Raw genomic sequence first — 51,129 nt, 5'->3', positions numbered from 1 at the left:
CCTAAGTCATGTGTTAATTCAAACGTTTCCCGCCAGGATAGATCTTGTGGTAAAGCTTTTTCGTAAATTCCGAGTGCATTAGTTGTCATGATGCACATTCAACTCCTTTTTTAACTTGCTTAAATTAACCCCAAATTTTATTAATTTCATCCTTAAATTTTTTGGCTTGTTCATGTGGATCGGTAGCTTCTCTAATATCACGTCCAACAATAAATGTATAAACTGGTACTCCTGCAAATAGCTGCAGTACTTCTGGATGAACGCCACCAGTAACTGAAACTTTAAAGCCCAGCTTGATTAAATTTTTAACATTAGCAACATCTTTTTCAGACCACTTTTGGCCGGCAAACTTAGCATCACGACTTTGGTGGTAGACAACTTGATGAATGCCATGATCAAGCCATTCTTGCATTCTATTTTCGTCTTCCCAACCTTCATATAATTCCACTTGGACCTCAATTTCTTTTTGTGCATTGCTCATAGTTGGTACTGTTGCCGCATTAATGCACGTCATCCAATCTGCACCAGCTTGCTTGCATGACTGACCACACTTAGTCCCAGCGTCAGCACACTTAACATCAGCTAATACAATTTTTTCAGGAGTCATTGCTCGCAAAGCAGAAACTGCACTTAAACCATCGCGATAAATTAAAATTGTACCAGTTTCAACGACATCAATTTCATCTTTTACTTGGCGTAAAACATTAATTGCTTGAGCAGTATTATCACAATCTAAAGCCACTTGTAATTTTGGTAAATCCATAATTGTCTCCTAATTCTTCTTAAACTTAGTAGGAATAGCTGAAGCATTTATTTTTTCTTCAACCTCAGCGGCAGAAATAACATTCTTGATACCAATTACTTCACCACCACGTTTTTTTACTTCATCAAACATATTAATGAAGGGAACTGAAGTAAATACCACATCATAGTTGCGAGCAATTCCCTTAGCTTCAGAAACAGACGTATGATCAGCCTGTGTAATTTGATACCCCAACTTTTCCAATGTTTTCTTGACAGTTCTCATTAACATCAAACTAGTACCTGAACCGTTGGCACATGCCGTTAAAATTTTCATACTATACCTTTCTTTCTAATCTTTTTTATTTAAATTTTGCCATGCGGAATAATCCTCAGTAATTAAGAAGTACCCTTCTGGATCGGCCCGATATTGCAATTGCGGAATAGCCAACAACAACAAAATAATCACAACTACACCTATCAAACCTAGATATTTCATAATAACTGTAAAGAATGGCCAAACCGTTGCCCAATCAAACATTCCAAGATAACCACCATATTTGGCCATACCAATCCAAGTTGCTATCAGTGCCGACCCAGCCACTTGAATCAAACCAGAAATAAAGGGCATAATCATGGCACACTTATAGCCCCCTCGATTATTTGAATATAAGCCAATTACAGCGTTATCAAAGAATAAAGGAATAAATCCTGCAATAACTAAGGTTGGCGAGTGGAACAACAATAATAAAATAATCATAGTAAATTGACCTAAAGCACCGAACATAAAGCCAATTGTTTGCGCATTCTGTGAACCAAAGCCCAAGGTTGCAGCCACATCAATTCCTGGAACTGCACCTGGCAACCAACGATCAGAAATTCCTGTAAAGGATTCCGTTAATTCATTAACAAAAGTCCTAACTCCCAACTGTAAAATTGCTAAGTAAACAGAAAATTGCAGGGCGGTCTGTAAAGTATAAAAAAGAAAACTTTGCCCTTTTTGCATAAAATGCGCCTTAATTAGATAATCAGGTCCTAAAACAACTAAAATTGCACCAATGAAGATTAACATTAAGATTGAAGTGGAAACCATATTATCGTTAAAAATAGACATAAAGCTCGGCAATTTGATATCTTCTAAGCGCTTACTTTTATTTTTATTAGTTTTGATTGAGTGTTTTTCAATTATTTCTGAAATTTTTGCAAAGAAATAAATACCAAACATTTGCTGATGCGCAACAGCAAATCCAGCACCTTCAGTCAACTCTTGCGTAATGCCAACAGTCAAATTAGAACCAACGGCCCAATATAAACCTAAAATCAGACTCATAATAGCTAAAATAGATAATCGATTTAAACTTGGAAAACAAAATAGAATTAACCAAAAAGCAGTTGCTGCTTGCTGGACTTGGACATTACCCGTGGTAAAGACCGCCCGTAATTTTGTATATTTTGAAAATTTAACCAACAAAATATTAATTACATATGCAAATAATAGCAATAACATAGTATCAGCAAACGAGCGCCCAAAGCGTTGCATAATTCCTGCATTAACCGCATTTTGTCCAAAATATGGATCAATTATCATCGCATTTAAATGAAAGCGTGCCTTTAAGCCAACTAGAATTGGCCTAAAAGTATTAACTAGTCCACCTGAACCAGCTACCAAAATAAAGTAACCGACAGTTGCTTTCAAAAAGCCTGACAAAACGTCATACCATTTTTTATGTTCTAAAATATAACCAATTAGAACAATAAAACCTATCATAAAGGCTGGCTGATTTAAAATATTAGTAGCAAAATAGCTCCAAACAGCCAATAAAGCATTCAAAATATTCTGCATTTTTATTTGCTCTTTTCTTTACTTGAATCATGTTTTTGAATAACTTTGCGATAATCTGCTAAATTTTTTACCTGACACAAATCTTCAATCATTCCTTCTTCCATTAGCAGATTAGATAGATTAGCAATATTTTTCATATGTGTTGCATTATCTTTTGCTGCTAACATAAAAAATAATTGTGCATCTTTTTCAGGATAATTATGATCGAAGGAAATTTTTTCGGGGAATATTGTTAACCCAATTCCGGTTCCTAGAACATCCAAACTGTCTGCTTGTGAATGTGGCATAGCAACTCCAGGTACGATAACAATATATGGACCATATTGTTTGATATCAGCAATTACCTGGTCAATATATTTATCGGTTACCAGATTATTCTTTTTCATTATTTCCCCGGAAATTCGAATCGCTTCTTGCCAGTCTTTAGGATGCTGTGAACTAATATTGATTAGATTATTTTCTAAAAAATAAGGTAGCATTGATTTTCTACTACCATTAATACAATTATAATAATTCAGGGAATGGCAAGTCAGGGTCATTTTTGAATGCATCATGAAAGCCGCGATCATACATATATTCATATTTATCTTTATCTTGTGGGAAATTAAATTCACCGCCTACTTGCCAAATATAAGGTTTAAATCCGTATTGCAAACGATATCGCTTTCTCTCCCATAAAGCTAAAATATCTTTAGGATCACTATAAAAATTAGACCAAATATCATAGTGCATTGGAATAATAACTTGGGTATTCAACGCTTCAGCCATCCGTAAAACTTGTGAATCATCTAACTTATCTGTGATACCACGCGGATTTTCGCCATAAGCACATAAGGCAACATCAATTTTATTTTCATTACCATGTTTAACAAAAGTGTTAGAATAATGGGAGTCACCAGAATGGTATAAATTTCCACCTGATGTTTTAACTAAATAGTTAACCGCTACCTTATCCATTTCAATCGGCATTGTGCCCGCTAATTTTACATTAGGGTCATCCTCAGTAACTAATTCGGTACGATCAAAAGCTTCCAAAGCTTTTATTGTTGCTGCGCCAACTTTAACTTCATCTCCTGGCTTAACAACAGTAATTTTTTCTTTAGGAATACCCCAGTCAATCCATTCATCTGCTACCCCTTGTGGGCCGATAAATTTTGCATTGGGACAGTATTTATTAACACAAGCAGCAGTATAGATATCTAAATGATCATGGTGGGTATGTGTAACGCAAAGCGCATCTAAATCTTTAATTGCAAATGGGTCAATTACATAAGGTTTATTACGCATATTGGGTTGCATAGTCTCTGCACCAGTCATTCTCATCATTTGATGACCCTGACGCATTTTGCCATCACCATGTGTGTGTTTACCAGTACCATTCCACATGTCAATAGCAACATTGGTACCCTCATGTGTTTTTAGCCATGTTCCCATGCAGCCTAACCACCAAATTGCAAAAGATTTTTCTGGTACCTCTTTATTTGCAATTTGTTCGTTTAAGAAAGTTCCCCATTCAGGAAAATTATTTTCCGCAAATACAGCTGGTGTAACATCATTAATATTTTTAGGTTGAGCCATTTTGTTCCTCCTGTAAGACAATCTTGGTTTGTTTTCACGGTAAATTATATTGTTTATTGGTATCGCTTTCAATCGTATTTTATGATATTTATATTTTTTTATGATATTTTTTCAAATAAAAGTCGTTAATATTGATATTTTTTCATATTTTATGATAAAAATAGAGCGATAAAAAATTTATTGAGGAAATCTGCTAATGAAAAATTCATATCAAGAAATAAAAAATAGACGAAAACAAATTATTAATTTGCTCAATCATCAAAAGACGCTTTCTCTTAATGCACTTAGCGATAAATTAAATGTTTCAATAATGACCATGCGCAGAGATTGTAGTTATCTTGCTAATCAAGGTAAAGTTATACAAGACAAAGGACTGATAACTTTAGTTAAGCCAGAAGAAATACCATTAACAGATTCAGTCAGTTATATCAAACAATGCCTTGGCAAAGAAGCTGCAGCCCATATTGAAAAACATAGTTGGATTTTTATTAATTCAAGCACAACTGCCTTTGAAGCAATTCCTTATTTGCTTAAAAAAGATGTTAATATTTTGACTAACAACGGCTATGCCGGAAACTTAGATATTCGAAAAAGTAATAGTAAAATAATCTTAAGTGGTGGTAATATCAGCCGCAAACTGATTATGAGTGGTGAATGGGCCGTGGATGCCTTTTTGAAAATTTATGCGGATTGGGCAATAATTGGTTGTGCTGGAATAAGCTTAACTCGTGGTATTTCTACGCCATTTATGGAAGAAGCAAAGGTCAATAAAGCTATTATTAAGCAAGCTAAAAAGCTGATTGTTGTTGCAGATTATAGTAAATTTAATCAATTTTCTAATTTTACAATTGGACAGATATCAGATATTGATTTATTGATTACCGATACTTTTACACCTAAAAAAACAATAGAAAAATTTATTAAAGCGGGAGTGCAAGTAATTCAAGTTAAACTATAAAAAAACGAGCATAAAAAGTCTTACCTTTTTATGCTCGTTTTTCAATTTGATTATTAAATAGCTATTATTCACTTAAAAACGCTAATATTTCTTGAATAGCATCATTCTTTTGACTTGATGACATTTTATCATCTTTAATAATTTCAATTGCATGATGAACAACCGAAAGTAATTGCTGATCATTCTCATCATCGCTGGCTAAATAAGCAATTTTAAAATATGATTCTAAACTTTTAGTATTATTATCTCTTAAAGAACCTTCAATTAATTTTTTGAAGATAAGTTTCATATTGCGATTATTTTTTCGCTTTTCACGAACTTTTTCAAAATACGGTAAAAATAACGCAACACAAACTGCAGCAATTTCAGCAATTGCAGTAACCCACTCTGACAGTGGTCCAATTTCCATAATCTCACCTCTATATTTATTATACTAGGAATAATAAAGCTGGTAAATTTTTTATTTTAGGTATTAGCTAAAATTTAATTGCAGGACAAGAAGCTTTCGCCTCAGGCTAAGCAGAGTTCCATCAAAAAATAAATATTTATTGCATTAATACTGAAAATACGGCTAGTGATCTTTTTTTGAAAAAAGAACGCAAAAAATATAAGGTTGAAAGTATTCCGACATTAATAAAAATTAAAGATAAAAAATATTTTAAAGTGCTGAATCGTATGAAAGGGACTTTAAACTAATTTTTGACAAAGTATTATTAATGCATGTGCTTTTTTATGATTAGCTTGACCAAGAGCTATATTTATCTAAAATAATTTCAATTGATCTAATTGTGCAATTGGCTAGCCACGAAAAAAGGAAAGACTGAACTGACAGTCCTTCCTTTTGCTGTAGGGGGGAAAATTCATAAAGTGTTTTAACAAGCTTTTTTGTCTGGAAACGTACCACTTTGAAGTATAAACTATAATTTAGTAAATATATTATTTCTTTTTTATCATGAGGTATAAAAAATGAAAAAAAGTAAAAAATTAATAGTTAGTTTAGCAGCAGTTGCTTTGGCAACGGTGCCAGTAATTACCACTAATCTTAACCAAGCTCAGGCAGCACAAACCACTGACCAAACTCAAAATAAAATTGCAACAGACGGTACCTTAACATTAAACCACAATACCCGTATTTATAATCAAAGCGGGCAGAAATTATACTCTTACCAGGGGAGTAATGGCTTACTTAAAAAAGGGGCGACAGTTAAGTATGCCGCTCAGGTTAAAGCAATAACTAATCCGGATACTAAACGATACTCGTTCCATGATGATGAATGGAATTGGTTCTACTTGCCATATAAGATAGTCAAGGGACAAGAATATTACAGCATTGGTCATGGTGGTTATGTGAAAGCAATAAATGTTGAAAAAGTTGATAATGATTATTTATACACTAATGAAATAACTGTTAAATTATCTGAAAAGGTTCCTGTAATGCAAGTTATTAATGGAAAAGCTAAAATAACAGGAAGATTAATTAATGCGGGGCAAACTGTAACCTTAAATGGTAAAACTTCTAATTTTGAACTATTTGGAGTCCATGAGGATGGTGACGGTGATAGTGGGGATTACATGATTAAAAATACAAATAATCAATTTATTAGATTGGATAATGGAACATTAAGAAAAGAATTATTACCATATAGTAATTTTATGAATGTTGTATTAACAGATAACGCCTATCTTTATACTGAAAATGGAGAAAAATATATTCATCATAATTCAGCTAGTGAAATAATTATTAATAAAACTAACGTAGCTTCAAGCATTTCTCCACAACTAAAAAAAGGATCAATTGAAGAAGTGACCAAAGCTGTTTATCTCTGGGTAGCTGAGGATCAACAAGTAGAATTGTTTTACCAATTAAAAAATGATTTATTATATCCAGAAGATAAAGTTGCTATGTTCACTAAAGCAGAAAGTTCTAAATATATTTATGGTCCACAGATAAAACCAAGTAATTCAAAACAAGATGTAATTAAATAATATTTTATAGTAGAAAAGTTGGTAAATTTCCGTCCTTACAACGTCAATTTACCAACTTTTTTTGTCATATTTATTTCTAGTAAATATTTAGATGATATCAAGGGAAGCAGCAGAACGATTTATGTAATTCCATGGGGAGCGCAAGACAAGTCACAGTGGGACTGAATAGATTTTTCTAAGACTGGTAATAATTCTGCAGATGCAGAAGCATATATTGATATTTCAGGTTATTATACTAAATTTGAAGCTTAACTCAATTGATGTTTATAGATTTACTTCTTAATCCAATTTTGCTTTCTAAAAGAGTCATATAGTTTTTTTGACTATTATTTTTTCAAATTTTTCAAATTCAGGAATTTGATTCCCTCGATAACCTGACATGTTTAAAGCTTTTATAGCATTATCCATATTTTGTAAACCTTCTTCACTGTTACCAGACATATAAAGTATTGCTCCGTGATAAAGCTTTAATCGTATCATTTCAAATATAGAATCAGGTGAATCCAATAATGATTCAACTAGCGTAAAATATGTTGCTGCCATGTCTAACCTATCTCTTTTAATTAAAATTTCAATAGTATTTAACAAAGTTTCAGTCAATCCATTTTTATTCTCTGTAAGCGATAGGTACCTCATACCTTTTTGATATACGGACTTACTTAATAGTTCTATTATTTCCGTAGGTAAGAATGGAATAGCATTGGCATATAAAAGAAATTCATAATATGACCAATCCTCCACCCCAAATAAGTAATTTTTAATTGGTTCCCAATCACTAATATTAGGCTCTGTTTCATTTACTATAGTTGCATATAATCGACAAAGATAAATATTATGTTTATAACGTATATTTTTTTCTTTCTTGTATAATAATAATTCCGTTTCTTCCAAATTTTTTAGCATTACATTACTCTTAGCATCAACAGCGTCAGAAAGTCCTGATAAAAAAATATTTTGTGGGTGCTTTTCAAAATTATTTGCTTGGAGTAGAAATTCATCAATATCAACATTAATATAATCCAATATTTCTATTAGTTTTGAAAATGATATCTCACTTTCCCCACGTTCAAATTTCGATAAAAAAGCTGGTGTAACAGTATGACCAGCGGCTTGCTTTATAGTTACTCCCTTTGATTCTCGAATTTTTCTAAGTGATTCTCCAAATTTTTTCATTATTTCCCCTTAAAATTCATATATGACTTTTTGAGAGAAATTATATCACTTCTTGCTATGCTTGATGAAACCATTTAAGGAGTGATTCTATATGAAAAATATTAATTTAAGCAAACCCACAACAATCTTAGAACTATATCAACTTCTTCCAAATATTCCAAAAGAAGCTATTAAACAAACAAATTAAAAATTTTCAATCGTTGCCTGTTATTGCAACTGTCCCTAAACAAGAAATTCTTGGAATATTAGATAAAGACATAAATATACAAAAGCCTTTTCGTTGTTTGAAATATGTTTATGCTATCGACTGTAATTTAAAAGATATACAAACTTTATATAACCGCATAACAAGTTAGGAGATTAAACCATGAATGTCTTTTTAAAAAATAAATATTTTAGAACCTTTTCAATTGCTGAAATTCTTTCAGGAGCTGGAGACTCTTTATTCTATTTAGCATTGATAACCTACGCAAGTAAATTAAATAATTATTCATTAGCTTTATCATTAATTGCCATCTCAGAAGCACTACCCAAAGTTTTCAACTCTATTGCTGGGTATTACGCTGATAAAACCAAAAACAAATTTAAATATATTATTTTATTATCTTTATTTCGTTTTGTCTTATATTCTGTTATAGGTATATTATTCGCAAAGAATATTGCTAGTTGGAATTTAGTTATAATCGCAATTATAGTAAACCTAGTTTCTGATTCAATGGGTGCATATTCTAATGGATTACAAATGCCTCTTATTGTTAACTTAGTTAATAAAGACGAAATAGGAGAAGCAACTGGATTTAACGGTGGAATCTCTGAAATTATAACTATGCTGGCTCAATTTATGGGTGCTGGACTTTTATTAGTAATGTCATACTCTGGACTAGCTTGGATTAACGCTGTTACTTTTTTATTAGCTGGGATATTATTTTTAACAGTTAAAGTTCAATATACTGGAGCCAATAAGCAGTTACCAGAGCAAGAGATTAACGAGCAAGGCTTTTTTAAAACATTTGCTACTTCATTAAAGCAAATCAAAAAGTCTAAGGGGCTACTAACTATCACCATTATCCTTGCATTACTAAATGGTATTATTGGAACAGTAGAACCAATTCTTTCTATCGTAGTAGCTTCTGCCAGAAACTCCATGATAATATTATCTTATAGCTTTACAATTGCTTTAGTAGGAGCGGCGGAGTCATGTGGGATTATTTTAGGCAGTATTTTGGGACCACAAATATTCAAAAAAGTTTCTATTTTTAGAATCACATTATTATCAGCTATAACTAGCGTAGCTACTGTTATTGCTATTTTAACTAAAAATATATTTCTTTCTTTAATCGTTTTGCTTTTTTTAGGAATCTTTATTGGAACTATTTCTCCGAAAATGATGCAGTGGTTGGTATCTACTGTTGATCAAAATATTTTGGCATCGTCCATGGGAGCTCTGAATACTATCCTTATTATAAGTGCCCCGCTGATGACTTCCATTATTACTACAATCGCTTCTGCTAATATAAATTTAGCTTTATATACTCTATTAGGGGTTAGCTTGGTCATTTTAGGAATAGTAATAAAAGTAGTAGTAGCCAGGCCCAATGAAAAACCTTAAATATTTATCAAGTAACTGATATGGCTTTTTATGTTCTTTGTGTAAATCAGATTTGTCTTTCAGCTTTGGGTTCATTTTTAGTTCTCACTTTCTTAAAAAGTATAAAGCAATAACTAAGTTTAACGGCAGTTGCTTTGGCCACCGTGCCAGTAATTACCACTAGTCTTAACCAATCATGCAGCATAAACAACTGACCAAACGCAAAATAAAACTGCAACACGCGCATTTATAATCAAAGCAGGCAGAAATTGTACTCTTACCAGGGACGTAATGGCTTACTCAAAAAAGGTGACGGATACAATGGAGGCACTAATCTTTATCGAATAAAGGGGACTAATGATTTTATTAATAAATATAGTGTTAAAAAAATTAGACAGCCTTTACCTAGGTATACTAATTATACTCGGGTATTGTTTGTTAATGATGGGTATTTATATAACGCAAAGGGCGAAAAAGTAATAGAGAAAGATAATAGGCCAAGCTATAATAAAGGAGATGGTATTACAGTAACTTCTATGATTGATATTACTGATAAAACCACAGGTGAAACTGTACGATTCTATAGGCTGGCCGATCAATATTTAGATATTGATCAAAAGAGGAGTAATGAATGCTACATAAAAGTTTCTGATACAAAGATCATATGGGGCGGTAATAATTTAAAAGTAAATAACTAATTTAATCTAAGTTAAATAAAAAGCAGTTAAGAGTTATTCTTAACTGCTTTTTTTACTTGCTATTTTAATTACGATACCAGCAAATTTTTTGCCAATTATGATAATGCCTTTTCAAGTTCAAGTATCAACTTGTCCTTAATGCTTAAAGTAGTTTTTATTTTATTCACTAAATGTATAAACTAATTTTTATTGTATAATATTTGTATAGGTTAACTTTTTTATAAAAATAGTGTTTACTAACTGGCGGTATTCTAATGAATAATAATCATAAACTAACTTACATTGTGCTTGTATTAATCATATTACTAGGGGGTTATATCATATTACTAGGAAGTTATATCCCTTACCTTTTTTATTCAGGATCTTATATTCCTTATGAATTAGATTATCAAATTAATACAATGATTAAAAATCATGATACCAAACAAATGAGAGCAGTATCAAGTGATAAAAGAATCTATTCTTTTTTAGTTCACCTTAATAAGAGAGATTCTTGCAAAAACACTTCCGATTACCAAGGTGGAAGTAAAAATATTTATTGGTATGGTACAGAAATTAAAGGGAAAACAATCGGGGTTGATATGAGAAAAGAAAATAGCATCTATTGGAAAGTAGATAAACTTTATTTTACAAAAAAGTAAATCATGTAAACATATGCTAAATGCCAAAAACATAATTAAAACAATGCTTTTAGCTTATTTTATTTAGGATTGCTTTTAAATACTGCTTGGGTAAATACCGACAGTAGTAAAGAAATTTAGCTAAAATTCAGTAATATAGGTTAAGCAATTAACTAAAATTAGCAATAAAGACAATTTTAATATTATGTAAAGAGATTCGGAGTATACCCAATGAAAGATAAAAATAAATCTAAAAAAATTAAATACTTTATATTTATACATATTATTTGTACTATATTAATTGTTGCATTACTAAATAAATTTGATACTGAAATATTGATGTTAATTCATGGTATAAATATTTTTAGCAAGTTTTCAGATGATATAATAAAATTTGTATATCTTTTTGTAATTATTTTTATTTTTGAAATGGTTTATCAAAAGATTATTAAATATTTTTTTAGAGAATATAAATAAGTAACGTAAGTATCATTTTTAAAAAAATTTTGACCACCAAGATTTTTGGTGGTTTTTTCGTTTTTAAATTAAAAGTAACGAAAATTTTTTTAAGTTCATCAGCTACAATTGCTGTGCTTAATCCAATAGTTTTTAATCAAGTGTAATTCTTAGTCGAATAATTTCTTGATCTCTACTAAAGATCTACTCATGACATATTTATGCTATTTTTATGTTTTCTAACTTAATTCTGAGTAACGAACTAAATGGATATCTTTTTGGTATATTTGATTACGGACTTGTGCATCGCACAAAAAATCTACTTCTTGAGTACGTGGCAAGGTCAAACTAGATTGTTGCAGAATACTTTGATCCAAAAAGCCAGGATGACACACCATCATTGGCACATAATTCGGTGACGAATTGAAAGCAAATTTTACTGTGTTGTTAAATGTTTTATATGGATCATAGTTAGGTTTCATACTGTCCATATAGCTAATGATAGTTGTTTCTTTTTTAAATTTAACCGGATTCAAGTTTAAATCAAATGGTAATAACGGTAGATCATATTTATTGGCAACAATTTCTAATCCTTTTAGCAAATTTTCACTATATACTGCATGAGCTTCAAAGTAATCAGGTTTTTTGCCAACAATTTTTTTAAAAAATTTATATTGTGCTTCAATTTCAATAACGACTTCATCTAGGTTAACTAAATCATGATTGGATTGACGATATACTCTAGAAGGTTTAAAGTGTCCGTCCTCTGTTACAAGACTGGGAATCAATTTAGGATCAGTAAGTGGTCTACCTGCACAAATTACAGTATGCATCCCAATATCGAAATCAAAATTCTTTAATAAATCTAAACCATGTAGTGTGTCTTTCATATTAACCATTACACCTACATTATTAATTATGCCATTCTTAATACTTTCATAGATACCATAGTTAACGCCTTTAGAATAGCCAAGATCATCGGCTCTAATTATCAGATTATGCATCATTCTTTCTCCTTTTATTTTTTCTTTGGTTCAACACCAATAGCATAGGTTACAATTGCCGCAACTAACAATGCAATTACACCACTAATCACACCATTAATAAAATTAGTAGCAGAGCCACCAACATAACATGTTAGCGCCATAAAGTTAGCTACAGGAACAACTACATACCCTGACACGTGCATAATTGCTGCATAAATACCACCTGCAAAACCACCAATCATCATGCCAATAAACGGTCTGCGATATTTAATTCCTAAACCATATAACCCCGGCTCTGTAACTCCACCAATGATATTTGCAATAAAATAACTGAATGCCTGAGACTTTTCTTTCTTATCTTTTAAGCGTAAAGTAGCTCCTAAACTCATACCAGCAACTGCAAAACTTGCAGCAAGTGAACCTAAGATAATAAAGTTATCGTGTCCAGTTTGGGCAATAATTGTAATCATTGCACTGATCATTACTAAGTGCATCCCCGTCATTACTAATACTTCCCAAAACGCACCAATTAATCCAACCCCAATAATAGCAGCTAATCCACCAAGCTGACCAAATGAAATTATTCCTTTAGAAACATATTCACCTAAGAATCCACCTAAAGGTCCCAATATACATAAAGAAAGTGGCAACATAATCGCTATCGTCAAAGTAGGTGCAAAAATTGTCCGTAGAGAAGCAGTTATATGCCTATTAAAAAAGCGTTCAATATATGACATAATCCAAACTGATAGCAAAATTGGCACAACTGTACTACCATAATCAGTTAAATGCATAGGTAAGCCGTAAACAGTAAATGGTTTACCTGCAGCAACTATTTTTACCAATCCCGGATCAAGCATGATTGCACCTAGAAAAATTCCCAAAATTGGTGAAGTATTAAATTGCTTTGCCGCTGTATAACCAATAGCTACAGGAAAGAAATAAAAACCTGCGTCACCAACAAAAGTAAATAGTTGATACAAGTCGCTGTGCACCGAAATCACATTTAGCATTGTGGGGCCTAAGACAGCTACAAGCATTTTAAACATTGATGCTGCAATCAACATTGGAATTAGCGGCGTTAAACTACCTGAAATCTTATTTAGAACAGTATTACCAACAGATTTCATAGTCATCTTTTCATGCATTTTATTTGTTTGCTCAACGTTTTCGTTAATAGGTGCTGCTTCAGTCAAATTGCCAGTAGCTACAACTGCATCATAAACTTCATTAACTGTCTGACCTACAATAATCTGATACTGCCCACCTGAACGTGCTACACCAAGTACACCAACAATGTTTTTAATTTCAGTATCTTTGGGAATACTCATATCTTTTAGGTTAAAGCGTAATCTAGTCATACAATGAGTTACACTGACTACATTAGTTTTTCCTCCAACTTTTTGCACAATTTGTTGCGCCATATCTTGGTAATTTTTACTCATTTTTTTCTCCTTCATTCTGACTTGTCTGTGAAATCATTCTCTGAACATAAATCATTAAATAAAAGACCTCATCATCGGTACTAACTGTATTTAATTGCTTATCAATTTGATTAACAATATCTATCGTACATTGGCAAACTTTGGGATAATTTTGCTTAAAACTAGTTCTAATTAGTTTGCTTGATCCATCATTAATTTGTTCATTGCTTTCAAGCCGCTTCAAATAATATCTTAAATGTGTCACAAACCTGTTATAAATAAAGTCATTGCAATCAATTTTTAAATCAAATTGTTTTTCAACTTCTTTAATTGCTAATTCAGCAATGGAGTTGAAGCTTGATTCGCTTAACTGTAATGTAGTCACTACTTGTGAATTAATAAAGTGCATAGCAATTGCAATTTTTTCTTCTAGCGGTAACTGAATATCTAACTTGTTTTTGATTAACTTTAAAGCTAGTTCCCCTATTTGATATTCCTTAGGGTAAAATGAACGAATGTCGTAAGAAAAAGGGTAGTTAACTTTAATATTATTTTTTGAACGCTTAATAGCAAAATTGATATGATCAGCTAAACTAAAAAGAATATTTTGATTCAAATCATGTTTAAGTACAGCTTGAGCTTTTTGAATAATTTCCGCACTTACATCTAAAATATTTTCAGGAATTTCTTTCATCAACTTGAAATTGTATGTATCAATACGATAAAAAGTCATTCTTATTTTGCTCAGGTCGGTTAATTCATATGGAATTTTTGGAAAACCTATTCCTCTACCAAATGCTACCAATTCATCATGATTTTGATCTAAGCAAATTGCCACGTTATTATTAATTTTTTTAATAACTTGCATTAGCGTCCCCTAAATTACATAAATGTTATTGCCTAATTACTTCATCTTGTTCAGTTATTTGGTCACCAAATTCTTTAACAAAATCCCAATTTTGATGATTAGAATCTAGCTTAGTTAAAATAACCATCGTTGTTAAATCTGCTTTTTCTTTAGCTAAAATATCACGATCTAACCTAATAAGTGCTTGCCCCTGCTTAACTTTGTCACCTTGTCTAACCTTAGCCGTAAACCCTTGCCCTTTTAAATTGACCGTATCAATTCCAATATGAAGCAATATTTCATCACCATCAGCAGTAACTAATCCAACTGCATGCTTACTTTCAGGTAAGGAGACAACTTTTGCCTCTATCGGAGCATGAATAATTTCCTCATCTTTATTCAATTTAACTGCGAAACCATCACCCATTAGTTTTTGTGAAAAAACAGGATCAGGCACATCGCAAAGGTTGATTAAGGTCCCCGAAGCCGGTGCTGTTATTTTAAATTCTCGCTTTTTTTTCTTTAAAAATTTAAACAAAATTTTCCTCCAAAACAAAAAACTCTTTAAAACACTACTAATTAGGAAGCACACGAAGTACTTCATCTAATGGTAATGCCTCAAAGAGTAACAATCCATTTTTAATATTTTATATATATAATTATACCTAAAATATTATTTTATGCAAGCGCTATTATTAAAATAACCAATCTATATCAAAGATTATTTTCCAACTTCAGCTCTTGACTTATATACACCTTCAGCCGTATTAATTACCAATTCTTCTCCATCTTTAATAAAATCAGGAACTTGCACAACTAGACCAGTTTCCATAGTTGCTGGTTTACCTGTACCAGTGACTGTGGCACCCTTAATTCCAGGTTCTGTATGCACTACCTTCATTACTACTGTTGCTGGAAGTTCGACCCCTAGAAGGTTACTATCGTTAGCAAATTCAAGTTGCACTTGAATATTAGGAATTAAGTAAAGCTTGTCGTCACCCAATTTTTCACTAGTAACTTCATACTGTTCGTAAGTTTCTGAATCCATAAAGGTATAAGTATCCCCTTCATTATACAAAAACTGGGCATTTTTTTTAGTAATATCAATTAGTTCAACCTTTTCCGTTGGTCGCATTGTTTTATGAACTACTGCTCCACTTTCAATATTACGCAAATCCATTTGCATAACGGTATTTCCTTTACCTGGTTTGTGATGGTTAGCTTTTAAGACCCGTATCAACTTACCATCCTGATTAAAAACCATACCCTTTTTCAAATTAATTGCCTGTACCAATTTTTTACTCCTTAAATGCTTAATTAGAAATGACTAAAAATAACTAAGTCCCCGCTGGAGGCAATATAAGTTTTTTAATCAATCATAAATAAATCTTACTCATCTAATTAATTATAGCAAACTTGTCCTTCTCGCTACAAAAATAGTTAAATTATGGCAGACATTAACTACTTTACTTTTTACTATTTTTACTTCTTTAATATAATCAATTTTGCTTACTACCAATTTTTTGCTCAACAGCTTTTTGATAAATTGTTTTAACCGTCATTAAATCTTGCGCAGCTATTCCTACTGTTTCAAAGAAAATTACTTCTTGATCATTTTCACGTCCTACAAGTTCGCCACTAATTACACGACCGATTTCGCCAGTAAGCTTGGCTTGCGAAATTAACCCCTTATTTAAAGGAATAATCAAGTCACCAGATTCAGCTAAAACTGCCGCTTGCGAATCAAAATAAATTTTATCAGCCCTAGTTACTAACTCCGCTGGAGTTTCCTCCATCTGTGGCTGATAAGAACCTACACCGCAAATAGTTGCGCCTGCTTTAATATAGCTAGCATCATAAACCGGTGTAGTTGAAGGCGTCACTGAAATAATAACATCAGCATCTTTAATTGCAGTATTAGCTGATTCAACCGCCATAATTTTAGTCTGATATTTAGCAAATTTTTGCTGCATTTCTTGTGCAAATCTTGTTGCTCTTGCAAAATCTAAATCACTAACTTGAACTAATGCTGGCTTGCACATAAGCAACATTGCTTCTAACTGCGTAGTAGCTTGACCACCTGTCCCAATTAAGGCTCCCTTATGGCAATCTTTTTTAGCAAGGTATTTTAGAGCAACACCAGATGCAGCGCCCGTTCGTAATTGTGTCACATAATTACCATCCAAAATTGCATTAATTTCGCCAGTTTTAGTATCAATATTTAATACTTGGGCATTTATCGAGGGTCTACCCTTATTAATATTTTCGGGAAACATATTTAGAACTTTTACACAAGCAGCATTATATGCTTCACAAAAAGCTGGCATACATAAAAAACTATCTTTACCGTTACTTTTAACAATTTGGGTTCTTAGGGGAACATCAACCTTGCCTGCAGAAAAATATTCAAAGGCATCCTGTACTGCACTGATACAATCTTTTATTGAATAACACATTTCAATATCATTTTTTGTCAAAATTAACATTATATTCTCCTTGATAATTAAACTTCATAAGCTAGATTTGTTTAAGATAAATTTGATCAATAATATGACCAGCTGTTTTATGTAAAATCAAGCCTGCACGCTGTTTAGTCGGAGCTATATATTCGCGCAAATTAACCAAATTGACCATCTGCCATGTATCTTGTGCCAGTTGCAAAGCATCTTGCCGTGGACCATTGGCCATTTTGTAATAAAAATTATCTGGATTATTTTTATTAAGTTCTAACACCCGAATAAACCTCTGCATAAACCATTTTTCAATTAATTCTTCTTGTGCATCAACATAAATCGAAAAGTCGAAAAAATCACTAGTTACAATTTGACCATTAGTTGGTAATTGCAAAGTATTAATACCTTCAATAATCAGAATATTAGGTCGTTTTACATGACCATACTTACCTGGAACAATATCACTTAACTCTTGCGAATACAATGGGTAAGCTATTTCCTTTTTTCCACCTAATACATCTTGCAGAAAATCACTAAGTAGGTTCATATCATAGCTTTCGGGAAAACCCTTGCGTTCAAACAAATTACGTCTTTTTAATTCGCGATTAGAGTAAATAAAGCCATCTGTCGTCATTAAGTGCACCTTTAAACTAGGATACGTTCGGCTTAAGAGTATCTGTAAAAGGCGAGCTATAGTGGATTTACCAACCGCAACTGATCCAGAAATACCAATAATAAACGGTGCAGTATCCACCTTTTGCAATAAAAATTCACGTTGCTTTTGCTGTAAGGAACATTTTTCTTGATACATTAAATAAAGATATGAAACTAATGTACTATAAATTTCTTGAACATCAGTTAAATTGATAACGTCACCTAAGGATTTGATTTTTGTAAGTTCTTCCGGTGTGACTTGGACTTTGCTTTCAGGGGATAATGCCGCCCATTCGTCCCGCTTAAAACGTAAATAATTTTTCATTAATATGCTTCCCTAAATTTATTTTATTCTATTATAAAACAAAAACAGTACCCCATTCTAAAAGGCTAAAACATTAACTAAAACTGAATAGTCTTATAGAATAGTTTCTTTCCAAAATAAAAACTCGTATCGATATACGAGTTTTTATTTATAAATTGTAATACATCATAATATGTTTTACACCAGCTTCATCAAATACATCACCTTGTGCCTGATAGCCCAAAGAATCATAAAAAGGCTTAGCCTGCAGCTGGGCATGACAATATAATTGGCTTATCCCCTTTTGTCTTAAGTATTTATGTACTTGCGCCATCATTTCTGCACCAAGATGTTGCCCACGTAAATTACTATCAACAGCAACTCGACCTAGCATCCACTTATTATTTTCTACAAAAATACGACAAACCGCTAATGCCCTAGTTTGTTTTTGATTCAAAAGAAAAACATGAATTGCCTCTAGGTCCTGATCGTCAAGTTCGGAATCAATAATTTTTTGTTCACAAACAAATGTATCTGCGCGTAAGCGTTCAATACAAAACATTTCACGTCCAGACATATCAGCAATTTTTTTAAATGAAAAATCTTTCCTATCTATCATTTATGCTACCTACTTTTCAATATAAGTATGTTGATCAACATCGAGCAAGGGACTTTTTTCACCCGTATAAATAATATCAAGCTTATACATTGCCCGTGACGTTATTGTATAAACTAGTTGTGTTTCATCAAGCTTATGATAATTATCCTTTGAAGCATCCCACATAATTACGGCATCAAATTCTAAGCCTTTGGCCAGATAGGATGGAATGACTAACGTACCATCAACTAACCGCTGATTGGCTGTAGCAATCAAAACTGCTTTAGTTCCATTGGCTTTTAATTTTTGAGCAACAACTTGCGCACTAGCTAAATCTTTCGTAATAATTGCCGTAGTCAGTCTATCTATGTTATTTTGCTTAAGAATTTCGGTTAAGACATGGATAGCTTCACTATCTGACCTTTGCCACAGAGTAGGTTTTGGCCCTTGTCGATTAAACGATTCAATTTTCTCACCTTGACGCAAAACTTGCTTAGTAAAGTCCGTTAATTGTTTGGTTGATCGATATGACTTAGTCAACTGCACCACAGTGGTTTTTTTAGGATCAAATAAATTACTAATTTGTTTCAGCAAAGTGCTACTCTCATCTTTAGTAAAAATAGCCTGATTCAGATCACCCAACATGGTAAATTTGGCCCGTGGAAAGTTATATTTCAAATAACATAATTGGAAGGGAGTATAGTCTTGAATCTCATCAATAAAAGCATAGCGCATTTCATAGTCAACATGTCGTCCCGTTAACAAATCATATAAGTAAAGATATGCTGAAACATCATTCATATGGATATAATGCTTAGTAAAACTTTCTTTTACACTTAGAATATGCTTAGACCAATCGGCTAAACTAATTCCCCACTTGGATAAATCAGTCATTTTAGGGACCGCCCGTAAGAAATTGAGATATTGTAAACGCATGTTAATAAAATTATTGCGCTTAATCTGCTGAAACACCTTATTTAAGGACTTAATTACAATTTTTCGGCTTAAGAATTTTTCTTCTTTTTCTTCTGATTCAAATTCTTGATCTGGATGATCGTATAATTGCATTAATTGTTCACGACTTAAATTTTGAATTTCTTCTGCCACCCAATTTTTCTTAGCTTCAGTATTAATCTTTCGATTAAGAAGCTTAATTAATTCTTCACGTGTTGCGTCAATTCGATTACTTAAATTATAATTTTCGTTGAATGAATAATAAATTTCGCCGATTTTTTCTTTATCAAAAAAAGGACGCTTTTGATTACGAAAATAGATATTTTTAAAAACGACCCCATGTTGATTAAGATATTTAGCATAATGAGTCATCAGCTTAAAAAAGTGCGCCGAATCTTTCAAACGACTAATTGCCGAATCAGCAACCTGATCTTCAAACTGGTCAAATAAATTCTCTACCTCCATGCCTGGTAAGCGTCTAGCCACAAATTGCCAATAGGTCATTTGAACCATATTTTGTTCACCCATTTCGGGTAATACGTTTTTAATATAGTCATTGAACAACTGATTAGGGCTAAACATAATGACATCACTACTTTTCAAATTACCACGATAACGATATAGCAAATAGGCAATTCTTTGTAAAATAGCTGATGTTTTACCTGAACCAGCTGCTCCTTGAACAAAAAGTAAATCCGCGCTAGTATTTCTGATAATTTTGTTTTGTTCGCGCTGAATTGTTGTAACAATTGATTTCATTTGCGTACTAGATTTTTCCCCTAGTACCTCTAAAAGCATCTGATCACCAATTGATTCATCGGTATCAAACATGTTGATAATCTTACCGTCTTCAATCATAAACTGGCGTTTTTTACTCATTTCAACTGTAATTTCACCTTCAGGTGACATGTAAGAAACCTGCCCCAACTTACCATCATAATAAATTGAAGAAATTGGTGCACGCCAGTCATAAATCAAAAAATGGTTGTCCTTATCTGCAAATGAACTCAACCCAATATAAATAGTCTCTAATTGTTGGCCATTTTCTTTAAAATCTACGCGCGCAAAATAAGGTCGCTTCTCTAGCTTTTGCACAATTCCCAACTGTTTAGCCGCATGTTGCCAAGCGTTTTCACGTTCATCAAGCAATTGCTGCTGCTGATGAATAGACAAGGCTGTTTCCATTGACGTAGAATAACCATCATAATCTAATTTTACATCATCATAAAAGTGAGAATTAAGTTCCTTAGCTTCTCCCGCAGCAGATTTTATTGATGAAGACAATTCAGACTTTTTGGCTCTAATCATTTTTAAAATTTGTTTGAGATGATTTTGTTCAAACTCTTTATCATCCATCGCATTTGTCATAAGGTCACCTATTTTCTCAAAACTTGCATATTATTTTAACATGAAATCGGATTAATATATAATTCTTTAGTTTATTTGTAAAAAATATGAAAAATCATGAAAGTTAATCTAATTATGTTTATAATTTGATTAATAGCATTGGCATTTTTTATTTAAAGTAAATTGGAGTTGAGTAATATGAAAAGTTTTAACTATTTTCTAGTCAAATTAACTTGTGCGCTCATGACTGTGATAATTTTGAGCAATTTTATTTTTGATGAAAGTTTATCAATTATTAAATGCAATAGCCAGGTTGTTTATGCGCGAAAGTCAAAGCAGACTAGTAAAAATAGTAAAACTAAAGCCGTTACCGGCAATCACTGGCGTTGGCAAAAGCCTAGAGCCAAAGTTTACATCGATTTAAATGATAATCCAGACATGATTTCTGCCACTAATGATGCAATTAGTGCATGGAATAGAACTAGAGTCTTTACATTCAGTAAAACTAAAAATAAGAAAAAGGCCGACATTACAATTAGTCAGGTATATCATCCCTACACTAACTATGCCGGTTTTACCACCTTTCAATATTATCTTAAAACTGGCTTTCTATATGAAGCAGCTGTTAACTTAAATATCTATTATTTACAAAACTTTTCTAATTACTATTATAATTATGATCGGATTGTCAATACAGTTGAGCACGAATTAGGTCATGCAATTGGTCTTAAACATAACAATATAAAAAAATCAGTAATGTATCCTACCCAGTCACTTTATCCCATCGAGCCAATTGATATTGCCAATGCCAAAAAACTCTATCATAAATAATTAAAAGTGCAAGGAAAGAATCATGAAAAGAATCTACATTATACGCCACGGTCAAACTTATATAAATCGTTATAATAAAATGCAAGGATGGTGTGATACACCGCTAACCAAAACAGGTGTTGCCACAGCCGAACATGCAGGTGAAATACTTAAAAATATCCCCTTTGATATTGCCTTATCTAGTGATTTAAAACGAGCTAATGATACCTGCGATTTTATTATTAAGCACAACATTAATCACGACGAAATTCAACATCTAGCAACACCCTTATTTCGTGAACAATTTTATGGCTATTTCGAAGGCATGGATACAGATATGGCTTGGCAAATGATTGGTGGACCACATGGCTATCAGAACCATTATGACATTTTTAAAAACGAATCGATTGACACCATCAAGGATTGGATTAAAGAAGCTGATCCCTTTCACGAAGCAGAAAATGCTAAAGAATATTGGTCAAGACTTGATCAGGGCCTTAAACTAATCCATCAACTTGATGGTGCAGAAAATATTTTGCTGGTTACCCATGGTTTTACAATTCGCAGTATTGCCGCACGCTTTGGGGATTATGATATTAGTGTCGGACCACGCAACGCATCAATCACCATCATGCATATGACTGATTCAAGTCAAAAAGTTATTTCATATAATAAAATGAAAATCTAAAAAGCCAGGGACATAATTGCCCTGGTTTTTTAGATTATTTGGCTATTTGCAAAAATAACTAGCCGCCAAAGTAAACTTTTTGTACTTCAGGATTAGTAAGTAGTTCCTGCCCCGTTCCAGACAACTGAATCGTGCCCGTAGCCAAAACATACCCGCGATCAGCAATCGCTAAAGCTTGCTTAGCATTTTGCTCGATCAATAAAATTGTCGTTCCTTTTTCATTTAATTCCTTAATAATTGCAAAAATTTTTTGAATAAACAAAGGGGATAACCCCATTGAAGGTTCATCTAGTAAGAGTAGCTTAGGCTTAACCATTAACGCGCGCCCAATTGCTAACATCTGCTGCTCGCCACCAGATAATGTTGCTGCATCTTGATTACGTCTTTTTTTCAAAATAGGAAACTTTTCAAAAATTTCAGCATAACTATGTTCAATTTCGGTGCGATTTTTTTGTAAGAAAGCACCTAGCTGTAAATTTTCCATTACGGTCATGCCAGCAAAAATATGACGACCTTCCGCAACTTGTGAAATACCGGCTTGGACAATTTGGGGGGCTTTATTACGGTGAATTTCATTTCCTTGATAAATAATTTCCCCACTTTTGGGCTTTAACAAACCAGAAATAGTCTTAACTATTGTCGTTTTTCCTGCACCATTTGCCCCAATCAGGGTCACAATTTCACCTTGATTAATATTAAAGCTAACTCCTTTAACAGCTTGAATGACACCATAGTTTACAGATAAGTTTTGAACTTCTAACATTGCCATCTAATCAGCACCTTCTCCCAAATATGCCTTAATCACTTGAGGATTTGCTTTAATTTGCGCCGGCTCTCCAGATGCTAAAACTTTCCCTTGATCAAGCACATAAATTCTTTGCGCTAAATTCATTACCAATGACATATCATGTTCAATTAACAATACAGTAATTTTGAACTGCTCTTGGATATATTTAATCAAATCGGTTAAATCTGCTGTTTCTTCTGGATTCATTCCAGCTGCTGGCTCATCTAAAAAGAGAATTTGGGGATGTGTTGCTAGAGCGCGAACTATTTCTAGACGCCGTTGTATCCCATAAGGTAAATTTTTAGCTAACGTTTGTTCCTCAGCGGATAAGTCAAAAATTTTCAATAATTGATGCGCTTCACTTTTCATTTCTTGTTCGGTTCTGTAAAAACTAGGCAAGCGTAAAACAGCTGTCATGAACCCTTCTTTATACTTACTAGTCATCGCTGTTAAAACATTTTCCATTACTGATAAATTTTTAAATAGTCTAATATTTTGAAAAGTACGCGACAAGCCTAAATCAGCAATTTGCGTTGCATTTTTATGAGTCAAATCATATTTTTGCTTATTAGTTTGTAAATCTATAACGCCACTAGTTGCTGGAACCATGCCCGTCAATAAATTAAATAAGGTGGTCTTACCGGCACCATTAGGTCCAATTAGAGCAACCAATTCATGTTCATTCAGATAAAGCGATACATCATCAACAGCTGTTAATCCGCCAAATTTACGAACCACATGCTCAACTTGCAATAAGTGTTCCATGCCCTAGTCCCTCTCTTTCTTATTAGTCGGTATAATTTTTTTAAAAGAAAATTCCCAGTTACCTAAAAGTCCAGATGGCTTAAAGAGCATAATTAAAATAAGGGCAATAGCATAAATAACCATCCGAAGTGCACCAAAATTTTGTAAGACTGTATCCAAAATTCCTAAAACAATCGCGGCTAAAAATGTTCCCGTCATACTGCCTACACCACCTAGAACAACGATTACTAGAATTGAAATAGATTCCATAATACCAAAATTAGAAGGAGAAATTGTTTGAACGTATGCAGCTTGCATACTGCCAGCAATCGCTGCTGTAGCTCCACCTAGAATAAAGGCTTCCACTTTCCACTTTGTTGTATTAATTCCCATTGCTTCGGCAGCAAGTTCATCTTCACGTACCGCTTTAATTGCTCGACCATTTCGCGAACGAATAAAGTTTAATAAAACAATTGTTGTTAAACAAACCATGATATAAACGGTTGGCCATGAACTTAGTGGGGGAATATTGAACATCCCAGCTGAGCCACCAGTAATTTTTAAATTATTAATTATATTACGAATAATTTCCGCCACACCTAAAGTAGCGATTGCTAAATAATCACCTTTGAGTCGAATAAAAGTTGCTGTACCTACAATTAGGGCAATGATACTTGCTAGTACTATTCCCACGATAAGCGAGATAATAAAACCCAATTCACTGTCAAAATGTTGCGTAATAATTGCAGTAGTATAAGCACCAATTGCCATAAAGCCGGCGTGCCCCAGTGAAAATTGCCCACTAAAACCAATAATTAAGTTAAGTCCAGTCGCTAAGATAATATTAATACCAATCATTACCAGCATATTCTCAATAAAACTATCAATCACGCCAACCATAATTAAGATATTAATTAAGTAAAAACCGACAATCATCATTATTAGCCATGATAACCTATATTTCCAATTTGCTCTCATCTTGCCACCTAGACCTTTTCTTTAATATTTTTGCCAAAAATACCCGCTGGTAAAAAGAGCAAAATTACAATCAATACTAGGTACACAACTGCATCCTTATACGCAGACAGTCCAACTGATTGGAAAAGTGTTTCTAAAATTCCGATTAAAAAGCCACCGAAAGCTGCCCCTGGAACTGAACCTATCCCACCTAAAACAGCAGCTACAAAGGCTTTAATGCCCGGTGTCATTCCCATAAGCGGGTCAATTGAATTATAGTACATTCCAATTAAAATTCCGGCTGCGCCTGCTAATGCTGATCCTAATGCAAAAGTAAACGAAATTGTCTGGTTAACATTGATACCAACTAGTTCAGCTGCATCTGGATCAACCGAAACAGCCCGCATTGCGCGACCCATTTTAGTTTTTTTAATAATTAGTTGCAATAAAACCATTAAAATTAAAGCAATCCCTAAAATTAAAATCTGAATATTAGAGATTAAAATACCCCCAATACTGTAGTTAACCTGGGCAATTACTTGTGGAAAACTACGTGCGTTTGAACCCACTAAATACGACATTCCGTTTTCGAGTAAAAAGGAAACCCCAATAGCTGTAATCAAAACTGCTATACGCGGTGATTTACGTAATGGTCGATAAGCAAAATACTCAATCAATACCCCTGAAAGTGCACTAATTACCATTGCTGCCAAAAGAGCAGTTATAAAATTAAAGTGCCAGATATTAATTACAAAGTAGGCTGTAAATGCGCCAAGCATATAAATATCACCGTGAGCAAAATTAATTAATTTAATAATCCCGTAGACCATACTGTACCCTAAGGCCAACAAGGCATAGATTGATCCTAGTGATAGTGCATTGATAATTTGTTGAAGAAAAGTTTGCAAACTAATCACTCCTTTAACTTTGCTTTAATCTTACTTAACACTAAATGAATTACTTACTTTTCCATTAGTCATCTCTTCAATTGCAATTGGCATTTCTGGATCGTGTGTCTTATTAATTGTAATCTTGCCTGTAACGCCATTGAAATCTTTTATATTAGCTAATCCTTTAGTCAGCTTAGTCGAATCATCAGATTTTTGCTCTTCAATAGCCGTCTTAATCATATAAACCGCATCATAGGCTAAAGCTGAAAAAGCTGAAGTACCCACCTTGTAACGCTGCTTAAAGGCAATCATAAATTTCACTGCGACTGGATTTTTTGCTGCTAAGCGGGTTGAAAACGGTGTAGTGTAATAGATATTAGTTGCATTTTGCGCACCAGCAATCTGCGCAAGCTTAGGGTCGACCATTCCATCGCCCCCAATAATTGGTACCTTAATCCCCATTTGCCGGGCTTGTTTAATGATTAAACCAACTTCAGTATAGTAGCCCGGCACATAAATAGCATCGATGCCTTTAGCTTTAAAAGAAGTTAACACTGCATTAAAGTCTTTATCGCCCGCTGAATAAGTTTGACTATCAACTATTTTCCCTTTATATGTTTCTTTAAAAGCTTTGGCTAAGCCAGTACCATAATCACTTGAATTATCTGCATAGATTGCTACTTTCTTCGCTTTTAATTTATTTGTCACAAACTTGGCAGCATTTTCACCTTGGATATTATTTTGAAAACAAGTCCGAAACACATAAGGATGGACTTTACCATTTTTTTGTAGGGTAAAACTTGGATCAGTTGCAGATGGACTAATAAAAGGAACTGCCGCCTTAGTAATATTAGGAATTTGTGCTGTACCAGCATTAGTGGTTGCTGGGCCAACAATTGCTGCTACCTTATCTTTAGTAGCCAATTGAGTCCCTACAGAAGCAGACGTAGCAATTGAAGATTTATTATCGTGAATAATTAGCTTAATTTTTTTCTTATGCCCATTAACATTAATTCCGCCAGCTTTATTTATCTCAGAAGCAGCCAATTGAATACCCTGCTTTTCTGCAGTTCCATAACCAGCAGTTGCGCCGGACAGTTCCATATTGACACCAATTTTAATTGTCTCCTTGTCTTGGTGAGTTCCACTACTGTTATTGTTTTTGGCAATACTACAACCCGTTAGCATCATGGCTGCTAGCGTTATCAAACCCAGTATTCTTTTAATTTTTTTCATTTTTTCTCCTTTTTATTGACTGTTAGCCATCAAAAAACCTCATTCATTGAACTGAATGAGGCTTAATTAATTTGTTAGTTAAGCCCCATTCATAAAATGCAAACAAGGACTTAACAAACTTAAACTACACTAGTAATTTCTTTTGAATTAAGTCCTACAGCAAATAATCAACACGGCTACTAATTTTATGATGGCAATTACTCCAATGTTTGGTTGAATATTAAAATATTTAGTTTTCATTAAAGTAACCTCCAATAATTTTAATTTAATATTTAGAATTATAAGTAATAATTATTATATTGTCAAGTTATTTTTAAATATTAAATTATTTTTTGCTATCTAAAAAAGGTAACATGATATGTTACCTTTTTAGATACGCTTTATTTATAATCCAATACCACTTTTTTATATAACTTGACGGTCAAAAGATAATATAACAAGTATAAAATGCCAAAAATTATAAATGGTAGCCAGATATTATGATACGGATCTGGTAATAAACTGCGGAAAAGTTGTAAACCAAACAAAACGTCGATTATTCCCAAACTAGCTGGCAATAAAAATAAAGTCCCAATTTCATAGTTAATTGACTGTTTAAGTATTTGCTTTCTAATTCCAATTTTATTCAACATTTGATAACGGGCCTTATCCCTATTAGCTTCATTCAAAACCTTAAACATTAAAGTTGAAGCAAGCATAGTTAAAAAAGCAATCCCTAAGAAAAAGCCCATAAATTCAAACCCACTAGCTAAATTAATTAGTAGCTGATAATTATTTGGCTTACTTCTATCATAAATCGCGGAATACTTTGGGTTTTCATGTAACTGCAATTTTTGAATTCGCAATAATATTGGATAATCATAATCAAAATCTTTAACATTCAGTAAAGTTATAAATCTACGCTTACCTTGTAGCCTTTGCCATTTAGTTTGTGAAACCAAGCGAATTTTTTTCTCGCTGCCATTAATTAACATATCTTTCAGATTATTATTAGCAGCAGTACCCGAATGCGCTAATTCATGTGTCGGTAATTTTTGTACTTTATATAACGGCTGCTCATTTTTTAGATAAAATTTGAGCTCTTTAAGCGGATTATCTTTAAACTGAGTTTGCTTAAAATAAAGATATCGCTTTGTTTCCTTATAATTATAAGTTTGTTTTGCCTGAATATTTAGTTTAGCGACTTCTTTTTTAACTTCTGGCTTACCGCTGACTACAACTGAATCATAATAGGTACTTTGCTTAGCGACTTCTTTTACTGTATCAAAATTTAAACCCACAGTAATTGCACCAAGGGCTAACGCAAAAAGCAGCGAAATTAAAGTTAAAATTCGCGTATACTCATACAAACGAAATTTCAATTGCCCCAAAGTAAAAATACGCAAACCATGATAAGCAAAATTTTTCTTCCTACTCAAAAAAGTTATAATTAGATTGAAAAAGCCAGCAAAAATAAAATATGAACCTGAAACTATCGTAACGAATCCCGTAGAAATAATGATATGAACTTGTCTAGAAGGCAAAGACATAACATGGTAGCCTACAGCTAATAAAATAATACCTAAAATTGTTTCAATTAGGCGAATTAGTGGTTGCCTTTTTAATTTAACTGGCTGCTGATTCTCAGTTAATAATCTAATAAGCGGCGTACGAATTAATTTATGAACATTCCTTAGAGAACAAAAAAGGAAAACAGCGATAAAGAAGCCTATTGTTCCTAAAATAGCACTTGGTAATATTACCTGAAAATGAAGAATTGCCAGTTTAAGCTTACTAATTAATAAGTTGCTAATAACTGATGTTAACCCAAAGCTAAGAAGGATTCCAATTCCCGTAGCCAAGATGCCCGTAAAAAATGTTTCCAAAAAAACAATTAAGCCGACACGCTTACCTTTTGCACCTAACATCATAAACATACCATAATCATGTTCACGCATACTCAGCAAAAATGAATTAGCATAAATTAAATATAAAAGTGTAACAAGTACTAAAAGAATGATTCCAAAAGCAAAGATAAATTTTACAATACTCGTTTCTACTTTCACATCATGTGCAAGAAAAGCTGGATTAGTAGCAATAGATAAGAACATATAAAAAATCATGCTGGAAACAATTAAACCAGAAAACAGTACTAAGTAATCTTTAAAACGTTTCTTAATTCCTGTTAAAGATAATTTCCAAATCATAATTCACCTGTTTCCAATTGATCAATTAATAAATGATAAAACTGCTTTCGAGATTGATCAGCCTTAACTAATTGATTACCAATTTTTCCATCCTTAATAAATAAAATACGACTAGCAAAACTAGCAGCAAATGGGTCATGCGTAACCATTAAAGTGGTTACTTGATCATTTTGGTTTAAGTCTGCCATTGTCTCAAGTAATTCTCTGGCACTTTTTGAATCTAGTGCACCCGTTGGTTCATCAGCTAACAAAATCGCCGGATTATGTACTAAAGCCCGAGCTGCTGCTACTCGCTGTTTTTGACCACCAGATATTTCTGCTGGATATTTAGCCAAAATTGGATTGATCTTCAATCTGGTAGCAATTCGTTCAACCAAAAGATTAATCTGCTTAACTGTCACCCCCTGCAGAGATAGTGGTAAGGCAATATTTTCTTCATTGGTCAAATTTTCTAATAAATTAAAATCTTGAAAAATAAAACCTATCTTCTGGCTACGAAAGTTGGCTAATTTATCGCCCTTAAGTTCACTATTATCTTGACCGTCAATAAAAACATGACCAGAAGTAGGCTGATCTAGCGTTGACAGCATATTAAGTAAAGTGGTTTTCCCTGACCCAGAAGCCCCCATAATTGCTACAAATTCACCAGCATCAACTGTAAAATCAATTTGTCTTAATGCTCGATATTGTTTTTCACCCGATTGGCCATAGACCTTGGTCACATGATCCACTTGTAGAATAGTTGTCATTATTTTAACCTCATTATTGTATTAATAATCTAATACAATAATATAATCGGTAAAATTTGTCAATAAATTAATAAAAAAAAGCCTTTCTTTTGTGAAAGACCCTTTGAAAAAATATTTTTAAAGCATTAACTAAGCCGATGTAAAACTTTTAATAGCGGTGAAACAACTATTGGCGTTACAATGGCCGTAAAAATCATTTCGACTAACCCATTCAGACCTAATGCAAGAAACAGCACCTCAATTAATGGTATATTACGGCCGAAATTCCCCAGATAACCAATGAGTTGGGTAGAATTGGGCATGAAAATAATACTAGTCAATAAAATAACCATAATTGTATTAGTTAAAGAAGCTATCGCACCGGCACCTATATAACTTAATTCTTTAATTCTGCTAGATTTTTGTGCAAATGCCTGCCCAATCATACCCGAAAACAATCCAGCCAATACACTAGGAAGCACTGCAATAATAGGATTACGAAATAGCATCAAACTGACCATATCCCCTGGTTGAGTAATAGCTAACCAAAGCCGAAGTCCGCCCCAAAATAAGCCAAAGATGGCACCAGCTCTGGGGCCCATTAATAAAGAATAAATAGCAACTGTTAAAGGGGCAGTAGTTATTGCCGGCAAGGCTGGTAATATCCTAATATAACCAATATTGGGCACAAAAGTTTGAAGCAAAAAAATTGCTACAAATAAAGCAGTAATTGCTAAATTTCTGGTTTGTTTTCTCTGCATTTTTTCTCCTCAAAATAATCACATCATTCATAATTCACTTAATTTACCAACAATAATCTCATATTTTATTATATTTAGTAAAAACTACGCTTTATCTAATGTGACCGATTCATAATAAAAAATTTTTTTAATTTTGCTGCTTCTTCGGTCAGCTTTTCATTATCATCTACTTGGGATAATTTGTATCCAACAAAATAAGGCGATGTGACAAAGCGTGGAATTAATTTAGCACATATACCATTATCATTTCGGGGATAAAAAAACAAATTATAAGATTTACACCGTCCATTTGATAATTCAGTTAAGAGATATTTTGCTGCTATTTGAATCCAATCAGCCCATAAATCAATTGCTGCTAAACTAAGTAAATTTATATTTATTTCAATATATCCTTGAACTGGCTGCGTGGCAATATTTACTTCTACATGACTACTAGCAAATAATGAGATGCCACTAAAATTACTTGCTGAAATATACTTATAACCATTTTTATGCTTTAGTCCCACAATTTGCATGTGGGGATGAACCAATGAACCACCAGCAGCAGGGCCAAAATTTTTATACCATAAAACTGAGTTAAACTGTTGTTTATTCATATCGCGAAAACATTCTAAAGCAAAATTCAGCAATTCTCGGTTATACTTACACGAATAAGTTGTAATATCACCGCAATGATCACCAGATTCAATGATAATTGTCTGCGTTGTATCTTGGAGAGTGGGAAATTTATTGTGCAGCCAAATCATTTCACCTTTTTGAACATAGATATCTTTTAAATTATCTACTTTGCAAAATGGACAACTATCATTAATTACCATTGTTTGGTAAGAATTAGGTTTCCCTTGAGCAAGTTTGAAATCAAAGACTAAGGGCTCAGTATCTTTCATTATTCCCTCCTAATGTTTTACTACTACTACAATAGATGATAAAATGTATTTGCGACTACTTTTGAAAATTATGTTTATAGAGTGAGTGAATTTATGCAATCAAGAAAAAAACTAAAAAAACACAATAATCGCAATAATATTTACTTAGTCATGGCAGGATTTATATTAATCTTTGCCGTTATTTTTGGAGTTATTTCATATAACAACCATATTGCCGCACAAGAGCAAGCTAAAAAGTTTGCTACGACTCATTTTAATCCAAATGTAAATATCTATGGCGTAAAAGTTGGTAAGTTAACCATTAACAAAGCTACTAAAAAAATAAATAAACAAGCAAACAATGTCATTGTATTGGAAAAAGGCAAGGTTTCCACTGAACGAGACCCAAATATTGATACAATTAACAAACAACAAGTAACAAATTTTTTTAAAAAGCAACACACTACTATGCCGAGTAAACAGAACTACATATTTGCCAATAATGAGTTAGATACTGCTAACAAAAAAATGCAAACGGTAAGTGACGCTATTGTCAATTATAAAGTTGCCAATAAAACATATAAATTAGAAGCCAAAAAACTAATTAATCAGGCCGTCTTTAAGCAGGGGAAGTATACTTTTACTAATTCCGAAAACTTAGTAGCTGAACTAAATAAAATTGACCGTGCTGTTTCAACAATCCACCAAAACTATACCTTCGCTGTCCCAACTAGGAATCAAGTATCTGGTAAAAAAATTACAGTGAAAAATCAAAGTTATGGTTGGGGAATCTATGTAAAGAAGGCCCAGTCCGCTGTTGAGCAGGCATTTTTAAACGGGACAAAAACTTTAGATGGAAAAGATTATATTTATGGCTTAGGATACAGCACGTATGGTTTAGGATACGGTAAAACTAATCATGGCATTGGTAATAACTATATTGTAGTTTCCTTAAAAAAACAAGAACTATGGGTTGTAAAAAATGGTAAACTTGCCGTTCATTTAAACGACATTGTTACTGGAACTAAAGTTGGCAACAAATCAAATGTAACACCTGAAGGGGTCTGGTACATTCATTATAAGCAATCTCCTGCAACTTTACGTGGCCGTAACAACGATGGCTCTAAATATGCTTCTCCAGTTAAGTATTGGATGCCATTCACCTTAAGTGGTTGTGGCTTTCATGATGCCAGTTGGCGTAGCGATTGGAGTAAGAGAGCATACTTACGTGGTGGATCACATGGTTGTGTTAATATTAAACCTAGTGAAGTCAAACACGTATGGAGCAATATAAGCAAACATGAACCAGTTATCATTTACAATTAAATTTAATAATAAAAAGCACTATCAAATTGATAGTGCTTTTTATTATCCAGCTAATTATTTAGGATAGTACCGTTTTAATTACCTTATTCACAGCATCTTGTTGCTGTTCTACTAAATTAACCCTAGTGGCAATTACCTTAGTATCCATTTGAATCTCACGACCTAAACCTGGTTGATTAATTTTTGGGTCAAAGAATTTAGTAAATTCTTGCAATCTGTTTGCGGTATGGAAAACTCTAGCAGTTACCGTAATATAAGTTGTAAATTCCATATCACCACCAACTGTTTTTTCCAACCACGACCATTCTTTACGCAACCAGTCCCAAGCAGCCTGCTGTCCTTTAGCATTAGCTAATATATTAAAGTACCAAGAACGTAAATCTTGTGGTTTAATAACATCCGCATTTTCAAAATCTGCCACTATCTTGTTGATATCTGTTATATCTTGCGAAGCTGTTATAGCGGCTAGTAAATCTGCCTTATAATAAGGATCAACTGCTACTTGATACTCATTAATCAAGTGGTCAACTAAATCCTGCTTGCGATAATTTTTAACTTCATTAACTAAAACATATGGTCGAATAGACGCTGCAATTTTAACTAAATCATTTTTATTATTAGCAAAAATTTGATGTCCGCCTTCAATAACCTGCGTATTTTCAGCATATAAGCCAGCTGATAGGGCTAAAGGACGAACTAAGGCGTCATCGCCTACATCATTATTTGATTGCCAACCTAAACGAGCAATTTGCTTTTCAGATAAAAGATTATAAAAAGCTTTTAAATTCAGCTCTTCGTCAGAACCCGGATTAGTAAACTTACGTAATTCACGGGCGGTATTAAATAAGGCATTAATAACAATATAAGATTTTGAAGTAGCAAATTTAGGTAGTAATGGCACAATTTCAGCATAAGAAATCTGGCCCCCTTCAGCTAAAAGACCTAAATCTTGCAATAGCTGCAATTGATCTACTGCAGTTAACTGTTCAAGATTGGCCACAATATCGGCCATTAATTTTTCATCGTAATTAACGATAAAGTGAGAACTGTTACCGACATTAAGCCGCAAAGCATGACCAGCTTCTGCACGTAGTTGTTTATACTCACCCAAGTCAAGTTCTGTTTGCGTCATAATTTGTGGCGCTTTGAAATTTGCATTTATTGGAATTGCCCATGTTCGACCAACTTCTTTACCTTCACCGATAAAAAATTGCTTTTGTTGCAAAATTAAATGTCCATTTTCATCAACATGTGCATTGACAACTGGATAGCCAGGCTGATCAAGCCATGTATGCATAATCTTGCCAATATCTAAATCGGTCACCGTTGATAAGGCATTCCATAAGTCATCACCAGTTGCATTACTATATTTATGTTGGTCAAAGTAATACTTAAGTCCCTTGCGTAAAGCATCATCACCTAACAGGGCCCTAACCATTACCAGCATGCGGGATCCCTTAGCATAAACAATGGCTCCATCAAACAATGAATCGATATCAGCGGGATGCTCAACTTGAACATGGACCGATTGGACACCATCAGTTGCATCTCGTTTCAGCGCTGCGGGAACTTCTGAAATTTGATATGCGTTATCCCAGATTTGCCAATCAGGCTCTAAGGCATCTATTGAAACATATTCCATCATGTTTGCAAAACTTTCATTAAGCCACAAATCGTCCCACCATCTCATTGTGACCAAATCGCCAAACCATTGGTGTGCCAACTCATGAGCAATAACCGTTGCCACATAAGACTTCTGCTCAACTGTAGCATTATCTGGATCAAGTAAAACAGCTGCTTCTCGATAAGTAATTAGGCCCCAATTTTCCATTGCACCAGCTGAAAAGTCTGGCAAAGCTAATTGCCATGAATAGGGTAGTGGGTATTTAGTCTGGTAAAAATCTTCATAAAATTCAATTGCACGTTTAGCAATATCCACAGCAAAATCCAGTTCTTTAGCCTGGTGTGCCTTGGTAGCAAAGACACCAACTTCAACACCATCTTTGGTCTTCGTCAATTTAGATTGTAATTCACCAAAGGCAAAAGCAACTAAATAGCTGGACATTTTGACAGATTTTTCAAAGTAATGCACACCATTTTCGACTTTTATTTCTGGCATGTTAGCTAGTGTGGTCTCACCTTCGTGTTCATCATACTTAAGTGCTAAAGAAAAAGTTGCTTTAGCTTCTGGTTCATCCACACAGGGAAATGCTTGACGCGCAGCTGTGGTTTCGAATTGGGTACCTATAATTTGTTTCTTTACACCATCAATCATGTAGTAGGACGGATAAATTCCCATCATTGTATCTGTTAGCGGTGCAGTATAAACAATTTCAATCTTGACGCTACCTTTTTTACCTAAGTCAATCTTTATTGCTTCGTCTTTATCACTTACTGTAAATGGAACTTCAGCACCATCACACTTAACTGAAGAAACCTCCATATACTTTTGGTTGATTAAAACAGTATCTTCGATTACTTCACCGGTTATTGTTGACGTACCAGCGATTGTTTTCTTTTCTCGATTAACATCAATGAATAAATCGTAATGATCAGGATGAAAAGTTTCATAAAAATGTTTCGTTGCCATAATTTACCTCCTAGAAAAAAGCTTATTACTAAATTTTACCAAAATCACATCTAAATATCATTAAAACTGGATTGTAAGGCAGGCGTGTTCTTTCTGTAACAGCAATGAAATATTAATTAGGTATAGTATCTGTAGTATTAAATAGACTACTTAGTGAGGTATAAGACAAATTGATTAAAGGTAAAAAATTTATGCTTAAACTAATTACAGCCTTAGCCTTAGCGGTTAACTGCACTGCAATTATTGAATTAGCTCATAAGGACACTGCTATACAAACTGTAGCAGCCGCACAAAAATTATCTAAAAAAGAAAAGGCAGCTAAAAACTGGATTGCCCGCCACGAATCAGGTGGTAATTACAATGCACGTAATGGCGTTTGTTACGGTAAATACCAGCTTAATTTAGCATATTTAGGCGGTAACTATTCCCCTAAAAATCAAGAACGTATTGCCGATAATTATGTATATAATCGTTATGGGTCATGGGTTAATGCGAAAAGATTTTGGCTTATCCATCATTGGTATTAAAAAATTTTTCATATTAATTTGTCCTAAGTAAAAAAAGCAGGTTAGTTAGTTACTAACCTGCTTTTTAATTTTACTTTTTCAAACTAAAAGTTGCACTATACTAATTTAAATACAACTTCCTAATATACTTAAGTTCTATCATATAATAAACGAGTCTTGCACGAACTCTTAAGCCAGCCCGCAAAAAAAGCAAAACCAAAAATCACTAATGCTATAACCGCAGTAAAAATAATTATATTATCACTATTTGTCAGTGCAATTAACTGGTCAGTTTGAACCAATTGATTTGACTCATTAACTTGATCACATAATCCAAAGAACAACATGAATAAACTGGTCAAAGTTAGTAAGCCATTAATTGCGGTTAATTTTTTTATTTTTATTAGCTTCAAAAAATCATGTCCTTTCTTTCGATTCAAGTATATAATTATATGCTTTTATGAATTAAATTCAAGACATTATGAAAAAAAATTAATATTTTTAATACTTTCTGAATTATTTATTTAACCACTCACTATTTAACCATTCTTGTGCCAAATTAAACCAATGAGCTGCATGCGGATTATCTTGCCATTCGCGACCCTTTGTCACCATATCTGTCCGGGCTAAAGAAAAACCATGACCACCTTTATTAAAAAGGTGAACTTCACATGGTACTTTTTCCTTTTGTAGTGCCATTGCATATTCTAAAGTGTTAGTCACTAAAACGATTGGATCATCCCAAGCATGAAAAATGAAAGTAGCTGGTGTCCTAGAGGTCACCCCTATAGCGCTATTTAGCACAAATTGATCTGATGGTACTTTATTGGTTGCACTTTTTGGGATAGCAAAGCCGATCTTATGTAGATTAATCAACGGATAACCTAAAATAGTTTTATTGGGTAACACAATTTTGACAGTAAAATTAAAGCGATCTTGGTATTCCAGCGAATTAGCCATACTGTTAGCAAAACTTGCCACATGACCACCAGCAGAAAAGCCAATTGTTACAATTTTGTCGGCATCAATTTGATATTCTGCTGCGTGATCACGAAAATATTTTACTGTGGTTAAAACATCCAAGCCAGCATCTGGATAAATATCACCTTCATCTTGAATCAGGTTATAATCCATCACAACACTGTTAAACCCGCAATTATTAAAAGCTAAGGCAATTGGCTCACCTTCACGCTTTGATAGGTGATCAAAACTCCCACCTGGAATCACAATTGCCAATGGATGCCGCGGCTTGATTAAATCACCAATTGAATCCAAAATATATGGATGAATTTTAAATTTGCGTCCATTAAAATTTGTTAAAATTATTTCATTTGTTTTCATTTTTTGCCTCACGTTTTACCATACTTTTTGCTAAAAAATTTGTTGTTAATGGTACCGTTAATATTACACCAATTAAGGAATACACAATAATCAGGGCTTCATTAACTAGCATTTTCTCATTAAAAATTTCACCTAGAGTATAATTTAACCGAATATACCATAAAAATAAAGAAAGGCAGCTACCAAACATGCCAAACAAAATGGTATTTATTGCTGTTCCTAAAACATCATTACCGATTTTTGTCCCACTTGACCTTAATCCATCATATGCAATCTTGGGATTATGCTTTTTAATTTCCAATAATCCAGAACTAATTGCGACAGCTGCTTCTGCTACTGCACCTAAAGTTGAAAAGATAGCGACGGCAACAGCAATGAGTGGATAACTTAAACCCGGCATCTGTGATAAACCTACTAAAATTTCTCCAGCTTCAGGACCAAGTCCAGCTGCCTGTGCAATATATTCAAAACCTAAAATTATTACACTGACTAATAAGCAAACAACCATTGACGAGTAAAATGAATTTTTAGCAACTTGATAATCATGCGTGCCTAAAAAAATGATAGTCACTAATTTGAGTGGAATAAAAATCAAAATAAGTAATGGAATATTGATACCCCAGGAAATAAAAACTGCTAATAAAATTAATAATAACGTATTAATTAATACACTAAAGAAGCTCCTGATTCCTGTCTCGCCACCGATAATCGTCATCAAAATCGCCAAAACTATTACCAAAGCAGTTAATGTACTCATTACTTATGCCACACTTCCCACTTGTTTTTATCTAAAAATAACAAACTACAGCCTGTTGCAAAAACAACCGTTAACACGATACCAATGGCTGAAATCACACTTTGAGTAACACCTAAAGATAAAGTAAAACCAAAAGTTGAGCCAAAACTATTGTTATCACGTAAATAGATAATTGTTAAAGGTAGGGCTTCTGACATAAAAATTAAAACTAAAACATTGATTAGCGGTCCCATAATTTCCTGACCCATGGTCCGTCCACTCCTAATTAACTGTTTAGTTGTAATGTCCTTTTTTGTTTGAATCAGCTCATATAAACTAGAAACAATGTCAGTGGCCTCGTCCATTACTGCTCCCAAAATGCCTAATAAAGTCTGGGCCAAAAAAATGCCGCGAGGATCTTGCGTAGCATAGTCACCAGTCTCATATTTGATTTCTGACTCTCCTGTTAAACGCATGATGATATAACATAGTGCAAAAGAAATAAAAACGCCTAATAAAGTAGCTAACCAGGTCACTAACATTTTGCGATTATATCCTTGCACAATTAATAAACTGAAAAAGGAAAACACAATATCTGCTACAGCAAATAGCAAGACGATATACGCACCATTTAATTTAATATTCAGCATAATAACAAAATAGAAAAGTAGCCAACTCAAGAGCATTGACAAAATTAGTCCCAGTGCCTTTTTACCAGAAACTGCTACAAGTAAGGTAGTCATCACTGTCATAGCCAAGACAAGTACCCAGTCTCGCTTAGGATTTTGAATTGCTGGATCATTCTTTTTAATATTGACAAAAACTCGCTGTTTTGGACGATACTTTTGGGTTACAAGCTGTGATGGATAATAAAAGTTAGTTGTTGTATACATTTGATTTTGATGTTTACCGGATAGAATTTTCAAATGCAAGACTTGCTTTCTAGTTTCATCTTTATTATCGTATACGTCTTTATTTTTTTCGACTAAAGTATCCGTGATTTTTTCATCGGTAATTATTGCAACGTCATTTTTAGTATAAATATTAGTGGCAAAATAAATACTAGCCGTCAATATCAGACCAATAAGCATCACTATTACCGCTACCAAGTAGCGTTGCTTAATTTTTTTCAAAATCAACATCCTAACCTACATAATTCACTATAATTTCTTATGATCAATATTATCTAATCTTTATTTTATAGATTAAGAAATCTTTGCCACCAATGTCTAGTTTCTGTCTCAGGTTGCATATCAATTAGCGTTCGGTGCTCATTAACACTAGCTGTTTTTTGAGAATTTTCTTGAGCTTTAGCTAAAATTTCATCATGAAGCTGCTCAGACGATTTCTTTTCATCATGAACAATTTGTTGGCGCTTTTGCTCAGCTGTAAATAACTGTGCTTTGGGTTGGCTTTCTTCAGCGGTTACTATCCCAGAAATATCTGCCAGACCCTCGAACTTTTCAGTTTGACTATTTTGTTTTTGTAATAATTCTTGGTTTTGAGCTTCAATCCGATTGAGCTGCTCTTGTAAATTTTCCAGTGCCGTATTCTGTTGGCTAATAGTTTGCTGAAAGGCATCAATTAATTTCATCACTTGTGCAGATGTCATTACCTCTTGCTTGCTTTTTTTAGTCTGGCCCGTCTTTTTGATTTCTTTTGAACTAACTGCAAAAACTTGCTGCGCTGCTTCGTATAAAGTTAAACCATTTTTTTGAGCTAATCGATGAAAATCTTGTAAATCTTGAATATCTTGCTTACTATATAGCCGCGCATTCTGCTTAGTTCTAGCATAATAATTTGCTTGGCCAGTAACCTTTTCAACAATTAAAGAATACTTTCTTAAAGTTGCTACACTAACTTGTAATTCCTTAGCAGTTGCTGCCGGTGCGGTTAATTCTTCAAAATCATGCTTATTACCACTCATAAAGTATTACTCCCTCTAGCACAATCAAATTAATCTATTTTATGTAGCAAGCTTTTTTTATGCTCATATCTTTTTTGGGCTTCGGTAATCAATTTCGTAATTAATTCAGTATAAGGAATACCTGCAACTTCAAATAATTTAGGATACATACTAATATTAGTAAAACCAGGTAAAGAATTAACCTCTGTCAAAATAACTTTTTGATCACTCTTGCGCAATGTTGAATCGATTCTTGCCATACCACTACATTCCGTTACTTGATAGACTTTTAAAGCATTGGCTCTAATCTCAGCTATAGTTTCTTCAGGCAAGTCAGCTGGAATTTGTAAACTAGTTGTTGAATTAGCATCATACTTATTTTCATAACTATAAAAAGTCCCCTCGGCATTAATAATTTGACCAACCCCTGAAACTATTGGATGATCATTTCCAAGCACAGCAGTTTCAACTTCTGTACCATGAATAGTTTCTTCTATTAAAACTTTATCATCATAGCGAAAGGCATCAGCTAGAGCAGCATCAAATTCTTGCTTATTAGTTACATGGTGTACACCAACAGATGAACCTTGGTTAGCTGGCTTAACAAATAAATCGTGCCCTAATTTTGCACTAACTTGATTATAATCACGTTTAGCATTTTGCTCATCTTCATATTCAAAACGTTTAATTGAAATCCATTCAGCCACAGAAACGCCTACACGTTGCGCTAAAATTTTGGTAAATTCTTTATCCATAGTTACCGCTGCAGCTAAAACATCATCCCCGACAAATGGTTTATCAATAATCCTAAATAAACCTTGTAAACTACCATCTTCACCTAAATTACCATGTACAATGGAAAAAAATACATCTAATTCTGGAAAATTAGCTAGTTCACTTAAGTTAGAAATATTCGCTACTTGATGCGGATTTTTAATCTTATATTCTGCATTTGCTAAAACTTTTAATGATTCTTGCTCACTTGCAATATAGCCATCATTAGTTATCCATATAGGATGAACATCAAATTTACTTTTATCAATTGCCTTATAAATGTTATGCCCCGACATAATTGAAACTTCATACTCAGAAGAATTACCACCAAAAATAAGACCAACTTGTGTTTTCCTAGTCATTGCTTCTACCTCTTATCATTTTTTCTAACTTTTTTATTATACGGCAATAACTAGCTGAATAATGGTAATTTAGTTAATTTTTATAAATGTTTTTGCCTCATCGCAAAATTACCATCATAACTTAAAATTAATTATTTTCGTCTTAGTTACTTAATAAATTCGTCCTAGCTTATAAAACTAAAAGTATACTTTACGAATTAACCTTAATATCAACTAGTTATTTTTTAAATCTTAATTATTAAGAGTAGCTTATATCTTTTTAGGCCGCAATAAAAATCCTATCTTCATTGAAACATAAAATTCACTTATTATGTTTATCGCCAAAGATAGGATTATTTAATATTAAAACTTATTCAAAACGGCTACAATTTCTGCTAGTAAGGCAGCTTCATTAGTAACAATAGTACCATTTAATTTAATTAAACCAGTAGTATATAAGTTAACATAATGAAATTGATTTTCTGCCACTTGCTTTAACGCCGCTAACTTTTGCTTATTTTCGCTTCCCTGTTGCCGTGTATCAGTATATAGACCAATAATCGGGATTTTTTTAGCATAGGCAACACCTATTTCACTTGCCACACCATTATCAATGCTATTACCATCAAGAATTGCTACTAGTAAATCACTCTTAACCAATCTTTCTGTATCTGCTTGAGCAATCATCTTTGAATCAGCATAGGCTTGTTTATTATTTATTGCATTATTTTCTTGTGGTAAATATAAATCAATTGCAGTATCTAATTGCCGAATTTTTTCTGCCAAGTAAGCATTGTAATTAATTTCTGCTTGTGAAAACAGTGCGTTAGCCAAATAAACTTTCATCATCAACTCCTATAATACAAAGAACACCTAAATATTTTTGTAAGATAGTTTAAACATTATTTTTAATTATTAGGTGAACTAATTTCCCACGGTATAGCACTTAAAATATACAAGACCACACCAGCAATCACATAATCTAAAAATATGCTACTTCCAATTTCTAATACACATCCCAAGACTGCTATCTCATCAACATTAACAATAATTGGAATCATAGCTAATATACCAGATATTAAAATTAACCAAAACCCCGCCCACATTCCAGCAGCTGTAACAGTATGGACTAAGGTCTTAGAATTCATCACCATTAACATATCATTAATTAGTGAACGTAAACTGATAATTATCATTATAAACAGTATAATGTTTACAATCAATAGCACAAAAGCAATGTTTCCGCCCAAAGTAACTAAATCTAAATTAAAAGCATCTATTACATCATATGGAGCATTCTTCCCTTGTCTTTTGAGTCTCTTTTGTACTAATTGGGCATCGCTAGATGCCTCTTGATCTATATTTAATTCAATATCATGCAAAATTTGTTGTGCCAACTTGATATTATTAAACTTAAACCATGGAACACCTATGGCATAATCAATAATATGATCGGCAATGGGCTGCGTTTGCTTAGTAGTCAATAAATTAGAATTTACATCTTTATTAGCACCAATCACTTTAGCTAGCTCGTCAAAATGATTGTTAACGTGTCGAACAATAACTGCTTCATTATTATTAGTTCTCAGCTGTCCTTTCATAAAAAAAGGATTGAGAAAAGTTACTGTAGTCATAACCAATGTCACAATTAATAAAATACAAAAGGATAAGACCCTTTTGTACTGAAGATTTTGTTCTGGATTTACTCTACGCAAACTATTTCGTGCGCCATTTGCCATGCTATTCCTTTCTAACAAACAATATCTTTATCATCATCAAACATAGTATCAATTGCATGATGAATTTCTTTGATGTCAGTTGAAGCAATAATCTCATGTCCTTTTTTTAATGCCTGATTAATTTCATCCGGTGTACAGTGTAGAAAACTATACATCAATGAACTAGTGGCATAATCTGCTAATTGCTCAGCAGAAAGATTAAACTGTGTATTATTATTATAGTAAAGTCGGCCAATCCCAGTTATAACAAAGGCGATGCCATACTCAACTTCATGTGGGTTGAAATAGTCTTCATCAAAAATTTGGTTTTTTCTGACCCATTCTTCAACCATACTGCTCCAATTATCAAGCGTGTCATTACTGCTAAATACTTCATTAATAATACGCTTTAAGCCTTCATCATAAATGCCTAGCATTGCAATTGTATACAGAAATGCTTTAGTACGTGCACCAACAGTACCGTCACTTGTATGATTAAATTTATTAACTTGTTTATCTAAAGTGTTTAATATATTACGGACCACATCATCGGTCAACTTAACTTTATGGGGGTAATATGATTGCAAAAGTGATTTAGAAATTCCAGATTTCTCTGCAATCATTTGAAAAGAAACATTTTCCATCCCATTCTTTCTTATTAAATGGAATGTATTTTTTAAGATAATTCGTCTTCTTTTATAATTTTTCCGTCGTGCCATCATAGTTTCTCCGTTTTCTATACATTATATTCTTATTATATCAATGATATAAAATAAATAAACAAAAAGAAAACAAAAACCTCTGACTAGTACTAATACTTTGTTAACACATTCCTCCCAGAATATTAAATTACTTCAGTTCGCTTTCGCTTAATAAGTGCATTGAACGATCATTGTAGACATAATTAATTCCACGCGCTAATAATAAATCAACCGATATTCTAATCATACGATCTGGATAATGTTGATGCTTAATAGTATCCGTAACTACAATTTGTTCAATAGGTAACCCATTTAAAATTTCAGTTGCATTTTGTGAAAGTAAGGCATGTGTTGAAGCAACATATACTTTCTTAGCGCCTGCAGCCATAACTGATTTAGTTGACGATGAAATTCTTGAACCTGTATCAATTAAATCGTCAACAATAATACACTTTTTATTTTTAACATCACCAATTATATCGTGAACATCTGCATCATAACGGGCGCGTCTTTGGTCAACAATAGCAATCGGAGCATCAAACATTTGACCAAAATTTCGGGCCAGCTTAGCCCCAGAATGATCTGGAGAAACTACAACTATATCATCATCTTCCTTAGTTGCAATGCCATTATCAATGAAATATTGTGCTAATAATGGAATCGCATGCAAATGATCAACGGGCACATTATAAAAGCCTTGTATTTGAGAAGCATGTAAATCTAATGCAATCAAATGATCTAATCCTGTAATTTGTAGCAGATTGGCAATCAATTTTGCTGTAATTGGTTCACGTGACCGCGTCTTTGTATCAGAACGTGAATATGCTAAATATGGAACAACTACATTTATTCTATGAGCTGATGCCCGGTGAAGTGCATCCAAAACAATTTCTAATTCCATAAAGTTTTCATTTACTGGATCTTGAATTGATTGAATAACAAAAACGTCACATCCTCTAACACTTTCACCAATATTAACTTGAATTTCACCATCACTAAAATGCTGCACCGCTGTTTCAATCAACGGTTTTTTCAAAATTGTAGCAATTTTTTCATTTAAAGCTGGATTTCCACTTAAACCGATTAATTTCATTGGATGCATTAATTGAAGAATTTCTTCTTTATTCATAACTACCTCTTTATCAAAAATACCATCTTTTCAGTCTATTATAACTAAAAAAGTTCCTAGTGCCTAGAAATTGACGGAAATTAAAAAAGCTGGAGATATCCTTCCAGCAAATTGTATAATCTTAATTTTCGTCTCTAAAAAAATTTTTCATTAAATCAAGTAGTTTAAAGCTCTTAACAGCATAACTATTATGCTTTTGTCTTGGCATTATCAATAATTGCCCTTGAGGGATAAGCTGACTATACCAACGAACATGATCAACTTTAACCCAGTCCTTCTCACCAACAACACAATAGGTTGGAATAGTGATTGCTTTTAAAGCATCAACTGAAAGGTAACTTTCGGTTAATTCAACTCGACTATCCCGATTTAATTGCAAGAAGCGCAGGCAGCCTTCGGTTAAATAATGATACGGTCGAATGCCATTACCATTGACAAACACTCCGGCAACCATTAATTTCTTAAAGGCGCTTGAATCTTGACTAGCAAGCATCATCGCCACCAATCCACCCGCATCAAAGCCAAAACAATAACAGCCTTTAATTCCCATCTTTTCAATGAAAGTAGCAATATCTGCAACTTCTGTTTGATAGTGCTGCGCTATTTCTCCCTCGCTCAATCCATGTCCCCGCATATCAAGCACATACACTGTGTAATATAGGGCAAGCGGAGCAATAATTTGTGCAAACATTCCACCATCAAAATGGTGACCATGTAGTAATAATAACGGTTCACCCTGACCTAGTTTATTGTAGTATAAATTATTGCCATTAACTTCTGCTATCATTGACGATTCCTTTCACTAGCTTCAACTAGTTTTTGCTTAGAATTATCTTCTTTTTTATGTTCCTGCCATAAGCTACGAATAATAATTTTGGCAATAATATAATTTGCTTTAAAATTATCAGGAATCATCTTTAAATTAAAATTGTGTACCATACTATCCTTGCGTTGCCAATAATGATATAGTGGCCGACTAGTGCAATAAAAGCCATCTGTCAAAGCTAGATATTCCACATTAAAAATTTGGTCTTCCATGAATGCTAAATTCTCCATAAAGCATAAATGATTTTGCCGTACAACAGAAATTTTATATCCTTTATTCCAAGTATAACCCTTAACTGGTGTACCCAAAATATGATTATCAAACAACGATCCTAACGGATTATTAATCAGTTGATAGCTTTTTAATTTTGTTTTTATACCGTTTATAACTTTTTTGGTAACTGGCGTAGAACCTAGCTTATTTTCGTAATCTAGCCAAAATCCACATGAGACCATAGCTACTTCTGGATGTTCATGAAACGCTTGTATAAAAAAGTTGGTATAACCAGCATCAACCCAATCGTCACCATCATGAAAAGTAAAATATGGTGTATCAACATGAGCAAGACCAACATTGCGCGCATCAGATAAGCCACCATTTGGTTTATTAATAATTTGGATATAACGAAACTTCGTTTGATAGCTCTCTACTATCTTTTTTGTATTGTCCGTTGAGCCATCATTAACAATTAACAACTTAAAGTTCATATTATCTTGTTTAGCCAGGTGATCTAGTGCCCGACTAATATATTTTTCAACGTTGTAAATTGGCATAATGACTGTTAACTCAGGTTGCTGAATCATAGCACCCCTCCCTCATAAATTATTATACCATCTTAATATTTTTAAAATTTTAAAAATACTATAAACTAAACGTTAAAAAAGTAATAACGTTATTTATTATCTTAAATGATTTAGTATAATATGTGCAGCAAAAGGAGTTAATGAATCTTATGAAAAAAGTAAAATCAATTCTAATAATTACTGTCCTCTTATTTGGAGGGCTATTGGGAATGAATCTGCCTAAACAAATTGTTCAAGCAGACGACTCCCCCGTTATTTGTCTAGGAACTTCTCTTACCGATAACCAACGCCAAGGTACAATAAAGACTTTGAGTAATCCTTTAAATGACAACAGCTATCACACCATAACTATTACTGGTCAAGATTTAGTTCAATACCTTAATCCTTCCGGTGCAAATTTCACTAACACTTCAGGTGTTTGGTCAAGTGCAATGATTCAAAAAACTGCTCAAGGTAGCGGCATTAATGTCCATATTCTTGACTATCAAGGTCATAATAATATTACAACGATTACAGCTAATCAATATAAAAATGCTGCTCTAACTGCTGGAATTGCAGATGCCAATATTTATGTTACTAGTGCTATTCCAATTGATGGTTCTGGAGCTTTAGCTGGCGTTTACTCCGCTTATAGTAAAAATGGGGAAAATTTAAATCAAAGCCAAGTTAATGCTGCACAAGATGAGATGGGAACATTAAGTAAAATAACCAAGGAAAATCAAAATAAAAAAGGCTATAGTGATGCCCAACTAAATAATGCAGTTGCTGGCGCCAAACAAGAAATGGGGAAAATTGGCAACAATGTTTCTGATAGTCAAATTCATGACATTGTTAACAATCAAATTAATATTAATCACCTAGGTGATGTTATTAACAATAACCAAAAAGAGCAAATTATCAATATTTTAATTAAAATCCGTGACTCTGGTGCTTTAAAAGATCATCATTTTAAAGATCAAGCTGATGCTCTTTCCAAAAATATTGAAAAAAATGCTAAAGGTATCTTTGATAAAATCAATACTACCGAAAATCGAAACTTATTTGAACAAATCTGGGATGCGATTACTAGCTTCTTTAGTGGACTTGTAGCAGGTTTCTCTAATTCTAAGTAATTACATTTGATCCATAAACTTGTTTAAAGTATGATCAACAAATTCATTACCGCGATTTTTAGCATGACCTTTGGTCCACTTAAATTCGGCTTGAGTGAACTCACTAAGTAGTTGATCTAATTTTTGCCATTCTTCGACATTAGCAATTTTTCCTTTACTACTCTTGTGCCAACCCCGTTTTTTCCAATTTTGGAGCCAGCCTTGTGTAATCGGATTTAAAACATATTGTGAATCAAGTATAAATAATAGAGGTTGTTGGTTAAATTTTAATTCCAACAACTTTTTTAGTGCCTCAATTAAGGCTGTTAATTCCATTTTATTATTGGTTGCACCTAATTCACCATTGCTATCATAAAATGATTGCTTTTTACCTGCTTGCTGCCATTCAATTAAATATGCCCAAGCCGCCTTATCAGTTACGTGTACATGGCCACCTTTATAAGTTCCAGTATTGCGCGTACCACCATCGGTATAGATTTTGGCAAAATATTTTTTATTTGTTTTTGAGGCCCCTCTTTCTTTATTTAAGGGCTTTATCTTACTTGCCTTTTGAATTTTAGCAATTGCTTGTCTTAATGAGTCTTCATCTTTTTGCAGTAGCTTCTTAGCTGTTGCTTGATTAAAGCCCAAATAATTGGTCGCATCAGTAATTTGTTCAAACGACTTATATTCGGCATTAGAATAACCATTAACTTGTTTTTCTGCTTCTTTCCAAGTGCGATAAACCCCTGGTTGACGACCTTTTTTTACAGCATAAAATTTCATATGTTCCTCACTCACTAAAAATTGTTGTCAATGTTAAAATATCAGTAGCACTAATTTTAAGGTGGTAATTTATGTTCTTTAATACCAAAAAATATACTGAAATTGCTGAAAAAAACCGTAAACGTAATCTGTCTAAAGACCCTAGTATGTTTAATATGGTTTCGTTAGCAATTCTAGCTACCATTGGTCCTACTCGCTTTTTTTTGCGCCTACATAAAAGAAAAATTGAAGATAAATCAAAAATTGAAAGCAAAAAAGGAGAATTCATCCAAGAACCTGTAATTTACTTTCATGGCTTTCGCGGTGGGGACTACACCACCAATGTTATGATTAAGCAAGCACTAAAAGAGAAGAAAACTTCTAACTACCTAAAGGTTACTGCTGATTTATGGGGAAATTTCAAACTAGAGGGGACATGGACAGGTGATCAAAAGCCAATCGTTCAAGTGGTTTTTCGTCAACGAATTGTTGGTGTCTATGCTATTGACTACTATTTACGTCTTATTCTACCTTTTTTAGCTAAGCGATACCACTTTACCCATTATTCGGCAGTCGCTCACTCATTGGCCTGTCCTTGTATAATACGCACAGAGATGCGTAAGGCCCATAAAACCAATTTCCCGCACTTAAACAAATGTGCCTTAATCGCTGGCCCCTTTGACGGTGTGACCTATATGGGAGATATTCCAAACGTCAACGGTTTTAATAAAAAAGGTAGACCTACAATGATGAATTTACACTATTGCTATTTTTTATTTAGACGAAAACGATTTAATCCGAATATTTCCGTCTTGAACATTTACGGAAATGTTTTAGATAATACCAATAGCGATAAATTTATTTCTGTTACTTCTGCAAAAAGTATTCGCTATGTTTTAGCACCATTGGTCAAATCCTACCATGAAGTAGAAATTCGCGGCGAAAAATATGCCGAACATAGTTGGATGCATGATAATCCGTTTGTCATTGACATTGTCAATAAATTTATCAACTTCAAAATATAAAATTTAATTTTCGGAGGATTTACGTGATTGTAATACAAGATATACTACGAATCATTATCACTACTAATATTATCTTAGCCTTTTATATTGTATTTCACCGCCGGCGGTCAGTTTCAACTACGTGGGCTTGGCTAATTATTTTATTAGTTTTTCCAGTGATTGGTCTCATTCTCTATGGCTTCTTTGGTCGCGGCATTTCGCAAGAGAACATTTTTGCCATTAACAAGCAACACCATATTGGGTTACGCAATGTTCAAAAATCAATTACTAAAGCACCTAAAAAAACCAGTCCTGCTGATACCTCTTACAAAGCCAGAATGGTTATTCACTTTTTTGATCATAACGGTGAATCACCTCTTAGTAAAAATAACCATGTCAAACTCTACACAGATGGCCAAGCGCTGTTTGATGACATGATGCACGACATTCAAGATGCACAACAATCCGTTAACGTTGAATTTTATACCTTTTATAATGATCAAATTGGTAACGAAATTCTTAACTTGCTAATCAAAAAAGCAAAAGAAGGTATTGCTGTACGCGTCCTTTATGATGCCTGGGGATCTTTAGGTGCTAGTAAAACTTGGTTTGATCAACTCCGCCAAGCAGGCGGTGAAGTCTTACCTTTCATCACTTCACGTAATATGATTACGCGTTCTCGCATCAATTATCATTTACACCGTAAGATTGTAGTAGTTGATGGCAAAACATCTTGGACGGGTGGTTTTAATATTGGCGACCAGTATTTAAGCCGTAACAAAAAGTTTGGTTACTGGCGCGATAGTCATGTAAGAATTGTTGGTTCAGCCTCGCTACTTTTACAAGAGCGTTTTGTCATGGATTGGAATGCCTCAATTCAAAAAGAAAGTCAATTAATTACTTTTAATACCATGCTTTTTCCTAACTTAGATGAGAATGAAATCCATCCTGGTGATGTACCAATGCAAATCGTCGCAGATGGGCCTGACCGAGATATCGCTAATATGCGTAATGGCATAATGCGCTTAATGTCGCTAGCTAAGAAAAGAGTTTGGCTACAAACACCTTATTTAATTCCTGATGATGCCATGATGGCTACTTTGCAAACCATTGCTATGTCAGGCGTTGATTTACGAATTATGATTCCCTGCAAACCAGACCACCCTTTTATTTATCGCGCTACACAATGGTACGCTAACGAACTAACTCGTTTCGGGATTAAAGTATATATCTACAATAAAGGCTTTATCCACGCTAAAACAATTGTAGTCGACGATGACTTTGCTACTGTTGGTTCAATGAACCAAGATTATCGTTCTTATGACCTCAACTTTGAAGACGTTGCTGTTTTTTATGACAAAAATTTTGCCCATGAAATAGCTCAATCATTTATAGCGGACATGGAACATTCTACCCTACTTACGCCACAAATAATTGCTAAGCAGGGGCGCTTACTGCGAACATTGCAGTATTTTTCACGAATGCTTTCACCAATTTTATAGATACCCTGAAATATTAATCACATTAAATGTTCTTAAATTATATCTTGTATTTCAATTCTAATATCATGGTTGACATGACTCTTAATCGTACCCACTATTTTCGCTATGCTCTGGGCAAAACGTAAATAATATTGACGATTTTGATTTGTAGTAAGAATACAAATCACTTGTTTTTTCTTGGGATTAGGTACCCTGATTAGGGTAATCAA

53 protein-coding genes and 1 pseudogene (1 of these 54 cut by a window edge) are annotated in these 51,129 nt (G+C 33.4%); 13 read left to right on the top strand and 41 right to left on the bottom strand.

The window, feature by feature from the left end; all coding sequences use genetic code 11:
- From F5ESL0237_RS08500 to ulaG, 6 genes and pseudogenes are all read right to left on the bottom strand, one after another.
- Nucleotides 1-89 (bottom strand): annotated as a pseudogene (locus F5ESL0237_RS08500) (xylulose 5-phosphate 3-epimerase); the annotation flags it as partial.
- Nucleotides 90-124: 35 nt separating this feature from the next.
- The gene (locus tag F5ESL0237_RS00855) at nucleotides 125-763 is read right to left on the bottom strand and encodes a 3-dehydro-L-gulonate-6-phosphate decarboxylase (RefSeq protein ID WP_122024382.1); all 639 of its coding nucleotides are present in this window, start codon (nucleotides 761-763) and stop codon (nucleotides 125-127) included.
- A gap of 9 nt (nucleotides 764-772) precedes the next feature.
- A complete protein-coding gene (locus F5ESL0237_RS00850; RefSeq protein WP_122021227.1) occupies nucleotides 773-1,078 on the bottom strand; it encodes a PTS sugar transporter subunit IIB in 306 nt (101 codons plus the stop codon).
- Nucleotides 1,079-1,093: 15 nt separating this feature from the next.
- Nucleotides 1,094-2,584, bottom strand: a complete 1,491-nt coding sequence (locus F5ESL0237_RS00845) for a PTS ascorbate transporter subunit IIC (RefSeq protein ID WP_122021226.1) — start codon at nucleotides 2,582-2,584, stop codon at nucleotides 1,094-1,096.
- Nucleotides 2,585-2,586: 2 nt separating this feature from the next.
- Complete coding sequence (locus F5ESL0237_RS00840; protein ID WP_122024381.1) at nucleotides 2,587-3,063, bottom strand: PTS sugar transporter subunit IIA; 477 nt, start codon at nucleotides 3,061-3,063, stop codon at nucleotides 2,587-2,589.
- 25 nt (nucleotides 3,064-3,088) lie between these two features.
- Nucleotides 3,089-4,162 (bottom strand): L-ascorbate 6-phosphate lactonase, encoded by a 1,074-nt coding sequence (gene ulaG / locus F5ESL0237_RS00835; protein WP_118895739.1) that lies wholly within the window; start codon nucleotides 4,160-4,162, stop codon nucleotides 3,089-3,091.
- Nucleotides 4,163-4,358: 196 nt separating this feature from the next.
- Here ulaG and F5ESL0237_RS00830 point away from each other — a divergent pair, with 196 nt between their 5' ends.
- Nucleotides 4,359-5,120: a DeoR/GlpR family DNA-binding transcription regulator gene (locus F5ESL0237_RS00830; RefSeq protein ID WP_122021223.1), complete on the top strand. Its 762-nt coding sequence runs from the start codon at nucleotides 4,359-4,361 to the stop codon at nucleotides 5,118-5,120.
- A 64-nt stretch (nucleotides 5,121-5,184) separates the two neighbouring features.
- Here F5ESL0237_RS00830 and F5ESL0237_RS00825 read toward each other — a convergent pair whose 3' ends face one another.
- Nucleotides 5,185-5,529, bottom strand: a complete 345-nt coding sequence (locus F5ESL0237_RS00825; RefSeq protein WP_122024380.1) for a hypothetical protein — start codon at nucleotides 5,527-5,529, stop codon at nucleotides 5,185-5,187.
- 557 nt (nucleotides 5,530-6,086) lie between these two features.
- Here F5ESL0237_RS00825 and F5ESL0237_RS00820 point away from each other — a divergent pair.
- Entirely contained in the window at nucleotides 6,087-7,106 is a 1,020-nt protein-coding gene (locus tag F5ESL0237_RS00820) for an SLAP domain-containing protein (protein WP_122024379.1), read from the top strand.
- Between the two features lie 306 nt (nucleotides 7,107-7,412).
- Here F5ESL0237_RS00820 and F5ESL0237_RS00815 read toward each other — a convergent pair whose 3' ends face one another.
- On the bottom strand, nucleotides 7,413-8,279 hold the full coding sequence (locus F5ESL0237_RS00815; RefSeq protein ID WP_122024378.1) for a helix-turn-helix domain-containing protein: 867 nt from the start codon (nucleotides 8,277-8,279) through the stop codon (nucleotides 7,413-7,415).
- Between the two features lie 367 nt (nucleotides 8,280-8,646).
- On the opposite strand from F5ESL0237_RS00815, the gene F5ESL0237_RS00810 reads away from it, so the two are divergent.
- The 4 genes from F5ESL0237_RS00810 (at nucleotide 8,647) to F5ESL0237_RS00790 (ending at nucleotide 11,662) form a co-directional block, all read left to right on the top strand.
- Nucleotides 8,647-9,888, top strand: coding sequence for an MFS transporter (locus tag F5ESL0237_RS00810; protein WP_122024377.1), 1,242 nt, complete (start codon nucleotides 8,647-8,649; stop codon nucleotides 9,886-9,888).
- Between the two features lie 248 nt (nucleotides 9,889-10,136).
- On the top strand, nucleotides 10,137-10,565 hold the full coding sequence (locus tag F5ESL0237_RS00800) for a hypothetical protein (protein ID WP_122024375.1): 429 nt from the start codon (nucleotides 10,137-10,139) through the stop codon (nucleotides 10,563-10,565).
- A gap of 254 nt (nucleotides 10,566-10,819) precedes the next feature.
- The gene (locus F5ESL0237_RS00795) at nucleotides 10,820-11,206 is read left to right on the top strand and encodes a hypothetical protein (protein ID WP_122024374.1); all 387 of its coding nucleotides are present in this window, start codon (nucleotides 10,820-10,822) and stop codon (nucleotides 11,204-11,206) included.
- Between the two features lie 210 nt (nucleotides 11,207-11,416).
- A complete protein-coding gene (locus F5ESL0237_RS00790; protein WP_122024373.1) occupies nucleotides 11,417-11,662 on the top strand; it encodes a hypothetical protein in 246 nt (81 codons plus the stop codon).
- Nucleotides 11,663-11,880: 218 nt separating this feature from the next.
- Here the strand turns inward: F5ESL0237_RS00790 and F5ESL0237_RS00785 are convergent, their stop codons facing one another.
- From F5ESL0237_RS00785 to helD, 9 genes are all read right to left on the bottom strand, one after another.
- Nucleotides 11,881-12,648: a ChbG/HpnK family deacetylase gene (locus F5ESL0237_RS00785; protein ID WP_122024372.1), complete on the bottom strand. Its 768-nt coding sequence runs from the start codon at nucleotides 12,646-12,648 to the stop codon at nucleotides 11,881-11,883.
- Between the two features lie 11 nt (nucleotides 12,649-12,659).
- Nucleotides 12,660-14,072, bottom strand: a complete 1,413-nt coding sequence (locus F5ESL0237_RS00780) for a PTS transporter subunit EIIC (RefSeq protein ID WP_370448604.1) — start codon at nucleotides 14,070-14,072, stop codon at nucleotides 12,660-12,662.
- Entirely contained in the window at nucleotides 14,065-14,919 is an 855-nt protein-coding gene (locus F5ESL0237_RS00775; protein WP_122021202.1) for a PRD domain-containing protein, read from the bottom strand. The genes F5ESL0237_RS00780 and F5ESL0237_RS00775 overlap by 8 nt, the downstream gene beginning before the upstream one ends.
- Before the next feature lie 25 nt (nucleotides 14,920-14,944).
- Entirely contained in the window at nucleotides 14,945-15,436 is a 492-nt protein-coding gene (locus F5ESL0237_RS00770; protein WP_158592422.1) for a PTS glucose transporter subunit IIA, read from the bottom strand.
- 183 nt (nucleotides 15,437-15,619) lie between these two features.
- Nucleotides 15,620-16,192, bottom strand: a complete 573-nt coding sequence (gene efp / locus F5ESL0237_RS00765) for an elongation factor P (RefSeq protein ID WP_122024369.1) — start codon at nucleotides 16,190-16,192, stop codon at nucleotides 15,620-15,622.
- A 205-nt stretch (nucleotides 16,193-16,397) separates the two neighbouring features.
- Complete coding sequence (locus tag F5ESL0237_RS00760) at nucleotides 16,398-17,384, bottom strand: ornithine cyclodeaminase family protein (protein WP_122024368.1); 987 nt, start codon at nucleotides 17,382-17,384, stop codon at nucleotides 16,398-16,400.
- Nucleotides 17,385-17,415: 31 nt separating this feature from the next.
- Nucleotides 17,416-18,330: a type I pantothenate kinase gene (gene coaA, locus F5ESL0237_RS00755; RefSeq protein ID WP_122021198.1), complete on the bottom strand. Its 915-nt coding sequence runs from the start codon at nucleotides 18,328-18,330 to the stop codon at nucleotides 17,416-17,418.
- Nucleotides 18,331-18,478: 148 nt separating this feature from the next.
- The gene (locus tag F5ESL0237_RS00750; protein WP_122024367.1) at nucleotides 18,479-18,928 is read right to left on the bottom strand and encodes a GNAT family N-acetyltransferase; all 450 of its coding nucleotides are present in this window, start codon (nucleotides 18,926-18,928) and stop codon (nucleotides 18,479-18,481) included.
- 9 nt (nucleotides 18,929-18,937) lie between these two features.
- Nucleotides 18,938-21,229, bottom strand: coding sequence for an RNA polymerase recycling motor HelD (gene helD, locus F5ESL0237_RS00745; protein WP_122024366.1), 2,292 nt, complete (start codon nucleotides 21,227-21,229; stop codon nucleotides 18,938-18,940).
- Between the two features lie 177 nt (nucleotides 21,230-21,406).
- Between helD and F5ESL0237_RS00740 the strand changes: the two genes are divergently transcribed.
- Nucleotides 21,407-22,039 carry a matrixin family metalloprotease gene (locus tag F5ESL0237_RS00740; RefSeq protein WP_122024365.1) on the top strand — a complete coding sequence of 211 codons (633 nt, stop codon included), beginning with the start codon at nucleotides 21,407-21,409 and terminating at the stop codon, nucleotides 22,037-22,039.
- A gap of 22 nt (nucleotides 22,040-22,061) precedes the next feature.
- The gene (locus tag F5ESL0237_RS00735; protein ID WP_122021194.1) at nucleotides 22,062-22,706 is read left to right on the top strand and encodes a histidine phosphatase family protein; all 645 of its coding nucleotides are present in this window, start codon (nucleotides 22,062-22,064) and stop codon (nucleotides 22,704-22,706) included.
- A 58-nt stretch (nucleotides 22,707-22,764) separates the two neighbouring features.
- Here F5ESL0237_RS00735 and F5ESL0237_RS00730 read toward each other — a convergent pair whose 3' ends face one another.
- The 9 genes from F5ESL0237_RS00730 to F5ESL0237_RS00690 all read right to left on the bottom strand — a co-directional run bounded on the left by F5ESL0237_RS00730 (nucleotide 22,765) and on the right by F5ESL0237_RS00690 (nucleotide 31,882).
- Nucleotides 22,765-23,475: an ABC transporter ATP-binding protein gene (locus F5ESL0237_RS00730; protein ID WP_122024364.1), complete on the bottom strand. Its 711-nt coding sequence runs from the start codon at nucleotides 23,473-23,475 to the stop codon at nucleotides 22,765-22,767.
- On the bottom strand, nucleotides 23,476-24,258 hold the full coding sequence (locus F5ESL0237_RS00725; RefSeq protein ID WP_122024363.1) for an ABC transporter ATP-binding protein: 783 nt from the start codon (nucleotides 24,256-24,258) through the stop codon (nucleotides 23,476-23,478).
- A gap of 3 nt (nucleotides 24,259-24,261) precedes the next feature.
- Nucleotides 24,262-25,215: a branched-chain amino acid ABC transporter permease gene (locus tag F5ESL0237_RS00720; protein ID WP_122024362.1), complete on the bottom strand. Its 954-nt coding sequence runs from the start codon at nucleotides 25,213-25,215 to the stop codon at nucleotides 24,262-24,264.
- 8 nt (nucleotides 25,216-25,223) lie between these two features.
- On the bottom strand, nucleotides 25,224-26,102 hold the full coding sequence (locus F5ESL0237_RS00715; protein ID WP_122024361.1) for a branched-chain amino acid ABC transporter permease: 879 nt from the start codon (nucleotides 26,100-26,102) through the stop codon (nucleotides 25,224-25,226).
- Between the two features lie 30 nt (nucleotides 26,103-26,132).
- A complete protein-coding gene (locus F5ESL0237_RS00710) occupies nucleotides 26,133-27,320 on the bottom strand; it encodes an ABC transporter substrate-binding protein (protein ID WP_122024360.1) in 1,188 nt (395 codons plus the stop codon).
- A 380-nt stretch (nucleotides 27,321-27,700) separates the two neighbouring features.
- Nucleotides 27,701-29,506 (bottom strand): FtsX-like permease family protein, encoded by a 1,806-nt coding sequence (locus F5ESL0237_RS00705; RefSeq protein ID WP_122024359.1) that lies wholly within the window; start codon nucleotides 29,504-29,506, stop codon nucleotides 27,701-27,703.
- Nucleotides 29,503-30,255, bottom strand: coding sequence for an ABC transporter ATP-binding protein (locus F5ESL0237_RS00700; protein ID WP_122024358.1), 753 nt, complete (start codon nucleotides 30,253-30,255; stop codon nucleotides 29,503-29,505). Before F5ESL0237_RS00700 ends, F5ESL0237_RS00705 begins: the two co-directional genes overlap by 4 nt.
- Before the next feature lie 125 nt (nucleotides 30,256-30,380).
- A complete protein-coding gene (locus tag F5ESL0237_RS00695; RefSeq protein ID WP_122021186.1) occupies nucleotides 30,381-30,995 on the bottom strand; it encodes an ECF transporter S component in 615 nt (204 codons plus the stop codon).
- A 95-nt stretch (nucleotides 30,996-31,090) separates the two neighbouring features.
- Nucleotides 31,091-31,882 (bottom strand): DUF4931 domain-containing protein, encoded by a 792-nt coding sequence (locus F5ESL0237_RS00690; RefSeq protein WP_122024357.1) that lies wholly within the window; start codon nucleotides 31,880-31,882, stop codon nucleotides 31,091-31,093.
- 93 nt (nucleotides 31,883-31,975) lie between these two features.
- On the opposite strand from F5ESL0237_RS00690, the gene F5ESL0237_RS00685 reads away from it, so the two are divergent.
- A complete protein-coding gene (locus tag F5ESL0237_RS00685) occupies nucleotides 31,976-33,187 on the top strand; it encodes a L,D-transpeptidase family protein (RefSeq protein WP_122024356.1) in 1,212 nt (403 codons plus the stop codon).
- Between the two features lie 58 nt (nucleotides 33,188-33,245).
- Here the strand turns inward: F5ESL0237_RS00685 and F5ESL0237_RS00680 are convergent, their stop codons facing one another.
- Complete coding sequence (locus F5ESL0237_RS00680; RefSeq protein ID WP_122024355.1) at nucleotides 33,246-35,777, bottom strand: M1 family metallopeptidase; 2,532 nt, start codon at nucleotides 35,775-35,777, stop codon at nucleotides 33,246-33,248.
- 191 nt (nucleotides 35,778-35,968) lie between these two features.
- Here F5ESL0237_RS00680 and F5ESL0237_RS00675 point away from each other — a divergent pair, with 191 nt between their 5' ends.
- Nucleotides 35,969-36,304: an aggregation promoting factor surface protein gene (locus F5ESL0237_RS00675; protein WP_122021232.1), complete on the top strand. Its 336-nt coding sequence runs from the start codon at nucleotides 35,969-35,971 to the stop codon at nucleotides 36,302-36,304.
- 128 nt (nucleotides 36,305-36,432) lie between these two features.
- Here F5ESL0237_RS00675 and F5ESL0237_RS00670 read toward each other — a convergent pair whose 3' ends face one another.
- The 12 genes from F5ESL0237_RS00670 to F5ESL0237_RS00615 all read right to left on the bottom strand — a co-directional run bounded on the left by F5ESL0237_RS00670 (nucleotide 36,433) and on the right by F5ESL0237_RS00615 (nucleotide 46,558).
- The gene (locus F5ESL0237_RS00670) at nucleotides 36,433-36,696 is read right to left on the bottom strand and encodes a hypothetical protein (RefSeq protein ID WP_122021182.1); all 264 of its coding nucleotides are present in this window, start codon (nucleotides 36,694-36,696) and stop codon (nucleotides 36,433-36,435) included.
- Between the two features lie 103 nt (nucleotides 36,697-36,799).
- Nucleotides 36,800-37,624: an alpha/beta hydrolase gene (locus F5ESL0237_RS00665; protein ID WP_122024354.1), complete on the bottom strand. Its 825-nt coding sequence runs from the start codon at nucleotides 37,622-37,624 to the stop codon at nucleotides 36,800-36,802.
- Nucleotides 37,611-38,381 (bottom strand): YibE/F family protein, encoded by a 771-nt coding sequence (locus F5ESL0237_RS00660; protein WP_122024353.1) that lies wholly within the window; start codon nucleotides 38,379-38,381, stop codon nucleotides 37,611-37,613. Before F5ESL0237_RS00660 ends, F5ESL0237_RS00665 begins: the two co-directional genes overlap by 14 nt.
- Entirely contained in the window at nucleotides 38,381-39,502 is a 1,122-nt protein-coding gene (locus F5ESL0237_RS00655) for a YibE/F family protein (RefSeq protein ID WP_370448603.1), read from the bottom strand. The genes F5ESL0237_RS00660 and F5ESL0237_RS00655 overlap by 1 nt, the downstream gene beginning before the upstream one ends.
- Nucleotides 39,503-39,558: 56 nt before the next feature.
- Complete coding sequence (locus F5ESL0237_RS00650; RefSeq protein WP_122021179.1) at nucleotides 39,559-40,287, bottom strand: transcriptional regulator; 729 nt, start codon at nucleotides 40,285-40,287, stop codon at nucleotides 39,559-39,561.
- Between the two features lie 29 nt (nucleotides 40,288-40,316).
- Nucleotides 40,317-41,402: a D-alanine--D-alanine ligase family protein gene (locus F5ESL0237_RS00645; protein ID WP_122024352.1), complete on the bottom strand. Its 1,086-nt coding sequence runs from the start codon at nucleotides 41,400-41,402 to the stop codon at nucleotides 40,317-40,319.
- Between the two features lie 342 nt (nucleotides 41,403-41,744).
- Nucleotides 41,745-42,227: a nucleoside 2-deoxyribosyltransferase gene (locus F5ESL0237_RS00640; protein WP_122021177.1), complete on the bottom strand. Its 483-nt coding sequence runs from the start codon at nucleotides 42,225-42,227 to the stop codon at nucleotides 41,745-41,747.
- A gap of 62 nt (nucleotides 42,228-42,289) precedes the next feature.
- Nucleotides 42,290-43,120 carry a hypothetical protein gene (locus F5ESL0237_RS00635; protein ID WP_122024351.1) on the bottom strand — a complete coding sequence of 277 codons (831 nt, stop codon included), beginning with the start codon at nucleotides 43,118-43,120 and terminating at the stop codon, nucleotides 42,290-42,292.
- Nucleotides 43,121-43,131: 11 nt separating this feature from the next.
- Nucleotides 43,132-43,818 carry a TetR/AcrR family transcriptional regulator gene (locus F5ESL0237_RS00630; protein ID WP_122024350.1) on the bottom strand — a complete coding sequence of 229 codons (687 nt, stop codon included), beginning with the start codon at nucleotides 43,816-43,818 and terminating at the stop codon, nucleotides 43,132-43,134.
- A 130-nt stretch (nucleotides 43,819-43,948) separates the two neighbouring features.
- Nucleotides 43,949-44,929 carry a ribose-phosphate pyrophosphokinase gene (locus F5ESL0237_RS00625; protein ID WP_122021174.1) on the bottom strand — a complete coding sequence of 327 codons (981 nt, stop codon included), beginning with the start codon at nucleotides 44,927-44,929 and terminating at the stop codon, nucleotides 43,949-43,951.
- Nucleotides 44,930-45,050: 121 nt separating this feature from the next.
- Nucleotides 45,051-45,716 (bottom strand): alpha/beta fold hydrolase, encoded by a 666-nt coding sequence (locus F5ESL0237_RS00620; protein WP_122021173.1) that lies wholly within the window; start codon nucleotides 45,714-45,716, stop codon nucleotides 45,051-45,053.
- Nucleotides 45,713-46,558, bottom strand: coding sequence for a glycosyltransferase family A protein (locus F5ESL0237_RS00615; protein WP_122021172.1), 846 nt, complete (start codon nucleotides 46,556-46,558; stop codon nucleotides 45,713-45,715). The genes F5ESL0237_RS00620 and F5ESL0237_RS00615 overlap by 4 nt, the downstream gene beginning before the upstream one ends.
- A gap of 209 nt (nucleotides 46,559-46,767) precedes the next feature.
- Between F5ESL0237_RS00615 and F5ESL0237_RS00610 the strand changes: the two genes are divergently transcribed.
- On the top strand, nucleotides 46,768-47,670 hold the full coding sequence (locus F5ESL0237_RS00610; RefSeq protein WP_370448605.1) for a DUF1002 domain-containing protein: 903 nt from the start codon (nucleotides 46,768-46,770) through the stop codon (nucleotides 47,668-47,670).
- Here the strand turns inward: F5ESL0237_RS00610 and F5ESL0237_RS00605 are convergent, their stop codons facing one another.
- Nucleotides 47,671-48,435 carry a ribonuclease H family protein gene (locus F5ESL0237_RS00605; protein ID WP_122021170.1) on the bottom strand — a complete coding sequence of 255 codons (765 nt, stop codon included), beginning with the start codon at nucleotides 48,433-48,435 and terminating at the stop codon, nucleotides 47,671-47,673.
- Between the two features lie 71 nt (nucleotides 48,436-48,506).
- Between F5ESL0237_RS00605 and F5ESL0237_RS00600 the strand changes: the two genes are divergently transcribed.
- Together F5ESL0237_RS00600 and cls are read left to right on the top strand one after the other, a co-directional pair.
- A complete protein-coding gene (locus tag F5ESL0237_RS00600; protein WP_122021169.1) occupies nucleotides 48,507-49,439 on the top strand; it encodes an alpha/beta hydrolase in 933 nt (310 codons plus the stop codon).
- Nucleotides 49,440-49,462: 23 nt separating this feature from the next.
- Complete coding sequence (cls, locus tag F5ESL0237_RS00595) at nucleotides 49,463-50,920, top strand: cardiolipin synthase (protein ID WP_122021168.1); 1,458 nt, start codon at nucleotides 49,463-49,465, stop codon at nucleotides 50,918-50,920.
- A 32-nt stretch (nucleotides 50,921-50,952) separates the two neighbouring features.
- On the opposite strand, the gene F5ESL0237_RS00590 is transcribed toward cls, so the two are convergent.
- Nucleotides 50,953-51,129 carry the 3' end of a hypothetical protein gene (locus F5ESL0237_RS00590; RefSeq protein ID WP_090093957.1) on the bottom strand. The gene runs 300 nt beyond the window's last position, so 177 of the gene's 477 nt are visible here — the last part of the coding sequence; its start codon lies off the right edge, out of view; its stop codon occupies nucleotides 50,953-50,955.

The sequence above is a fragment of the Lactobacillus sp. ESL0237 genome, assembly GCF_003692985.1.
GTDB classification, from domain to species: domain Bacteria; phylum Bacillota; class Bacilli; order Lactobacillales; family Lactobacillaceae; genus Lactobacillus; species Lactobacillus bombicola.
The sequence above is the reverse complement of the archived record's forward strand: the minus strand, read 5'-3'. Positions and strand labels throughout refer to the sequence as shown.

Coding starts and splice junctions, on each gene's coding strand:
- F5ESL0237_RS00855 (WP_122024382.1), bottom strand. CDS start 763: ATGGATTTACCAAAATTACAAGTGGCTTTAGATTGTGATAATACTGCT.
- F5ESL0237_RS00850 (WP_122021227.1), bottom strand. CDS start 1,078: ATGAAAATTTTAACGGCATGTGCCAACGGTTCAGGTACTAGTTTGATG.
- F5ESL0237_RS00845 (WP_122021226.1), bottom strand. CDS start 2,584: ATGCAGAATATTTTGAATGCTTTATTGGCTGTTTGGAGCTATTTTGCT.
- F5ESL0237_RS00840 (WP_122024381.1), bottom strand. CDS start 3,063: ATGCTACCTTATTTTTTAGAAAATAATCTAATCAATATTAGTTCACAG.
- ulaG (WP_118895739.1), bottom strand. CDS start 4,162: ATGGCTCAACCTAAAAATATTAATGATGTTACACCAGCTGTATTTGCG.
- F5ESL0237_RS00830 (WP_122021223.1), top strand. CDS start 4,359: ATGAAAAATTCATATCAAGAAATAAAAAATAGACGAAAACAAATTATT.
- F5ESL0237_RS00825 (WP_122024380.1), bottom strand. CDS start 5,529: ATGGAAATTGGACCACTGTCAGAGTGGGTTACTGCAATTGCTGAAATT.
- F5ESL0237_RS00820 (WP_122024379.1), top strand. CDS start 6,087: ATGAAAAAAAGTAAAAAATTAATAGTTAGTTTAGCAGCAGTTGCTTTG.
- F5ESL0237_RS00815 (WP_122024378.1), bottom strand. CDS start 8,279: ATGAAAAAATTTGGAGAATCACTTAGAAAAATTCGAGAATCAAAGGGA.
- F5ESL0237_RS00810 (WP_122024377.1), top strand. CDS start 8,647: ATGAATGTCTTTTTAAAAAATAAATATTTTAGAACCTTTTCAATTGCT.
- F5ESL0237_RS00795 (WP_122024374.1), top strand. CDS start 10,820: ATGAATAATAATCATAAACTAACTTACATTGTGCTTGTATTAATCATA.
- F5ESL0237_RS00790 (WP_122024373.1), top strand. CDS start 11,417: ATGAAAGATAAAAATAAATCTAAAAAAATTAAATACTTTATATTTATA.
- F5ESL0237_RS00785 (WP_122024372.1), bottom strand. CDS start 12,648: ATGATGCATAATCTGATAATTAGAGCCGATGATCTTGGCTATTCTAAA.
- F5ESL0237_RS00780 (WP_370448604.1), bottom strand. CDS start 14,072: ATGAGTAAAAATTACCAAGATATGGCGCAACAAATTGTGCAAAAAGTT.
- F5ESL0237_RS00775 (WP_122021202.1), bottom strand. CDS start 14,919: ATGCAAGTTATTAAAAAAATTAATAATAACGTGGCAATTTGCTTAGAT.
- F5ESL0237_RS00760 (WP_122024368.1), bottom strand. CDS start 17,384: ATGTTAATTTTGACAAAAAATGATATTGAAATGTGTTATTCAATAAAA.
- coaA (WP_122021198.1), bottom strand. CDS start 18,330: ATGAAAAATTATTTACGTTTTAAGCGGGACGAATGGGCGGCATTATCC.
- F5ESL0237_RS00750 (WP_122024367.1), bottom strand. CDS start 18,928: ATGATAGATAGGAAAGATTTTTCATTTAAAAAAATTGCTGATATGTCT.
- helD (WP_122024366.1), bottom strand. CDS start 21,229: ATGACAAATGCGATGGATGATAAAGAGTTTGAACAAAATCATCTCAAA.
- F5ESL0237_RS00740 (WP_122024365.1), top strand. CDS start 21,407: ATGAAAAGTTTTAACTATTTTCTAGTCAAATTAACTTGTGCGCTCATG.
- F5ESL0237_RS00735 (WP_122021194.1), top strand. CDS start 22,062: ATGAAAAGAATCTACATTATACGCCACGGTCAAACTTATATAAATCGT.
- F5ESL0237_RS00730 (WP_122024364.1), bottom strand. CDS start 23,475: ATGGCAATGTTAGAAGTTCAAAACTTATCTGTAAACTATGGTGTCATT.
- F5ESL0237_RS00725 (WP_122024363.1), bottom strand. CDS start 24,258: ATGGAACACTTATTGCAAGTTGAGCATGTGGTTCGTAAATTTGGCGGA.
- F5ESL0237_RS00720 (WP_122024362.1), bottom strand. CDS start 25,215: ATGAGAGCAAATTGGAAATATAGGTTATCATGGCTAATAATGATGATT.
- F5ESL0237_RS00710 (WP_122024360.1), bottom strand. CDS start 27,320: ATGAAAAAAATTAAAAGAATACTGGGTTTGATAACGCTAGCAGCCATG.
- F5ESL0237_RS00705 (WP_122024359.1), bottom strand. CDS start 29,506: ATGATTTGGAAATTATCTTTAACAGGAATTAAGAAACGTTTTAAAGAT.
- F5ESL0237_RS00700 (WP_122024358.1), bottom strand. CDS start 30,255: ATGACAACTATTCTACAAGTGGATCATGTGACCAAGGTCTATGGCCAA.
- F5ESL0237_RS00695 (WP_122021186.1), bottom strand. CDS start 30,995: ATGCAGAGAAAACAAACCAGAAATTTAGCAATTACTGCTTTATTTGTA.
- F5ESL0237_RS00690 (WP_122024357.1), bottom strand. CDS start 31,882: ATGAAAGATACTGAGCCCTTAGTCTTTGATTTCAAACTTGCTCAAGGG.
- F5ESL0237_RS00685 (WP_122024356.1), top strand. CDS start 31,976: ATGCAATCAAGAAAAAAACTAAAAAAACACAATAATCGCAATAATATT.
- F5ESL0237_RS00680 (WP_122024355.1), bottom strand. CDS start 35,777: ATGGCAACGAAACATTTTTATGAAACTTTTCATCCTGATCATTACGAT.
- F5ESL0237_RS00675 (WP_122021232.1), top strand. CDS start 35,969: ATGCTTAAACTAATTACAGCCTTAGCCTTAGCGGTTAACTGCACTGCA.
- F5ESL0237_RS00665 (WP_122024354.1), bottom strand. CDS start 37,624: ATGAAAACAAATGAAATAATTTTAACAAATTTTAATGGACGCAAATTT.
- F5ESL0237_RS00660 (WP_122024353.1), bottom strand. CDS start 38,381: ATGAGTACATTAACTGCTTTGGTAATAGTTTTGGCGATTTTGATGACG.
- F5ESL0237_RS00655 (WP_370448603.1), bottom strand. CDS start 39,502: ATGTTGATTTTGAAAAAAATTAAGCAACGCTACTTGGTAGCGGTAATA.
- F5ESL0237_RS00650 (WP_122021179.1), bottom strand. CDS start 40,287: ATGAGTGGTAATAAGCATGATTTTGAAGAATTAACCGCACCGGCAGCA.
- F5ESL0237_RS00645 (WP_122024352.1), bottom strand. CDS start 41,402: ATGACTAGGAAAACACAAGTTGGTCTTATTTTTGGTGGTAATTCTTCT.
- F5ESL0237_RS00640 (WP_122021177.1), bottom strand. CDS start 42,227: ATGAAAGTTTATTTGGCTAACGCACTGTTTTCACAAGCAGAAATTAAT.
- F5ESL0237_RS00635 (WP_122024351.1), bottom strand. CDS start 43,120: ATGGCAAATGGCGCACGAAATAGTTTGCGTAGAGTAAATCCAGAACAA.
- F5ESL0237_RS00630 (WP_122024350.1), bottom strand. CDS start 43,818: ATGGCACGACGGAAAAATTATAAAAGAAGACGAATTATCTTAAAAAAT.
- F5ESL0237_RS00625 (WP_122021174.1), bottom strand. CDS start 44,929: ATGAATAAAGAAGAAATTCTTCAATTAATGCATCCAATGAAATTAATC.
- F5ESL0237_RS00620 (WP_122021173.1), bottom strand. CDS start 45,716: ATGATAGCAGAAGTTAATGGCAATAATTTATACTACAATAAACTAGGT.
- F5ESL0237_RS00615 (WP_122021172.1), bottom strand. CDS start 46,558: ATGATTCAGCAACCTGAGTTAACAGTCATTATGCCAATTTACAACGTT.
- F5ESL0237_RS00610 (WP_370448605.1), top strand. CDS start 46,768: ATGAATCTGCCTAAACAAATTGTTCAAGCAGACGACTCCCCCGTTATT.
- F5ESL0237_RS00605 (WP_122021170.1), bottom strand. CDS start 48,435: ATGAAATTTTATGCTGTAAAAAAAGGTCGTCAACCAGGGGTTTATCGC.
- F5ESL0237_RS00600 (WP_122021169.1), top strand. CDS start 48,507: ATGTTCTTTAATACCAAAAAATATACTGAAATTGCTGAAAAAAACCGT.